The organism is Limnohabitans sp. (assembly GCF_031538885.1).
Classification (GTDB): Bacteria; Pseudomonadota; Gammaproteobacteria; order Burkholderiales; family Burkholderiaceae_C; genus Limnohabitans.
On sequence record NZ_JAVKLW010000062.1, the window covers coordinates 1 to 57,045 of the forward strand.

A 57,045-nucleotide genomic window follows, 5' to 3' on the forward strand; every position below is an offset into this window, starting at 1 on the left:
TTCTACAACCACCGCAGAATTCACTCTACATTGGGCTATGTCAGCCCGATGCAGTTTGAGAAAAGCTGGAACGCGGCACAGCTATTGAAGGCCGCATAATTGACCAGCTAAGAGGTACGTCCAACAGGGGCAGGTTCAGTTTCGAGAAGTTTTTGCAGGGTGTAGGTCGTCTCATTCGCAACTCTATGCTCAGTCAAGTGCAATGGGTGGTCACCAAACAGTGCCGCCTCAAAGAGCTTGACTTGCACCCCAGCAAACCGTTTGAAACCATCGCTCGCAGCACCGTGAGCTTGGTCACCGAGGGGTTTTATGACAGCGTAGCAGCAGGTCGGATTACAGTGACTAAAGATTGTGAGATTCGCGAACTCAACGTCACAGCACAAGGGCGAGTTGCTCGGCTGAGCAATGGTGCCAGCGTACGCGCTGATGTGGTGGTCTGCGGCACAGGTTGGAACCAGAGCGTGCCTTTTTTGCCCAGCGACATCATGCAGCGGGTCACGGACAAGGACGGCAACTTTCGCTTGTACCGCTCCATGATTCCAGTCGATGTCCCTCACTTGATCTTCAATGGCTATAACTCTTCATTTTTCAGTCAACTCAACTGCGAAGTCGGCGCGTTGTGAATTGCAGACTTACTGGGTGGTCGCTTGGAATTGCCTTGCGTTTCAGTACAAAACGAATCCGTGACAGAGCGCTTGGCTTGGATGCACGAGCGCACCGATGGCAAGCATTCCAAAGGCACCAAAATCATTCCGTTTTCGCTGCATCACATCGATGAACTGCTGCACGACATCGGTTTACCACTGAGTGCATTCACGCGTTTCAAACAGTGGTTGATGCCGCCCAATCCCTCAGACTACGAAACAGTCACACGTCAATTGTTGGCGCGTTACGGACGCCCACTGAACAAAGTGGCGGATTGAAGGATGACGTGCTCATTGAATGCTTGAGCGTTGTTTGCGCAAGGTGTCTGAGGGCGAGCAACCAAACGCTTGACGGTACTGCGCGGCAAACCGTCCCATGTGAGAAAAACCAAAATTCAAAGCCACCTCGGTGACGCTTGGCATATGGTCGCGCAGCAAGCTTTGGTGAATCGCATGCAACCGCTGTTGGCGCACATAAGCCAACGGGGACTGCCCTTCTAAACGTTTGAACAGCGCTTCGAGCGTGCGTGCGCACACATGGGCATGTTGTGCAATGTCACGCAGCAGCAAGGCCTCGTTCAAATGCGCGTGGATGTAGTCCTTGGCACGAAGCAAGGTGCGCTGGCTGCAGCGGTCCTTCAGGCTGGTGTGCGCATCCCCGCAAATTGGTTGCAACAGCGCCAAGAACGCGGTGAGCAAAAAGTCCTCGAAAGTCGCTGCCGTGGCGGGGCTGTGCAACCAATGCGCGGCATTGGCATCCAGATTGCTCACCATGTCCTCGGTGGCTTTCCACCAAGCGGCCACGGAGGGGTTGCTGCGTGGGGCGGCCAGATCGAACGTGGAGATATGGCGTTGCACACGTGCGCCCAAACGCCGCTCAATCACCTCACGAGACACCCGCAGCAAAATCATGGTGCAGTCTGCACTCCAGTGCATCAGTGTCGGGGCATTCGGATGCAGCACACTCAGTACGCTGCGATTGGTCAGCACCTGACTTGCGCCGCTGCGAAGTTCAGCGGCACCTTGCAGAGGCAACTGCAACATATAGAAATCGCCCCGACATCCTGGGTCAATCGTGACTTCTGTGCCATAGCGCAGCACATGGATGGATAAATCATGCAGTGGCACTTGGTTCAAGTGCACCAACAAGCGCTCTGGGTTGCCCCTGACCTCCAGTTTATGAGGCGAAAAAAAATGCCCCATCCGCTCGCACGCATCATCCGGGCATGTGGCACGCAGCACGGGAAAGCCATCCAGCGGCAGGCGTGAAGTAGGAAATAACAAATCTTTTTGCATCTATTGATTGCTCATAAAGAACTAATTTCGACGCATTTTGAGTTCTGTAAGCGCGATGAACTTGCGTACTTACCCTCGGTTTGATTCGAGGACTGTTCTTTTTTTCGCAAAACGGATGAACGAGCGATGAACTGTTCGTTTTTAGGATAGCGAGACGCTAGTCCGTTCAGCACGATGGCTGGCATGGAAACATCCGATCAAGACATCATCTTTGTAGGCGGTGGCATCAATGCCTTGGTAGCGGCGAGCCTGCTGGCACGTCAAGGTTGGCGCGTCACCTTGCTTGAACGTGAAGCCCAGTTGGGCGGCTGCATCCGCACCGAAGAACTCACCCTGCCTGGCTTTCAACACGACACCTTGTCCACGGCACATCCGCTTTTTCTCGTCGGCCCCGCCTACGCCGCTTTAAAGGATGAATTGCATGAGACAGGCTTGGTCTATTGCAACAACACCACGCCCACAGGGGTGGTGATGCCCGATGGTCGCCACTTGGTGTTGACCACTTCGCGAGAAGACAACATGCGCCGATTCGAGGCTTGCATTTCAGGCGGTGGCGCGGCTTACCAACACGCCATGCACGATGTGCAAGACAACGCTGATCTGATCTTCACCTTGCTCGGCAACGAGTTGTGGCGCTGGGACACAGCACGCAAGCTGGCCGCAACAACTTGGCGCAAAGGTCTGCAAGACATGTCTGCGTTCGCGGGCGCTGCACTGACACCTGCACACGCTTGGCTGAAACAATCCTTTGGCTCTGCGCCCAATCCCGCACAAGCCTTGCTCGCACCGTGGGTGTTGCACACGGGATTGGGGCCAGACGCCCCCTTGTCCGCGTTGATGAACAAAGTTGTGGCCTTCACCCTAGAAGCCGTGGGCATGCCGCTGGTGCGCGGGGGCAATGCACAAACGGTACGCGCTTTTGAAACGCTGCTCCAGCGCAACGGGGCACGCTGGCACACCCACACACACGTGGGCAAAGTGCTCGTCGACAAAGGACGTGCCGTGGGTGTGCGACTGGCCAACGGCGACACCTTGCACGCCCCTCATGTGGCTTGCAGCGTGACGCCCGCTCAGCTCTACACGCAATTGCTCGATGCGCCCCATGTGCCAGACGGCGTGCTCAGCGAGGCGCGCAACTTTCGACACGGCAAAGGCAATATGCAAATCCATTTGGCGCTCTCCGAAGCGCCAGAGTGGCAACACGAAGAGTTGGCGCGCACCGTTTACGTTCACCTCACCGAAGGGGTGGCTGCTGTGTCGCGTGCCGTCAACGAAGCGGAGCGCGGTTGGCTGCCCGCTGTGCCCACAGTCTGCGTGGCACAACCCACCATGCTCGACCCTGATCGTGCGCCCGCTGGCCGACACATCTTGTGGGTGCAAGTGCCCGAATGCCCCGTGCAAGTGCTAGGTGACGCAGGCCAAGGCATTGAATTAGATGGCTCAGGCGCTTGGACCGCATCCGTACGCGAGCAGTTCGCTGATCGGGTGATGCAGATCGTTGCCCAGCACGTGCCCAACTTGCAACGCGCCACCTTGGCGCGAAAAGTATTGAGCCCCGCCGATCTGCAAAAACTCAACATCAATCTGGTCGGCGGCGACCCCTACGGCGGCGATTGCAGCTTGGAACAGTCCTTGTTCTGGCGTCCACTGCGCAGCACCCGCAACCACAGCACCCCGATTGCCAACCTGTGGCACATCGGCGCTTCCACACACCCAGGCCCAGGCTTGGGCGGAGGCTCTGGCTTTCATTTAGCCCATGCCTTGGGCGCTTGCTGAATTTCATCCACGCAACTTAGGAGGTTACCCATGAGCCATCCCCTCACACAACTTGCCGCAGATGTCGCCTGTGGCCGCATCCAAGTCATTGACCTAACGCAAACGCTGTCCAGCGATTTCCCCGCACTGGTGCTGCCCCCACAGTTCGGCCAAGTCTGGGCCTTCAAACAAGAGCGCATCAGCCAGTATGACGAAGCCGGTCCGGGCTGGTACTGGAACAATTTTTCGTGCGGCGAACACACGGGTACGCACTTTGATGCGCCAATTCATTGGATCACGGGCAAAGACCATCCTCAAAACAGTGTGGACACCATCGATCCCACCCAATTTTTGGGGCCGGCCTGCGTCATTGACGCGAGCCAAGAAGTCACCCAAAACCCAGACTGGTTACTGGACGTTCCCTTCTTAGAAGTGTGGGAAAGCCGTCATGGCCGCATCCCTGCGGGGGCATGGGTGTTGTTCAGAACCGACTGGAGCCGACGCGTGGATGACCCCGCCGCGTTTGTCAACCTGCAAGCCGATGGCGCTCACACCCCTGGCCCCACACAAGCGGCCGTCGAATGGCTGATTGGTCGCGAGGTGCGCGGCTTTGGTGTCGAGACCATCAACACCGATGCAGGCCAGTCCTACGCTTGGCCTGTGGCTTACCCTTGCCACACCTTGATGCACGGGGCCAACAAATACGGGCTGCAATGCCTGCGTCATTTGGACTTGCTGCCCCCCACGGGTGCGGTCATCATCAGCGCGCCTCTGAAAATCAAACAAGGCTCGGGCTCACCTCTGCGAGTCTTAGCACTGGTGCAGCGCTGAATCTATGAACGCATCACATCCATCAGGAGAACTGTGTCATGGCTGAGCGCTCATTTGCCAGAGAAGTCGAACAACTCAAAGTCCCCGCTGGCAGCGTGTTTCGGGGTGAAGGCATTTTGGCCGTCACCAAGGCGTTGCTGGAGTGCGGCGTCGGTTATGTCACAGGCTACCAAGGCTCGCCCATCTCGCATCTGATGGATGTGTTGTCCGACGCCCAACCCATCTTGCAAGACTTGGGCGTTTACTTTGAGCCCGCCGCTAGCGAGGCCACAGCAGCAGCAGCCTTGGCCGCATCGGTCAATTACCCCGTGCGCGGTGCGGTCACTTGGAAATCCACTGTGGGCACCAACGTCGCCAGCGATGCCTTGGCCAACTTGGCCTCGGGCGGGGTCACGGGTGGCGCACTCATCATCGTGGGCGAGGACTACGGCGAGGGCTCGTCCATCATGCAAGAGCGCACCCATGCGTTTGCCATGAAGTCACAAATGTGGTTGCTAGACCCGCGCCCCCACTTGCCCTCCATCGTGCAAGCGGTGCATGACGGCTTTGCCTTGTCCGAGGCCAGTCACACGCCCGTCATGCTGCAATTGCGTATTCGTTCATGCCACCTGCATGGCAGCTTCACCACCCGTGAGAACCTGCGCCCCCGCTTTAGCCTACGCCAAGCGCTAGAGCAACCACAACGCGACCTGAACCGCATCGTTTTGCCGCCTGCCTCGTTCCTGCACGAGCGTGAAAAAATTGAGCAGCGCTGGCCCGCCGCCGAGCGCTTCATCGCCGAACACAGTCTCAATGAAATGCGTGCGGGTGACATTGAACACATCGGCATCATCACGCTGGGGGGGTTGTCGCACAACGTGCTGCGTGCGCTGTACCTGCAAGGCTTGGCCAATTTGTTTGGCGACAGTCGCGTGCCCTTGTACATTTTGAACGTGGCCTACCCCTTGGTCGAGAGCGAGGTGCTGCGCTTTTGTGCCGACAAACGCGCCGTGCTGGTGGTGGAGGAAGGTCAGCCCGACTACCACGAGCAGCACTTGCACACCCTGCTGCGTCGGCATGGACTGCCAACCCGCATCCATGGCAAAGACCTCTTGCCCATGGGTGGGGACTACACCGTGCACGTGCTGGAAAAAGCCATTCACCGCTTTGTGCAACATCACCACCCCGCCGCCTTTGCCGCGCCTGTGGCGGTCAGCTTACCCAGCCCTTTCGTAAAGCCTACGCCTCTAGCAACACCCACCGCTGTAGGAACGCCAGCGCCGCTCGCTGCCGGGGTGCTGCCGCCACGCCCGCCTGGGCTGTGCGTGGGCTGCCCTGAGCGCCCTATTTTTTCTGCCTACAAACTCACCGAAGAGGTGCTGGGCAAACACCATGTGGCGGCGGATATCGGTTGTCATTTGTTTTCCATCATGCCGCCATTCAACATCGGGGCCACCACCATGGGCTACGGTTTGGGGGCGGCCAGCGCTTCGGCCTTCAATGCGGGCGGCATGCTGGGCGCGCACAAAAAAGCCGTCGCTTTCATGGGCGATGGCGGCTTTTGGCACAACGGCTTGACCTCGGGCATTGCGCACGCTGTGTTCAACCAGCACGACAACGTGTTCGTCATCGTTGACAACAATTACTCTGCGGCCACAGGCGGACAAGACCTGCCCTCGTCGCGCAACACCCACCCCCATCGCAGCACCTTGCACCCGATAGAGCAGGCCGTTCGCGGTGTGGGTGTGCAATGGGTGCGCACACTGACGCACACCTACGACGTCAACACCATGCGCCGCACCCTCACCGAAGCCATGACCAGTCGCGTGCCAGGTCCCAAAGTGATCGTCGCGCAAAGCGAGTGCATGCTCAATCGCCAACGTCGCGAAAAGCCCCTTAAGGTCAAAGCGATTCAGGCGCAGCAGCGGGTGGTGCATGAACGCTTTGGCGTTGATGCCGCCGTGTGCAGCGGCGACCACGCTTGCATGCGCGTGTCGGGCTGCCCCAGTTTGAGCCTGCGCCCCAGCGGCGACGCCCTCAAGCCTGACCCCGTGGCGTTCGTCGACGAACACTGTGTGGCTTGCGGTCACTGCGGCGAAGTGGCGGACGCTGCCGTGCTGTGCCCCTCGTTCTACAAACTCCACAAAATCCACAACGCCCGTCGGTGGGAGCGCTGGCTGCATCGACTGCGTGAAGGTCTGCTCGGTCATTGGCGGCAACGCGAATGGCGGCAACGTCATGCCGAGCGTGCGCTCTACAGCGCCGCATCACACACAGACCAAGAGGCCAGCGCATGAGTTCACCGCGCAGCTTTCATATTGCCGTGATGGCCCTGGGTGGCCAAGGCGGCGGCGTGTTGGTGGACTGGCTGGTTGATTTGGCCGAGCACACAGGCTGGACCGCACAAGCCACCTCGGTTGCAGGCGTGGCACAGCGCACGGGTGCCACGGTGTACTACATCGAGTTGGTCGAGCCCACGCCTGGACGCGAGCCTGTGATGGCCTTGATGCCCATCCCTGGGCAAGTCGATATCCTGATTGCGGCGGAATGGATGGAGGCGGGTCGCGCCATTGAACGCGGCTTGGTCACACCAGACCGCACCACCGTCATCGCCAGCAGCCACCGCACCTATGCCGTGCAAGAAAAGATGACGCCTGGCAACGGCGTCGCCAACGCCCCTGCCGTACTGCAAGCCTTGCAAGCCCATGCCAAACGTGTGATTGCGGGCGATATGCAGGCGCTGGCTGTGGCGCAAGGCAGTGTGATTTCTGCCAGTCTGTTGGGTGCTTTGGCGGCCAGTGAGGTGCTGCCTTTTCCGCTTGAAGCTTTTGAAGCGGTGGTGCAGCGCAGTGGTATTGGCGTGCAAGCCAGCTTACGGGCGCTGCATGCCGGTGCATGCTTGGCCCAGCAAGGTGAAGTCCCGCTGTTGCCCCAAGAGCCCATGAGCACAGCGCCCAGACCGCTGCCATCGCACGCGCAAGCCCCTGCGCTGCAAGCCCTGCTCGAGCGCATTCGGCGCGACTTCGTGCAAGTGGCTTGGCCGTGGCTCGGCGAAGGACTGGCACGGGTGGTGGACTACCAAGATGTGGCCTACGGTCAAGAGTACTTGGACTGCGTGGCGCAAATAGCGCGACATGACAGAGCAGCGCATGACATCAGCAATGTGGGTCACGTCTTGACGATGGAAGCCGCCCGCTGGATTGCGGTGGCCATGAGCTACGACGATGTGATCCGCGTGGCCGACCTCAAAAGCCGTGCCGAACGCTTTGTGCGGTTGCGCCAAGAAGTGGGCGCAGAGGCGGGGCAAGTCTATGGCAGTCAAGAGTTCTTCCACCCCCGTTTGAACGAGGTGCTGGGGCTGCTGCCTAAGGCTTGGGCCCAGTGGCTGTCACGCACTCCCGCCTGCTGTGCGTGGTTGACGCGCATTGTCGATCGCAGTCGTCGCATCGATGCCCACACCGTTGGGGGTCATCTGCAACTGCGCTGCCTCGCTGGTCTGCGACGCTGGCGGCGCGGCAACCACCGCCACGCGGTGGAGCGCGCGCATTGGCAGCATTGGCTCACCGAAGTGGACAAGCTGGCCGCACAAGACCGCGCCTTGGCTGTGGAGTTGTTGCGCTGCCGTCGCCTCATCAAGGGCTACAGCGACACCCACGAGCGCGGCAACACCAAGTACGCCCTGCTGCTGAACGCCTCACAAAAACTGTGCGGTCAAGCCCATGCGGCGCACACGCTGGCCAACTGGCGTGCACTCGCCCTGAAAGAACTAGACAGCGGCTTGCTGGCCCAAGCGATCGACCGGCATTTCTCCATCGCCTCCGAGGCAACCCCTTCTTTTTCAACCCAACCTTCTCAGGAGACCACCCCATGAGTGCGCAGCATCCCTTCCTCACACACAAAAAATTTCTACTTGGTACGTTTTCCACCAACTGCGGGGGGGGCATGACCGTCTCCAAGCTACCCGAGCGCTGGAGGGCCAACTGGGACAACAACCTGAAATTGGCGCAAATGATGGATGCAGCGGGCATGGACTTCATGCTGCCGATTGCCCGCTGGATTGGCTACGGCGGCGAGACCGATTTTCACGGCGAAGTGTTGGAGACCGTGACATGGGCCACCGCCTTGTTGGCGCACACGCAAAAGCTCACCATCTTTGCCACGGTTCACACCAGCGCCAACCATCCCGTGGTGATCGCCAAGCAAATAGCCACCATGTCGCAAATCGGGCAAGGTCGCGTCGGGCTCAACGTGGTGGCGGGCTGGAACAAGCCCGAGTACGAAGCCCTTGGACTGACCTTGCCCGATGACCACGAAACCCGTTACGGCTACGCGCAGGAGTGGTTTGACTTCATCCAAAAAATTTGGAAAGAAACCAGCGCCTTTGACTGGAAGGGCCAATACTTCAACACCAAAGGCACTTATGGCAACCCACGCCCACAGGTGCTGCCGCCCATCATCAACGCGGCGGGATCGCCGCAAGGGCGCGAGTTTGCGGTACGCAATGCCAACTTCTTGTTCACACCCGCCATTGACCTGGCACGCTCCAAAGAGGAGATTGATGACCTCAAACAAAAAGCCAAAGCCGCAGCACGTCAGATTGATGTGATGACCTTCTCGCACGTCATTTGCCGCCCCACCGAGGCCGAGGCCCAAGCCGAGTGGCAGCGCCTGCAAGACAACGCCGACTGGGTGGCGGTGGACAACCTCATGCGCTTGCAACTGGCCCACGCGCAAAGCTTCCCACACGATTTGTTGCAGCAAATTCGCGCACTCTTTGCTGCCGGTCATGGCGGCTTCCCGCTGGTGGGAACGCCTCAGCAAATTGCAGACAAAATCGTCTCCCTCCACGAAGCGGGCTTCAGAGGAACAACGCTCTCCTTCCTTGACTACGTCAAAGAGTTCCCTTACTTCCGCGATACCGTGTTGCCGCTTTTGTCGCAACGCGGCATCAGGTAAGCATATGGATAGGCGCGTGAATTCCGTGGAACCGAGTGCCGATGATTTTCGTCAGGCGTTTCGCCAGACCTTGGGCGGCGTCAGCGTTATCACCGTGGCACACCAAGGGCAGCGCAGCGGCTTGACCATCACTTCGCTGGTCTCGTTGTCACCGTCATCGCAAGAACTGCTGCTCTCGGTCAACCCCACCTCGTCCTCTTTTCCACTTTTGCAAAGCGCACGTCAATTTGGCGTCAATGTTTTAAACCTCAACCAAGTCGCTGTAGCACAGCGTTTTTCAGGCGTGGGCGGCTGCAAGGCCGAGGCCCGCTACGCCGATGCGCTGTGGTCTTGCTACGACGGCGTGTGGCTGCTAGACGACGCCTTGGTCGCCATGCGCTGCCAGGTCAACGACATCCTGCACCGAGGCGATCACGCCTTGGTGATTGGGCAGATTCAACAACTACACTCCGTGATGCCCGCTTGCGACGAACCCTTGGGTTATGGCCAGGCGCAATACGGGCGCTTCATCCCCTCTCGTTAACCACCCGCACCCTGTTGTGCATTTAAAAAGGAAACAACCATGCAAAAAAATCTCGACCAACCCAACACAAAAGCGATGCTTGTTGCGGCCATCTTGGCATTGATCAGCCTTGACAGCATGGCCGTGGAAGCGGCCTCACCTATTCCTGTCGGCGCTGAAAACTTCTTGGCAGGGGCAGCACCTCCTCCTGGGTTTTATGTACTGGCTTATGGCCAGCACTACAGCACCGATCGGGCCTTGGATGGCTCGGGCAAGGTGGCGACACCCGCCGACTTCAAGCTCATCGCCAATGCGGCGGTGGCTCGACTGACGTGGTCAACTGAACAACGTCTTTTGGACGGCCATTTGTTGTGGGGCATGACTGTGCCACTGGTCAAAATTGACGGCACCGTGGGCGGAACAAGCACATCCAAAAGCGGGTTAGGCGATATCGCTTTTGGCCCTGCTGTGGCTTACCACCACAGCGCCAGTTTGCACAGTGCGGTGGCGGTCAACTTGCAGTTACCAACTGGCAGCTATGACAAAGCCAGTCCGTTCAACATTGGCAACAACTACCGTTCGGTGCAGTTGATCCATGCGTTGAGTCACATCAACCCAACTGGTTTCAATGCGGACTACAAAGCAACCTACAGCCTCAACAGCGCAAACAGTGCAACAGGCTACAAGTCAGGCTCTGAGTTCGTGGTGGACTATTCCTTGGGTTGGGGTGTCGCCCCTCATTGGGTCGCGGGCTTGGGCGGCTATGTGCGCACACAAGTTCAAAGTGACAGCGGAGAGGGTGTTGCAACAGACGGCAAAAAAGCCAGCGCCAATGGCCTGGGGCCTTCGGTGATTTACAACACAGGCAAAGGCTTCTTCGTGGCCGCAAAATACCAAAAAGACTTCTCGGTACGCAACACCACACAAGGCACCGCTTTGTGGCTGAAGGCCACAGTGCCCTTTTGAAATCCCCCCCTCAATCACAAGATAACAAACAGGAGACAACCATGGGAACACCCAATCTGCAAGAGCGCATGGAAGACCATGCGCTAGAACAAGTCCCTCCGCACATGCGACAGGGCTGGCTGAAGCTGTCGTGGAACACGGCGGGCATCGTCACCACGCTGATCATTTTGTTTTTTGGTGCTCTCACCAGTTTTGTGGCTGGCTTCAAGATCGCTTTGACGGCGGGTTTATTTGTGGCTGTTGTGGGTTGGTTGATCGGTTGGGCTTGTGGTCACATCGCCTACAAAACTGGTTTGTCCAGCACGGTGATGGCCAGACGCTACGGCTTTGGCATCAAAGGCAGCATCATTGGCTCCTTGATTTTTGGCTTCATGATCATCGGGTTTTTGGCGCTTGAAAATGCGTTGCTGTACGCGGGTTTTCGCTTTGCCTTGGGACTGGAAGACATCTTCAGAAACCAGCTTCTGATTTATGGGGCACTCACCTTGGCTTGGGTGTTGTTGACGGCTTATGGCTTTGAGTTGGTTTCGAAAATCTCCTCCTACACATTGGTCGCTTTCATGTGCTTGCTGGTGTACATGACCTTCACGGTGGTCAGCGCACATGCCGATCAGAACGTGTTCTCGTTTGGCGCCTTGCTCCCCCCTGAAGCCTTGGCCGCCATGGGGGCGAGCGATGACATGGGTAAATTCATTTTTGCCACCAATGTCTTGATTGGTTCGGCGGGTGCTTTGGCATTGGTGGATGCCGACTTGGGTCGTTACGCCAAAAGCTCGGGCGACATTGGTGCCGCTGCTGCTGTGGGAAATATCGCGATGAGCATCGTGATGGTGTTCATTGGGGCGGTGTTCATGTACGCGGGCATGGGCAAACTGGTGGAGCACTACACCAACGTCGGGCACATGTCGCCCGCCGTGGCACAGCAAGCTGCCATGAGTCCCGATGGTGTGACCGCCGCATTTTTGCTGTTCGGTGGCGCGTTGGGCGTGATCCTGATGGTCTTGGCACAAGGCAAAGCACAGGTGCTCAACACCTACAGCGGCTCACTGGCCTTGTCCAACCTGTTTGATGCCATGGGCTTGCGTGCGCGGCGCGTCACCATGGTGGTCTTGGCCAACGTGATCGGTTTGCTGCTCATTGCGTTTGGTATCTTGGGGCAGGTGCAAGCTTGGATTGAGATTTTGGGGGTCATCACCACCGCCTTTGCGACCATCATGATCGTGGACTATTTCTTTGTGAACCGTTCGCATGCCAGCGAAACGATTGAGCAAATCAACTGGTCTGGCGTCATCACCTGCTTCGTCGCCACCGTACTGGCGCATTACGTGCTCAACCGCGTGATCCCGATTCAATTCTTTACCTCGGTCGTGGTCAGCGCGGTGCTCTACCCCGTGCTGCGCACCCGCGTGCTGCGGCCCGCTCACTGAGAGCCTCGGTACGGCCACAAGATGTGACCGCATCCTCCGCGACGCCCAGCCCCGATGCCAATACATCGGGGCTTTTCTTTGGCTACCGAAGGGTCGCTACACTCTGTGCTTTTATTTTTGACCCTCAAGGATTTGCCATGAACACCACCCCTTCCGGCTTGCAATACATTGATCACGTGGTGGGCGAAGGTGCCCAAGCCGCCGCGGGTCAACACGTCAGCGTGCATTACACAGGCTGGCTGTACCAAGACGGCGAGCAAGGCGCCAAGTTCGACTCCAGCCGCGACCGCAATGACCCGTTTGACTTCCCCTTGGGCGCAGGCATGGTCATCAAGGGCTGGGACGAAGGCGTGCAAGGCATGAAGATTGGCGGGCAGCGCACCCTCATCATCTCGCCAGAACTGGGCTATGGCGCACGCGGCGCGGGTGGTGTGATTCCACCGAATGCCACATTGAAGTTTGACGTCGAACTGCTCGGCCTCGAATAAATAGGCAGTACGGCAGCCGGTTGCGCTGCCGATCCACAGCGGGGCTTGGCCCCGCTTTGTTTTGCCCTGTCCAATTTTTTTAGAAAACCCCTCTTGAAATAGGGTTGGATGCCCTCAGCTCTGCTAAATATCCCCTCCCACAAACCGTATAAAGCATGTCAGAACCTACAGAAAACCAAGATACCACTCCCGCACATTTGGCCGCCCACATGGCTGCTCAAGCGCCTGCCCCCGACACCGACCCCACCACTGCGTTGGACCCGTTGGCGCAAGCGCAAGAGGAAGTCATCACATTGCAAGCCAAAGTGACGGAGTTGCAAGACCAATACGTCCGTGGTCAAGCCGAGGTACAAAACGCCCGCCGCCGCGCTGAAGACGAAGTATCTAAAGCCCGTAAATTCGCGCTCGAGAGCTTCGCCGACAGCTTGCTGCCCGTGCTCGACAGCCTCGAAGCTGGCTTGGCCGTGCAAACCGCCACGCCTGAGCAAATCCGCGAAGGCGCCGAAGCCACGCTGCGCCAGCTCAAAAGCGCCATGGAGCGCAACAAAATCATCGCGATTGACCCGGCAGCAGGCGCCAAGTTTGACCCCGCACAACACCAAGCGATCAGCGTAGTACCGGCCGATCAAGAAGCCAACACCGTAGTCGCCGTGCTGCAAAAGGGCTACTTGATTGCTGAGCGCGTGCTACGCCCTGCCTTGGTCACGGTGGCTGCACCGAAATAAAACACTTGAAAACGGCAGGGTTATCCGCATCTACCGTTCATCTGAATTTTTAAAAATCACTGGAGTAAGAACATGGGAAGAATCATCGGTATTGACTTGGGCACCACCAACTCGTGCGTGGCCATCATGGAAGGCAACACGACCAAAGTGATCGAGAACGCCGAAGGCGCGCGCACCACACCGTCGATCATTGCGTATCAAGAAGATGGCGAAATCTTGGTCGGCGCATCAGCCAAGCGCCAAGCCGTCACCAACCCACGCAACACCTTGTATGCGGTCAAGCGTTTGATTGGTCGCAAGTTCAGCGAAAAAGAGGTTCAAAAAGACATCGACTTGATGCCTTACACCATTGCCAAAGCCGATAACGGTGACGCATGGGTGGAAGTACGTGGAACCAAGTTGGCCCCACCTCAAATCAGCGCTGAAATTTTGCGCAAAATGAAGAAAACCGCCGAAGACTACCTCGGAGAAGAAGTGACCGAAGCCGTCATCACGGTGCCTGCTTACTTCAACGACGCACAACGCCAAGCCACCAAAGATGCAGGCCGCATCGCTGGTTTGGATGTCAAGCGCATCATCAACGAACCCACCGCTGCAGCCTTGGCCTTCGGTTTGGACAAAACCGAAAAGGGCGACCGCAAGATTGCGGTATATGACTTGGGTGGCGGCACGTTTGACGTGTCCATCATCGAAATCGCTGATGTCGATGGCGAAAAACAATTTGAAGTCTTGTCCACCAACGGTGACACCTTCTTGGGTGGCGAAGACTTCGACCAACGCATCATCGACTTCATCATCAGCGAGTTCAAGAAAGAATCTGGCGTTGATTTGTCCAAAGACGTGTTGGCTTTGCAACGCCTAAAAGAAGCGGCTGAAAAAGCCAAGATTGAGCTGTCTTCATCCACCTCCACAGACATCAACTTGCCTTACATCACAGCTGATGCCACAGGTCCTAAGCACTTGAACATCAAACTCAACCGCGCCAAGTTGGAGCAGTTGGTGGACGAGTTGGTCGAGCGCACCATCGCACCTTGCCGCACCGCCATCAAAGATGCGGGCGTGTCGGTGAGTGACATTGACGACATCATCTTGGTCGGCGGTATGAGCCGCATGCCCAAGGTGCAAGACAAGGTCAAAGAATTCTTCGGCAAAGAACCACGTCGTGATGTGAACCCTGACGAAGCCGTGGCCGTGGGCGCTGCGATTCAAGGTCAAGTCTTGTCTGGCGACCGCACCGACGTGTTGTTGCTCGACGTGACACCGCTCTCGCTGGGTATTGAAACCTTGGGCGGCGTGATGACCAAGATGATCGCCAAGAACACGACCATCCCCACGAAGTTTGCACAAACCTTCTCGACTGCCGACGACAACCAACCTGCCGTGACCATCAAGGTCTACCAAGGCGAGCGCGAAATGGCGGCTGGCAACAAGAGCTTGGGCGAGTTCAACCTCGAAGGCATTGCTCCCGCCGCCCGTGGCACACCTCAAATTGAAGTGTCGTTTGACATTGACGCCAACGGCATTTTGCACGTGGGTGCCAAGGACAAAGCAACTGGCAAAGAAAACAAAATCACGATCAAAGCCAACTCTGGTTTGAGCGAAGACGAGATTCAACAAATGGTGAAAGACGCCGAGTTGAACGCCGCTGAAGACAAGAAGAAACTCGAAATCGTGCAGGCGCGCAACCAAGCTGACGCCGCTGTGCACAGCGTGAAGAAGAGCTTGGGTGAGCACGGCGACAAGCTCGACGCAGGCGAAAAAGAAGCCATCGAAGCCGCCATCACAGAAGTCGAAGAAGCATTAAAGGGCGAAGACAAAGTCGACATCGATGCCAAGACCGAAGCCTTGATGACGGCGTCACAAAAGCTCGGTGAAAAAGTCTACGCCGACATGCAAGCAGCCCAAGCTGCTGGTGGCACAGCCGCTGCTCCTGAAGCCAAACCCGCCGACGACAACGTGGTCGACGCTGAAGTGAAAGAAGTCAAAAAAGGCTAACTCCTTTTCCCAACTTCTGAGCTGACCTCGCCGCGTTTCGCCTGAAAAGGTGAACACGCGGCGAAGTCTTGATGAAGCCCCACAAAAAAACGGCACGCCCACCATGTCCAAACGCGATTTTTATGAAGTACTCGGCCTCGCCAAAAGTGCGAGCGACGACGAGATCAAAAAGGCTTATCGCAAACTCGCGATGAAGTACCACCCCGACCGCAACCAAGGCGACAAAGCCAAGGAAGCTGAGGCACAGTTCAAAGAGGTCAAAGAGGCCTACGAAATGTTGTCCGATGCTGAAAAGCGGGCCGCCTATAACCAGTACGGTCATGCAGGCGTCGACCCCAATATGCGCGGTGGCCCTGGTGGACCTACGGGCTTTGGCGGTGCAGGCTTCGGTGAGGCCTTTGGCGATATTTTTGGTGATATCTTTGGTCAGCAACGTCGTGGCGCAGGTGGCCGACAGGTCTACCGTGGCAATGATTTGAGCTACGCGATGGAAATCACGCTGGAGGATGCAGCCAACGGCAAAGATGCACAGCTCAAAATTCCAGGCTGGGACAACTGCGAAACCTGTAGTGGCACGGGCGCCAAACCCGGCACCTCGGTCAAAACCTGTACCACCTGCCACGGCAGCGGCCAGGTGCAAATGCGCCAAGGCTTTTTCAGCGTGCAGCAAACCTGCCCGCACTGCCGCGGCTCGGGGAAAGTCATTCCCGACCCTTGCACCAGCTGTCACGGCCAAGGCAAGATCAAGAAGCAAAAGACGCTGGAGGTCAAAATTCCTGCGGGCATTGACGATGGCATGCGCATTCGCAGCACGGGCAATGGCGAACCTGGTACCAACGGCGGCCCACCCGGCGACTTGTTCATCGAAATTCGCGTCAAAAAACACGACATTTTTGAACGTGACGGGGATGACCTGCATTGCTCGGTGCCCATCAGCATCACCACGGCTGCGTTAGGCGGAGAAATTCGTGTGCCCACCTTGGCTGGCGAAGCTGCGATTGACATCCCAGAAGGCACACAAAACGACAAGCAGTTCCGTTTGCGTGGCAAGGGCTTGAAGGGCATTCGCTCCAGCCTCCCTGGCGACTTGTATTGCCACATCTTGGTGGAGACACCCGTCAAGCTTACGGAACATCAGCGCAAGTTGCTCAAAGAACTCGACGAAGCGCTGAAAAAAGGCGGCGCCAAACATTCACCTGCCGAAGGTGGGTGGGCCGACAAGCTCAAGCGCTTTTTCAACTAAATCACGCGAAGTGTCTTTACACAAAGAGGGGATACTTCGCCTATGAGCGTCAACATCACATTTTTGGGTGGCACCGGGACGGTCACCAGTTCTAAATACTTGGTCAAGTATGACGGCAAGCAATTGCTGATCGACTGGCTCAAACACATGGCACATGCGCGCAGCCAAGTCTATGTGGTGCATGGCCCACTTGAAACCTGTGCCTAGGCACCGCATATGCGCAACATATTCTTAGCCTCCTCCGTTCGCCCCCCCCGCGCGGCCACAACCGTGGTGATCGTGGCCAGCCTGTGGCTGTCGGTTTTGGGTAACTTGGCACTTTGGAAAACCTTGCTGCTTGTGCCTGATCTCACAGGCTGGCATGGCATGGCGTTTGGCGCGGCATTCGCCTTGATCATTGCGTGCTTGGTGGCCGCCCTGCTGTCGCTGCTCGCGTGGCGGTTCACACTCAAACCGGCCATCACCTTGCTCTTGCTGTTAGCGGCTTTCGCCACGCACTACATGCTGATGTATGGCGTGGTGTTGGACACCCCCATGCTGGTGAATGTGCTGCAAACCGACACCCGTGAAACGCGTGACCAACTGAGCTGGCGATTGCTCGCGACAGTTGTCGGCTTGGCTGTACTGCCGCTGATTTGGCTATGGCGACAACTCATAACCACACCGCCCGTGGCGTGGCAAATGCTGCGCAATGCAGGTCTGTTTGCGGGCGGGCTGGTGCTGGCTTTTGGCACAACGCAACTGGTGTTTCAAGACTTCGCATCGTTGATGCGCAACTACACCGAAATGCGCTACCAAATCAACCCGCTCAACAGCGTCTATGCGGTGTTGGACATGACGGTCATTCCGTCTGAGCAACCGCGAGGCCCCATGCAGCCTTTGGGCCAGGACGCTCATATCGGTGGGCGCACAAACAGCAAGCCACCGCAGCCGCCCTTGCTGGTGTTTGTGTTGGGCGAGACAGCTCGCAGTCAGAGCTTCTCGCTCAATGGTTACTCGCGTAGCACCAACCCCTTGCTGGCTCACGAAAATGTAACCAGCTTCACCCAAGTCAGATCATGCGGCACCAGCACAGCGGAGTCCCTACCTTGCATGTTCTCGCACTTGGGGCGCACCGATTTCGCCAAACGCAGCCACGAGTTTGAAAACATGCTCGATGTGTTGCAACACGCGGGCTTGGCCGTGTTGTGGATGGACAACCAATCGGGCTGCAAGGGCCAATGTGCGCGTGTGCCTTACGTGAACACCTCCAACCTGAAATTGCCCGAGTACTGCGAAGGCGATGAGTGCCGTGACACCGTGATGCTCGCCCGCATTGACGCCGAGTTGGCCAAACTCCCCGCCGAGCGTCGCGCTCGCGGCACCGTGGTGGTGATGCACCAAATGGGCAGCCACGGACCTGCGTACTTCAAGCGCACGCCTGCGGAGTTCAAAAAGTTCACCCCTGAATGCACCGACACCTCGCTCTCACAATGTGACCGCGCCCAAGTGGTCAACGCCTACGACAACACCTTGGTATTCACCGACTACTTTTTGTCACGCGTGATTGCTTGGCTCAAAACCCATGAAAAAACCACGATACCGGCCATGCTCTATGTGTCCGACCACGGCGAATCCTTGGGTGAGAAAAACATGTACTTGCACGGCCTGCCCTACAGTGTGGCGCCGCCTGAGCAAACCACGGTGCCACTGATCACTTGGCTATCACCAGGGTTTGAGCAACTCAGCCGTGTGAGCACCCGCTGCTTGCAAGCCGATCGCAACAAACCCTTGTCACACGACAACTTGTTCCATTCGGTGTTGGGCTTGATGGCGATCAAGACCTCTGCTTACCAGCGCGAGCGTGATTTATTTGCCACCTGCGAAGGCCGCTGACGGTTTACAAAAAACGATCTAGCAATTTGCGGGTGTGGCGGTCGAGTGAAGACAAATCACGAATCAAAAACTGCACACCGTGGGCATCGGCCACGATCAGTCGGTTCGCACTCAAACGGCGAATGTCTTCCTCGCCTTTGAGCATCAACTGCGTGGGGCCACGGCTGGTTTGCACGCGCCACACGCTGGGCGTTGAAAAACTGTTGACGCCATCCAACCGCAAGATCTCAGGCATGAACTCGCGGCCTTCTAGGGCTTGCGCCACGATGTCGCGTTCATGCGCGGGCAAGTCGTTGAGGTTTTCAATCCACATCAGCTCTTTGCCTTCGGCACTCACAATAGAAATGCTTTCCTCGGGTGCAGCAATCGGGAACGCACGCGCTACCACGGCGCCCACATGCTGCGAGCCATCGGCCAAGGTGATGATCAACTTGCCAAAGGGGTCAAACGCCAAATGAAAGTGAGAGGTCAAGGCAGCGGCACTCATACAGACTCCTGGGTCGAAACACGCGCCACGGCGTCTTCTGCATTTTTGGCTTGGGCTTCATAGAGGCGGTAGTACGCGCCTTGTCGTGCCATCAGCGTGTCGTGGTCGCCCTCCTCCACCACCACGCCTTGTTCCATCACCACCAAGCGGTCGGCTTTGTTGAGCGTGGACAAACGGTGGGCAATGGCAATCGTGGTGCGGCCTTGCACCAAGTTATCCAAGGCTTTTTGAATTTCTTGCTCGGTCTCGGTGTCCACAGAAGCCGTGGCTTCGTCCAAGATCAAGATGCGTGGGTTGATGAGCAAGGCCCGCGCAATCGAAATACGTTGACGCTCGCCCCCCGACAGGCCTTGACCACGCTCGCCTACCAAGGAATCGTAGCCTTGCGGCAAACGCAAGATGAACTCATGCGCGTGGGCGGCACGGGCAGCGGCCACGATCTGCTCACGTGTGGCATCGGGTTTGCCGTAGGCAATGTTGTCGGCAATCGTGCCGAAGAACAAAAACGGTTCTTGCAACACCATGCCAATGTGGCTGCGAAAGTCGGACAACGCGATGTTGCGAATGTCGATGCCGTCCAACTTGATGGCACCCTCGCTGAGGTCATAGAAGCGGCAAATCAAGTTCACCAAGGTGCTCTTGCCAGAGCCGCTTTGCCCCACCAAACCGATCATCTCGCCGGGGCGGATATTGAGGTTCATGCCGCGAATCACCGCGCGGTTGCCATAGCGAAAGCCTGCGTCTTGAATCTCGATGTGGCCCTGCAAAGGTACCGGTAGTTGTTGTGGATGAGGCGTCTCAGGCACGCTGGAGACGTGATCCAAGATTTCAAAAATACGCTTGGCACCTGCCGCCGCTTTTTGCGTGTGTGACACGATGCGGCTCATCGAATCCAAGCGCGTGTAAAAGCGCCCGATATAGGCCAAGAATGCGGCCAACACACCCACGGTGATTTGGTGGTGTGACACCAACCAAATGCCAAAGCCCCACACCACCAACAAGCCCACTTCGGTCATCAAGGTGACGGTGGGCGAAAACAAGGACCACACAAAGTTGATGCGGTCGTTCACCGCCAAATTGTGTTTGTTGGCATCGCGAAAGCGGTTGGCTTCGCGCGTCTCTTGGGCGAAGGCTTTGACCACGCGGATGCCCGGAATGGTGTCGGCCAGCACATTGGTCAACTCAGACCATACACGGTCAATCTTTTCGAAACCGGTGCGCAATTTGTCGCGCACGGTGTGAATCAACCACACGATGAACGGCAGCGGTAGCAACGTGGCGGCGGCGAGCTTGGGATCGATGCTGATCAAAATGGAGGCAGTCATCACAATCATCAGGACATCGGTGGCGAAATCCAACAAATGCAAGGACAAAAAGACACAAATGCGGTCAGTCTCGGCGCCAATGCGGTTCATCAAATCACCGGTACGACGACCACCAAAGTACTCTAAGGACAAGCGCATCAAATGCTCATACGCGGTGGTGCGCAAGTCCGCACCAATGCGCTCAGACACCAAGGCCAAGATGTAGGTTTTGGCCCAGCCCAAACTCCAAGCCAACAACGCGGCCCCTAATAAACCGCCCAGATACATGAAGACCAAATCATGGTCGATGTCTTTGCCGTTTTGAAACGGAATCAGTACATCGTCCATCAACGGCATGGTCAAGTAAGGCGGCACCAAGGTAGCGGCGGTGGAAGCCAACGTCAACAAAAAGCCAGCCAACAAGCGCCGTTGGTAGGGCTTGGCAAAGCGCCACAAGCGAAACAAACCCCAAGTCGACAGTGGGGCATGTTGCTCGCGACTGCACACGGGGCAGGCATCCCCCACGTTTTCAAGCGGTAACTTGCACTGCGGACAACGCGCCTGCGCGGTTAAGGCCAGCGACTTGCCGTGGGTCAAGACCTCCATGCGCTCGGCGAACTTCTCTTGCAAGCGCATGGCGGTGACGTTGTGCGTCAAGGTGAAGCGCCAGCTGGCGATGCGGTGCGTGGCATCGAGCAAACTCAAGGTACCCACACCTGCGTGATCGGTGTGGGTCATCGTCATCCCCGCAGCGAGTGACCAACTGTCCCAAACAGGCGTCGGACCTGCGTCTTGGACCCCAAAAAGCACCCGCTGGTCTGTCACAATGAGTAGCCCTAGCGAAAAATGTAATTGGGCATTCAAGTCAACCTCTAGCCACGCTAGAACGTTTTCTTGAGTAGACAGTTGTGCATCAGCTGAAGTTCGCCAGCCCTCAGGGAAAACAACTTTGGTGGGAGCCGATAAGGAAGAATTCATTATTGGAATGTTGCTGCTTTCAATCGATGCAAATCGATGGACGGCGATAAAAATAAAAGCAGGAGCCAGGACTTTGTTGCACCCCAGCACGTTGACGAATGATTGTATCGCCGCAGCCTCCGAGCTTGCTTTAGCGACCTCGGCACTCCCCTGTGCTTGCCTGCCCCCAACCCTCTGCTAAGAACCTCCGCTCAGCTATATGGCCTTCAAAGACATTCAAATCCTGCGCATGAACTACTTGCGTGGGCCCAACATCTGGACTTACCGTCCCATCATCGAAGCGCTCATTGACTTGGGTGAAATGGAAGACCACCCCTCCAACAAAATTGACGGCTTCAACGACCGCCTCAACGCTTGGCTGCCAGGCTTGGTCGAACACCAGTGCGGTGTGGGCCATCGCGGCGGCTTCTTGACCCGCTTGGTGGGTGGCACATGGATGGGCCACATCATGGAACACGTCTCCATCGAGTTGCAGCTCTTAGCCGGTGCCCGCGCAGAGTTTGGCAAGGCCCGTGAAATCAGCAAGCGCGGTATCTACAAAGTCGTGTTTCGAACCGAGCATGAAGAACTGGGTCGCAAAAGCTTCTTGGCTGCCCGTGAAATCGTGATGGCCGCAGCCAACAACCAGCCGTTCGACATCAACGGCACGGTCGAGCGTTTGAAAAAGATTGCCGACCTGCGTTGCCTCGGCCCCAGCACCGCGTGCATCGTCGATGCGGCGGTCGAGCGCAAAACCCCCTTCATTCGCCTGACCGAAGGCAACTTGGTGCAACTGGGCTATGGCTCTAAGCAACGCCGCATTTGGACGGCAGAGACAGACCGCACCAGCGCCATCGCGGAGAGCATCTCCAGCGACAAAGACTTGACCAAGCGTTTGCTCACCCAGTGCGGCATCCCGGTCCCCGAAGGTCAGATTGTCAAAACCTCAGACGAAGCGTGGGAAGCCGCACAAGACATCGGTCTGCCCGTGGTGGTCAAGCCTTTGGATGGCAACCGTGGCTGGGGCGTGTCGCTTGACGTGAACACCGAAGAAGGCGTGCGCAAAGCGTGGATCGCCGCCGAGAAAGAAGGCAGCGAAGTGCTGATTGAGCGCTACGTGCGCGGGGACGAGCACCGCGTTTTGGTCGTGGGTGACCGCGTCGTGGCCGCCACCCGTGGCGAAACTGCACAGATCATCGGCGACGGCACCTCGACGGTCACGCAACTGATAGACCAACAAATCAACTCCGACCCACGTCGCGGGCCGACTGAAGACTTCCCGCTTTATTCAATCCTTCTGGACACCCCACGTGGCGAAATGTCCTTGCTTGAAATTCAACGCAACGGCTTAGAACCCGACAGCGTGCCTGAAGCGGGCCGCATTGTGGTGGTCCAGCGCAACGGCAACTTGAGCATGGACGTGACAGACTTGGTTCACCCAGAAGTCGCGGCCGTGGCCACCCTTGCGGCACGCGTGATTGGCTTGGACATTGCAGGCATCGACATCGTGACGCAAGACATCTCTCGCCCCTTGGAAGAAACCCAAGGAGCAATCATTGAGGTCAACGCAGGCCCCGGCTTGCTGATGCACGTCAAACCCGCCGTTGGCCAACCACGCCCTGTTGGCAAAGCCATCGTCGAACACCTGTTTGGCCCCAACGAGTCGGGTCGCATACCCGTCGTCGGCATTGTGGGCAGCCAGCAAACCACGGAGCTCGCGCAATTGGTGGCTTGGTTGCTGCACCTCTCGGGGCGCCGTACTGGTCTGGCCTGCAAAGACGGTCTGTACATGGATCAGCACCACTTGGGCAAATACGATGCACGGGGCTTTGAAGCCTCGGAGCGTTTGCTCATCAACCGTGCGCTTGATGCAGCGGTGTTTGAAACCACGCCCGCACACATCTTGGACGAAGGCTTGGCCTATGACCGCTGCTTGATTGGCGTCGTCACCCACATGCCTGACACGAACGCAAGCTTGATTGAAAAAAACGACATTCAAACGCCAGAGCAAATGCGCACCGTGGTTCGCACCCAAGTCGATTTGGTCTTGCCCGAAGGCACCGCGGTGCTCAACGCCGATGAAGCTGCTGTGGTGACCTTGGCCGAGTTGAGCGATGGTGAAGTCGTGTATTACGCCAAAGCGCAAGACAACGCCACCGTCACGGCCCACTTGCAACAAGGTGGTCGCGCCGTGTTTTGCAAGGAGTGCCATGTCACCTTGGCACGCGGTGACCAAGAGACACAACTGTTCCACCTCGACCTCGAATTGATTGCGCGCTTGCTCAAAAATGGCTTGCACATCTCAACGCTGCTGGCTGCTGTCGCCACCGCTTGGTCGCTGGACATACCGCCACTGCTGATACGCGCTGGCTTGAAAAATTTCGGACAGCAAAAACAAACCGCTGCTAAAGACCTTGCAAGGATGAATCGCTAATGGAAGTCTCTCGTATCCGCGCCCTGCGCGGCCCCAACCTCTGGACACGCCACACCGCCGTGGAAGCCATGGCAACTTGCGACGAGGCCGAAATTGATCTGAGCCAACACGCAGCGTTTGAAAGTCGCCTGCGCAATCTGTTCCCAGGGGTGGGCAACTTGCAACCGACGGACCACAAAGTCAAGCTGAGCCTAGCGCACGCGCTAGAAGCAGCGACTTTGCATTTGCAAATCGAGGCTGGCTGCCCAGTCACCTTCAGCCGCACCACGCCCACCAGCGACAAAGGCTTGTTTCAAGTCGCCGTGGAATACAGCGAAGAGCAAGTCGGTGTCATGGCCTTAAAGCTCGCACATCAACTCTGCACCGCGGCCTTGAACAACACCAGCTTTGATGTGGATGCTGCTATTCATCAACTACGTGAACTCGACGAAGAAATTCGCTTAGGCCCATCCACCGGCTCCATCGTCAACGCAGCCATGGCGCGTGGCATTCCCTTCCGTCGTTTGACCGAAGGCAGCTTGGTGCAACTGGGCTGGGGCAGCAAGCAACGACGCATCCAAGCGGCAGAGATTGATGCCACCAGCGCCATCGCCGAGTCCATCGCGCAAGACAAAGAACTCACCAAAAAACTGCTGCATGCCGCAGGCGTACCCGTGCCGCTGGGCCGCCCCGTCACCAGTCCCGATGACGCTTGGGCCGCCGCCCAAGAGATCGGCCTGCCCGTGGTGGTCAAACCCCGTGACGGCAACCAAGGCAAAGGCATCTCGGTCAACGTCACCACCGAAGCAGGTGTGAAAACCGCTTACTTGGCCGCCGTCGCGCACCGTGATGACGTGTTGGTCGAACGCTTCTTACCTGGCAGCGATTACCGCTTGCTGGTGGTGGGCAACAAACTCGTAGCAGCCGCACGCCGCGAACCTCCACTGGTCATCGGTAACGGCAAAAACACCGTGCGTGAACTGGTCGATATCGTCAACGCTGACCCTCGTCGCGGCGAAGGCCACGCCACCGCATTGACCAAAATTCGCTTCGATGACATTGCCATTGCACGCCTCCAAGAACAAGGCTACGAAGCCCACTCTGTGCCCGCCAAAGGCGTACGCGTGATTTTGCGCAACAACGCTAACCTCTCCACCGGCGGCACGGCTACCGACGTGACCGATGATGTGCACCCCGAAGTCGCCTTGCGCGCCATAGCGGCCGCACAAATGGTGGGCTTGGACATTTGTGGTGTGGACGTGGTCTGCGAATCGGTCTTGCGTCCTCTGGAAGAACAAGGTGGCGGCGTGGTCGAAGTCAACGCAGCACCTGGCTTGCGCATGCACCTGAGCCCCTCGTTTGGCAAAGGCCGTGACGTGGGCGAGGCTGTCATGGCCACCATGTTCCCTGATGGCGGTGATGGCCGCATTCCCGTGATCGCCGTGACTGGCACCAACGGCAAAACCACTACGGTGCGTTTGACCTCGCACCTGCTGCGTGCCAACGGTTTACGCGTGGGCATGACCAATACCGACGGTGTGTATGTCAATGGCCGCCAAACCGACAGCGGCGATTGCAGCGGTCCGCGCAGTGGCCGCAACGTGCTGGCCCACCCCGATGTGGATGCCGCCGTGCTCGAAACCGCACGCGGCGGCATGCTGCGCGAAGGCTTGGCCTTTGACCGCTGCCAAGTGGCTGTGGTCACCAACATCGGCATGGGCGACCACTTGGGACTGAACTACATCGCCACCGTTGAAGACCTCGCTGTGTTGAAACGCGTCATCGTCCAAAACGTGGCCGAGTCTGGCACTGCGGTGCTCAATGCAACAGACCCCATCGTGGCCGCCATGGCCAACAACTGTCCGGGCCAAGTCACCTACTTTGGTTTGGACTCACACCACCCGGTGATTGCCACGCACCGTGCCCAAGACAAACGTGTGCTGTTTGTGGAAGACGATCAAATCGTCGCCATGCAAGGCCACCACTCGGTGCGCATCCCTTTGTCGGAAATTCCTGTCACGCGCAGCGGTGCCATTGGTTTTCAAATTGAAAATGCCATGGCCTCGATCGGTGCTGCGTGGGCCGTGGGTGTGCCTTGGCAAACCATCTGCAAAGGCTTGGCAACTTTTGTCAGCGACAGCAACGCTGTGCCCGGACGCTTCAATGTGTTCGACTACAAAGGCGCGACCGTGATTGCCGACTACGGCCACAACCCAGACGCCATCAAAGCGTTGGTGCAAGCCGTGACCAACTTGCCCGCCCAGCGACGCAGCGTGGTCATCAGCGGTGCAGGTGACCGCCGCGATGAAGACATCCGCGAGCAAACGCGCATCATTGGGGAAGCATTTGACGATGTGGTGTTGTACCAAGATGCTTGCCAACGTGGCCGCGTGGATGGTGAGGTGCTCAAGCTCTTGCGCCAAGGATTGGAGGGTGCAAAACGCACCACTCATATTGACGAAATCCACGGTGAGTTCTTGGCGATTGACCGCGCCATGGAGCGCTTGCAAAAAGGTGACCTGTGCTTGATCTTGATCGACCAAGTGGATGAGGCTTTGGCGCACATCACGCAGCGGGTGAATTCGGCGGCTTTGGTCGGTGGATTTTAGTTAAACCTTTGTACTGCTCCCGCAGCACGTTCTTTTGTACTTTGCCCATGGTGTTGCGTGGCAATTCAGCCACCACAAAACACTTCTTCGGAATTTTGAAGTTGGCGAGTTGTGACTTGAGTGCAGTAATGACGGCATCTGCATGCACCTGGGCACCGGGCTTGGCAATGACCACGGCAACGCCCACCTCACCAAAGTCAGGATGCGGTACGCCAATCAACGCACTCTCAGCCACGCCGGGCATGTCGTTGATGTAGCCCTCAATCTCTGCGGGGTAGACGTTGTAGCCACCGCTGATGATGAGGTCTTTGCTGCGACCGACGATGACCACATAACCGCGCTCGTCCACCTTGCCCACATCGCCCGTTTTGAAATAACCGTCGGCGGTGAATTCTTCTTTGGTTTTCTCGGGCATGCGCCAGTAGCCGCCAAACACATTGGGGCCTTTGACTTGAATGCCGCCAATCTCACCCACGGGCAAGGCTTTGCCTTCGTCATCTTGCACGCGCAACGACACACCGGGCAAGGGAAAACCGACCGTGCCACCACGGCGTTCGGTTTGACCGGGGTAGCGCGCATCTGCCGAATAAGGGTTGGAGGTGAGCATGACGGTTTCACTCATGCCGTAACGCTCCAAAATCGTTTGCCCTGTGCGCTCGTGCCATTCGTTGAAGGTTTCCAGCAGCAGCGGTGCGGAGCCTGCAATGAACAAACGCATGTTCGCAGTTTGTGCCTTGGTCAAACTGGGCTCGGCCAACATGCGTACATACAGCGTGGGCACGCCCATGAACACGGTGGCTTGCGCCATTTTGGCGATGACGAGTTTGGGGTCGAACTTGGACAACCAAATCATCTTGCTGCCATTGAGCAACGCGCCGTGGATGGCCACAAACAAGCCGTGTACGTGGAAAATGGGCAAGGCGTGAATCAGCACATCGCCCGGTTTCCATCCCCAATAGGTTTTCAAAGTCTGTGCGTTGCTGAGCATGTTGCCGTGCGAGAGCATGGCGCCTTTGCTGCGGCCCGTGGTACCACTGGTGTACAGAATGGCAGCTAAATCGTCAGCCTTGCTTTGCACCGCTTGGTGCTGGTCTGAGCAATGCGCTGCCCGCTCCAGCAAGCTGCCGGTGCGGTTGTCATCCAAGGTGAACACGTGGTGTGTGCCGGCTTTGAAAGCAATTTTGCTGACCCAACCAAAATTTTTACTGCTGCACACCACCACGGCTGGCTCAGCATTGCCTATGAAGTACTCAATCTCTGCGCTTTGGTAAGCGGTATTTAAAGGCAAGAACACATAGCCCGCACGCAAGGTGGCGAGGTAGAGCATCATCGCTTCAACCGACTTCTCCACTTGCACAGCCACGCGCGCACCTTTGGGGATGTGGAGCGAGTTGAGCAGATTGGCCATCATGGCGCTGGCACGCGCCAAGTCGGACCAACTGTAGTGCAGGCCATCGTCTGTTTCGATGGCGGTGGCGTTTAAGTTTTTGGGAAACGCAGCACGCAAGGCCGCATACAGGTTGTGATTCATCGTCTGTCTTCTTGGTTAATCGAGTTTGGCACCTGAAGCCTTCACCACACTCGCCCACTTTTTGACTTCACCGGAAACGAAGTTGCCAAACTGAGCGCCTGTCAGGTTAGGAAACTCAGCACCGTTGTTGCCCCAGCTGGTTTTGATGTCGTCCGAGACTGCGGCTTTGCGCACTTCTTCAATGACGCGGGCTTGTACATCAGCAGGCGTGCCTTTGGGCGCCCACAGGCCATACCAAGTGGTCACGTTGTAGTCGGGCATGCCCAGCTCAGCGGCGCATGGCACGTCAGGGAAGGATGGGTTGCGTTTGTTGCCCGACACCATCAAGGCTTTGATGCGGCCACCTTTGATGTGTTGCGCTGAAGAGCCCAAGCCGTCAAACATCATGTCCACATTGCCCGCAATCAAGTCTTGCAAGGCTGGGCCTGCGCCACGGTAGGGAATATGAGTGATGAAGGTTTTGCTTTGCAGTTTGAACAACTCGCCCGCTAAGTGATGCGAAGTGCCGCCACCCGCTGAACCGTAGTTGAATTTGCCTGGCTTGCTGCGCACCATCTCCATGAAGGCTTTGAAGTCGCTGGGCACGTTTTTGGGGTTGACCACCAACACGTGGGGCACACTGGCGACCATGGTCAAGGGCACAAAGTCGCGTTCCAAGTCGTAATCCAGCTTGGCATACATCGAGGGGGCAATCGAGTGATGCACAGCACCCATGAACAAGGTGTAGCCATCGGGTGCAGCTTTGGCAGCCACACCTGCGCCCAAGTTACCGCCAGCGCCGCCACGGTTGTCAATGACCAAGGTTTTACCTGTTTGCTTTGAAAACTGTGCAGAAAACGGACGCGCAAACGCATCGGTTCCACCCCCTGCGGGGAAAGGAACAATCAGGGTCACAGGTTTGGTGGGCCAGGCGCTTTGCGCTTGTGCGCCCAAGCTCCATGCGGCGCAGGCGGCTGCGGTGAGTGCCATCCAGTGTCGGCGGCTTGTGTTTGTTTTGAAATGTTTCATGCGTGTCTCCTCGATGGTTTGGGTTCTCTGATTCATTTGAAATACATGTCTTCCACATCACCCGAAGCTGGGGTGATGCCCTTGTCCAACATTTGGCGGTGTTTGTCTAAACGCTTGCGGTCATAGAGGTAATTGACCATCAAGCCATGCGATTGCTTGAGGCCTTTGGCAGAGGGGTCGGCAAACCAGTTGATGCGCTCGATGCGTGCCCCGTTGCCCAAATGAAAACGTGCCACAGGGTCTAGCACTTGCTCACCCTGTTTGGCTTGCCCCAAATAATGGGCGCCAGCGCGTAGGAGGAACTGACGCAGCGGCGACTTGGCAGACAGCGCCCCCAACACCATGGACTGCTCAATGGCAGACAGCACATGGCTGGCCGTGGGTGGTTCAAAACTAATTTCACGTCCCAAGGCCGACAACTCTTTGGCATTGAGTTGCACCAGCAGCGGCTCCGCGTTTTTCGCCAACCACGCACGCAAGCCCGGAATGGGTGACAAGGTGGCAAAGGTTTTGAGTTTTGGAAATTCACCACGCAAGGTCTCCACCACCCGTTTGATGAGCGAGTCGCCAAAGCTCACGCCTTTCAAGCCGCCTTGTGTGTTACTGATGGAGTAAAAAATAGCCACCGTGGACTTTTGCAAGTCTTCGGGCGCAGCTGACTCATCGAGCAAGGGCATGATGTTGTCGGCCATTTCGTCCAACAACGCCACCTCCACAAAAATCAAGGGTTCGTTGGGTAAGCTGGGGTGAAAAAAACCATAGCAACGACGGTCGCTGTCCAAGCGATTTTTCAAATCCGCCCAACTGCGGATGTCATGCACTGCTTCGTACTTGATGAGTTTTTCAATCAAGGAGGCGGGCGATTCCCAACTGATGGTGCGCAGCTCTAGGAAGGCCACATCAAACCAAGTGGAGAACAAGTTTTCTAGCTCGGCATCAAGTGCCAGCAAGCGCTTGTTGCCTTTGAGGTGGGGCATCAATTCAGCACGTAAATCCACCAAGAAGCGCATCCCCCCTGCGGAGGCCGCAAAGCGTTGCAACAAACGGGTACGCGGTGAGACCAAGGCACGGCGTAAGCGAATTTCAGCGGGCCCCTCTTCCACAGTGCCAAGTGCGGCGTCATAGTCGTCACGCGCGGCGCGTACTTTGGCAGAGTCTGGGCCAAACTGCTCGCTGATGAGCAGCCACACGTCTTGACGTTCAGCGGTGTCGGCTTGGGCATACCAATCCGCCAAGGTTTTGGCGCGACGCCCACCCTCGACCTCACTCACGCGCGGGTCCACCACCGCCTGCAACAAGGTCAAGGTGCGGCGCAAGGAACGGGGTGACAACGCCTCTTTTTGTTGCCGCAGCGTGGCATCCAAACGCTCACGCGTGGAGCGGTCTTCAGGCTTAGCCGCTTCACCAGCAGCAGGGGCCGAGTTGCGTAGCAAATTGAGTTTGCTGTTGAGCCAAGTTGTCGCGGTCATGTCATTTCTCTTTCTGCGATCAAGCGGTCAAACGGTCAAGACGCGGCGCTGGGCCAACGCCAAGGCACGTAAGGCCTCACGCTGTTGCAACAGATGATCGCGCATAGCTTCTTCAGCACCGACGGCATCCCCCGCTTTGAGCGCCGCAAACACAGCCAAGTGCTCTTTCAAGCTTTGTTTCAAACGTCCGGGCGCATGCAGTTGTTGCAGGCGCGCCAGCTTCAAAATTTTGCGCAAATTCGCAATGGTTTGCGCCAACCATTTGTTGCTCGCCAACGCAATGATGGCTTCGTGAATGGCAAAGTTGGTGTCGTAATAGTCGTTGATACGACCTGCTTGCGCATGTTCCTTCAAGCGCAGATGCAAGGCCTCCAGCGCTTGCACATCGGCTGGCGTGACGCGTTGCGTGGCATCAAACGCGCAACGACCTTCGAGCAATGCGATGACGGGGAAGATGTCGTCGAGGTCTTGCTCGGTGACTTCGTTCACAAAGCAGCCGCGGCGGGGCTCGTGGCGCACCAAGCCTTCGGCGGTGAGAACCTTGAGGGCTTCGCGCAACGGAGTGCGTGAGATGGACCACAGCTCGCACAAGGTCACTTCGTCAATGAAGCTGCCGGGCCGAAGCTGGCCTTCGAAAATATAGATCCGCAGTTGGGCGGCCACATCGTCGTGCAAGGAACTGGGGAGCGGACGCATAGGGGTAGGGTGACGAGAGGTTCTCTATAATTACGTATAATTATGAGATCAAAAACAAAGCCCACGGCCCTTGATTCGCAAGGACTTTCCCTCAAGGGGCTAACCCTTAAAACGAAAAACTAAGCGGGGATCGGTTGGCGTGCCGCACGCAACCACAAGGCCACGCCCACCAACACCATCGGCACGCACAGCCATTGGCCCATGCTCATGCCCAGTGCCAAGATGCCCAGCTGGGCATCGGGCTCGCGGAAGTATTCGGCCATGAAGCGCAAGCTGCCATAACCCATCATGAACACGCCAGACACTGCGCCCACAGCGCGGGGTTTGCGCGCATAGAACCACAACACCACAAACAACACCAGGCCTTCGCCTAAGAACTGGTAAATCTGCGAGGGGTGGCGCGGCATGAGGCTGCCGCTTTGTGGGAACACCATGGCCCAAGGCAGGGTGGGGTCTGCCGCCCTGCCCCACAACTCACCATTGATGAAGTTGCCCACACGCCCTGCGGCCAAGCCCGTCGGCACACAAGGGGCGATGAAATCGGTGATCCACAGCCAAGGGCGGTGATGCTGCCAGGCAAACACAGCCGTGGCCACAAACACCCCCAACATGCCGCCATGAAAACTCATGCCGCCTTGCCAAACAGCAAAAACTTCAAGGGGATGCGCCACGTAGTAAATGGGGTTGTAAAACACGCAATAGCCAATGCGCCCACCTAGGACCACGCCGATCACACCGTAAAACAAGATGTCTTCAATGTCTTGCTGAGACCATGAGCCCAACTCCACTTGCGCAGCATAAGGCTCGTGCTTCAAACGCAAACGGGCCAAGCCGACAAACAAAGCAAATGCAGCCAAGTAAGTCAGGCCATACCAGTGAATGGCGATGGGCCCCAGGGCCAATGCAACGGGGTCAATTTGGGGGTGAATCAGCATGTGAGTAGAAGCGGCTTAGTCGAGCAAGGACAAATCGCGCACAGCCCCTTTGTCCGCAGAGGTGGCCAGCAAGGCATAGGCCTTGAGGGCAGCCGACACTTTGCGTGGACGTGGCATGACGGGCTTCCAGCCCAGCTTGTCTTGCGCGACGCGGCGCGTGGCCAACTCGTCGTCGCTGACCAAGACGTTGATGCTGCGGTTAGGAATGTCGATGCGAATGCGGTCACCGTTCTTCACCAGACCAATCGTGCCGCCCGCTGCCGCTTCGGGCGAGCAGTGACCGATGGACAAACCTGAGGTACCGCCCGAGAAGCGACCATCCGTCAACAAAGCGCAGGCTTTGCCCAAGCCTTTGGACTTGATGTAGCTGGTGGGGTACAACATCTCTTGCATGCCAGGACCACCTTTGGGGCCTTCGTAACGCACCACCACGATGTCGCCTGCTTTGACTTGGTCATTGAGGATGCGCTCCACCGCTTCGTCTTGCGACTCCACCACATGGGCGGGGCCTTCAAACACCATCAAGCTGTCGTCCACGCCTGCGGTCTTGACCACGCAGCCGTCGAGCGCAATGTTGCCGCGCAGCACGGCCAAGCCGCCTTCTTTGCTGAACGCATGTTCCGCCGAACGGATGCAGCCTTCAACGCGATCCACATCCAAGCTCGGCCAGCGGGTGTTTTGGCTGAATGCGACTTGGGTAGGAATACCTGCGGGTCCGGCCATATAGAAGGTCTTCACGGCATCACTGGGGTTGCGCGCAATGTCCCACTCGTCAAGCACGGACTTCATGCTCTTGCCCAACACGGTGCACACATCGGTGTGCAGTTTGCCTGCGCGGTCGAGTTCGCCCAAGATAGCCATGATGCCGCCTGCACGGTGTACGTCTTCGATGTGGTATTTGTTGGTGTTGGGTGCGACTTTGCACAGTTGCGGCACGATCTTGGACATGCGGTCAATGTCGGCCATGGTGAACTCAATCTCGGCTTCCTGGGCAATCGCCAAGAGATGCAAGATGGTATTGGTTGAGCCGCCCATTGCGATGTCAAGCGCGATGGCGTTCTCAAAGGCTTTGAAACCCATGGAACGCGGCAACACCGATTCGTCGCCTTGCTCGTAGTAACGTTTGCACAAATCCACAATCACGTGGCCCGCTTTTTTGAACAGTTGCTCACGATCGGCATGGGTCGCCACCACAGTCCCGTTGCCTGGCAATGCGAGACCTAAGGCTTCGGCCAAACAGTTCATCGAATTCGCAGTGAACATGCCCGAGCAGGAGCCGCAGGTGGGGCAAGCCGAGCGCTCAACTTCGGCCAAGTCAGCATCGCTCACCTTGTCGTCAGCGGCCATCACCATGGCGTCGATCAGGTCGAGCTTCTTAAATTCCATGACTTGCGTCTGAGGGTTGGCCAAGCGAACCTTGCCTGCCTCCATCGGGCCGCCAGAGACGAAGATGACAGGGATGTTCAGACGCATGGCGGCCATCAACATACCAGGGGTGATCTTGTCGCAGTTAGAGATGCACACGATGGCGTCCGCACAGTGCGCGTTGACCATGTACTCCACCGAGTCCGCAATGATGTCGCGGCTGGGCAGTGAATACAGCATGCCGTCATGGCCCATGGCAATGCCATCGTCCACGGCGATGGTGTTGAATTCTTTGGCCACGCCCCCCGCAGTCTCAATCTCGCGTGCCACCAATTGGCCCAAGTCTTTCAGATGCACATGGCCGGGCACGAACTGCGTGAACGAGTTGGCAATGGCGATGATGGGTTTACTGAAGTCGTCGTCCTTCATCCCTGTGGCACGCCACAGAGAACGGGCGCCCGCCATATTGCGACCAGCGGTGGAGGTTTTGGAACGATAAGCAGGCATGGGGTGGCTCCAGTCAGAAAAATATCAAAAAGTGCCCGCGATTATCGCCCACCGATTTACAGGAACGGTGCGGCGAGTCCAAGCCATGACAGAGGACAAGGGCAAGGCTCAAGAACATTTTTTCGACCCGATATAAACTGGCACAACACCCCACCACAGAGGCCTCGAGATGAAAACCAGACTATTGGCGCTGACCGTGATCACCCTCAACACGGTGACAAATTGCGCTTGGGCCGATCAAGCGTTGGCCACCGCCAAGAACTGCATGGCCTGCCACGCGCTTGATAAGAAACTGGTAGGCCCCGCCTACAAAGATGTGGCACTTAAATACGCAGGCGACAAATCTGCGGTGGACAAGTTGGCCCTCAAAATCCAAAAAGGCGGCGCGGGTGTGTGGGGGCCTGTGGTCATGCCCTCCAACACACAAGTCAATGATGCAGAAGCCAAAAAACTGGCTGCGTGGGTACTGACGGTCAAATAAGCCAACGCTCAGGCGTCCTTGCAAGCATTCAGACAGTGGCGTTGAGTAAACTCAGCCGCTGTGTTTATCTCTGAGATTTTTCAGGACTCCATCCATGACCACGATCCGCCAAACCGACCTGATTGAATCGGTCGCCGCCGCTCTGCAATACATCAGCTACTACCACCCTGCTGACTTCATCTCCCACTTGGCCAGCGCCTACGAGCGCGAGCAAAGCCCTGCGGCCAAAGACGCCATCGCGCAAATCTTGAGCAACAGCAAGATGAGCGCTTTCGGCCACCGCCCGATTTGCCAAGATACCGGCATCGTCAACGTGTTCTTGAAAATCGGCATGGACGTGCGCTGGGAAGGCTTTAGCGGCAGCTTGGAAGACGCCATCAACGAAGGCGTGCGTCGTGGCTACAACCACCCCGACAACATGCTGCGCGCCTCGGTGGTGGATGACCCGCAGTTTGCCCGCAAGAACACCAAAGACAACACACCCGCCGTGATCTTCACCCAAATCGTGCCCGGCGACAAAGTGGATGTGACCGTGGCGGCCAAAGGCGGTGGCAGCGAGAACAAGTCGAAGATGTACATGCTCAACCCCAGCGACAGCGTGGTGGACTGGGTACTCAAAACAGTGCCCACCATGGGCGCGGGCTGGTGCCCACCCGGCATGCTCGGCATCGGCATCGGTGGCACAGCGGAAAAAGCGGTGCTCATGGCCAAAGAAAGTTTGATGGACGACCTCGACATGTATCAATTGCTAGAGAAATCTAGCAAGGGTGACAAGCTCACGCAAGTTGAAGAACTGCGTTTGGAGCTCTACCACAAGGTCAACGCTCTGGGCATCGGCGCACAAGGCCTGGGCGGCTTGACCACGGTGCTCGACGTCAAGATCAAAATGTACCCCACCCACGCAGCCAGCAAGCCGATTGCGATGATCCCTAACTGTGCAGCCACACGCCACGCGCACTTTGTGATGGATGGTTCTGGCCCCGTGTATTTGGAAGCCCCTTCGCTGGACCTCTGGCCCAACGTCAACTGGACACCCGACACCCAAAAAAGCAAACGCGTGGACCTGAACACACTCACCAAAGAAGAAGTGGCGAGCTGGAAACCAGGCCAAACCATTTTGCTCAACGGGAAGATGCTCACCGGCCGTGACGCCGCACACAAGCGCATTCAAGACATGCTGGCCAAAGGCGAAAAGCTGCCCGTGGACTTCACCAACCGCGTGATTTACTACGTGGGCCCAGTTGACCCCGTGCGCGACGAAGTGGTCGGCCCAGCAGGCCCCACGACCGCCACCCGCATGGACAAGTTCACCGAGATGATGTTGTCGCAAACTGGCCTGATCTCGATGGTGGGTAAAGCCGAGCGTGGCCCAACTGCGATTGAAGCCATCAAGAAACACCAGTCGGCCTACCTGATGGCCGTCGGCGGTGCGGCTTACCTTGTGTCCAAAGCCATCAAACATGCCAAGGTGGTGGGCTTTGCCGACCTCGGCATGGAGGCCATTTATGAATTTGATGTGGTGGACATGCCCGTGACCGTGGCAGTGGATTCTGGCGGCACCAGCGCACACATCACAGGTCCTGCTGAATGGCAAAAGCGCATTGCTGAATCGGTCAAAACAGGTGAGTTCAAAGGCATTGGCATCAAGTCAAACTGAACAGCATTAGTGCAACTCTATTCGGTAGCTGGCCCGCTGCCGTATTTTTCAAATTGATGCCTCAAATTTTCGGCCGCTGCAAAGAAAACTCGGTATAGCCCATTCACGCCACGTTTGTGGTTTGGCCAAATAACGCTGCGTCAGTCCGATTAAATGTTCACCCTCTTGCACCACGATGCGCTCGTCCGCTGAGGTACTCCCTTCCGTGTACGCCGATGTCTGCTGACCACTGGCTTGCACCGTTGGCGGGGCTCCTGTTGGCTCTGCCGACGATGCGGCATTCGACGGCGGCACCGCCGCATGACGCACCACGGGGTTGACCACCACAGGCTCCCACAAAGCCAGCGTTGTCCACAGCAACGCGGCCCAGCACTCCACTGGACTGAAGCCCTTGTCACCCAGATGCCATGTCTTTGGCACCGACCTGATTACGATCCGTGCTTGCCTTAACCGCAGGTTTTTTGTTTCTGGAGTTTCCCTTGAGCCACCTCTTTTCTGAATTCACCCTCACCTCGCCAAACGGCCCACTCAGTTTGGCCAACCGCGCCATCGTGGCCCCCATGTGCCAATACTCGGCCAACCAGGGGCAAGCCAGCGATTGGCATTTGATGCACTGGGGCAATATGCTCAACAGTGGTGCCGCCATGTTCATCATCGAAGCCACGGCCGTTGTGCCCGAAGGTCGTATCTCGCCGCAGTGCTTGGGCCTGTGGGATGATGCCACCGCAAGCGCTCTCCACGACAAACTCAGCCGCGCTCGCAAACTTGCGCCCCCTGTCCCTGTGTGCATCCAACTCGCGCACGCTGGCCGCAAAGCATCCAGCGCGGTACCTTGGGAAGGTGGCCAGTTGTTGACGCCTGAGCAAGGGGGATGGACCACCGAAGGCCCTTCAGCAATCCCCCATTTGGCGCAAGAAACCGCGCCGCATGAACTCGACGCACCAGGCCTAGAACACATCAAGCAAGCCTTCGCCAAAGCCGCCCAACGTGCGCAGGCCATCGGCATTGAAACCATTGAACTGCACGGTGCCCACGGGTATTTGTTGCACCAGTTCTTGTCGCCTGTAGCCAACCAGCGCACAGACCAGTACGGCGGCAACTTTGAAAACCGCACACGTTTCCCGATGGAAGTCTTCCAAGCTGTGCGTGCGGTCTACCAAGGCTCCCTTGGCATGCGCATCTCAGCCTCTGATTGGGTAGAAGGCGGCTGGACGCCGGAAGAAACCGCCGACTTCTCGTTGCGCTTGAAACTGGCAGGTGCGGACTTTGTGCACATCTCATCGGGCGGCGTGGCCGCGCAGCAAAAAATTGCGCTCGGCCCCAACTATCAAGTGCCCTTCGCCAAACTGGTGAAACAAAAGACGGGCATGCCCACCATCACGGTCGGGCTCATCACCGCACCCCAACAAGCCGAAGATATCTTGACGCGCGGCGATGCAGACCTGATTGCGATGGCTCGCGCCTTCCTCTACAAGCCCCGTTGGGTGTGGGAAGCCGCTGCCGCACTGCACGGTGCCGTGCAAGCCAGCCCGCAGTATTGGCGCTGCATGCCACGCGAAGCACAAGGCATTTTTGATGCGGTGCGCATGGGCCAACGATAAAAAGACCGGAGACAACACATGAAACACCTCACACGCGTCAACCTCAAGGCCGCATTCATTGCGGTCAGCCTTCTAGGCGCAAGCAGCTTTCTCGCGCCGCTCACAGCACTGGCCGACAGCTACCCCAGCAAATCCATCACCCTCGTTGTACCCAACCCACCTGGGGGCTTGGTGGACACTTCTGCACGTTTGGTCAGCGAGCCTTTGTCGCGCGTCATCGACCAATCTGTGTTGGTGGACAACAAACCCGGTGGCAGCGGTAATTTGGCCTACGCCACCGTGGCACGCAGTGCCAAAGACGGCTACACCGTGTTGGTGTCGTACTCGGGCTATCACATTGCCAACCCCATCTTGATGGACAAACTGCCCTGGGACATCAAAGACATAACACCTGTGGGTCTCATCACCGTGGCCACCAACGTGATTACCGTGCATCCGTCTGTCCCAGCCAACACGCTGAAAGAATTCATCGCATGGGCCAAGCAAAACCCAGGCAAAGTGAACTACGCCTCGCAAGGCAATGGTTCGGTGTCGCACATCGGCACAGAAATCTTCAAACAACAAACTGGCATTGAAATGACGCACGTGCCCTACAAGGGCTCGGGCCAAGCCATTCAAGACGTGTTGGCGGGCCAAGTGCAAGTGTTCATCACCACACCGCCCTCGGTGATGGGCCATGTACTGGGCGGCAAACTCAAGGCCTTGGCCGTCACAGGCAAAACACGTCACCCCCAACTGCCCCAAGTGCCGACCGCCGCTGAAGCTGGTTTGAGTGGTTTTGAATTGGAGTCATGGGTGGCCTTGTACGTGGCCAGCGGCACGCCCAAGGACGTGGTGCAAAAACTGTCGGCGGATGTCAAACGCAGCATGGAGCTGCCAGAGACCAAACAACGTGCAGACGCCGCAGGCGTGGAAGTGCGTTACCTCACACCAGAGAACACGACCAAACTTTTAGAGCGTGACACCGCCAACTGGGCCAAAGCCATCAAGGCAGGCAATATCAAGTTCGATTGATTCGTCTTACACGACCTAGGCGGGCAGCTCAGGCTAAGCCTGCTTGCACATGCGGGTAGCGCAACTGCAACCGCAGCTCGCGCTTCATGCGCGTGTTCACCATGCGACGTGACTCGCTCATGAAACTCAGTTGCATGGCAGGCAACTCGGTTTGCGCTTGCGCGCGGCTGATCCGTGGTGGCTTGGCAAGGCCATACAAACCTGCTGCCATGTCAAAGTAGTCACCCATGCGCATTTGGCTGTCGTCGCTCACGTTGTACGTGCGTTGCGGCTGTCCACGCCAAAGCGCCAACTGACACGCACGAGCCAAATCATCGGCATGGATGTGGTTGGTGAACACATCGTCGGCTTGTGTCAGCACGGGCGTGCCACGCAATAAACGCTCGCGCGGCGTGCCACCCTCACGGTCTGGCGCATAGATACCAGGAATGCGCAACACTCGCACAGCACTGGCACGCAAACGCCCCAAATGACGCATGCGCTGTTCAGCATCCACGCGCCGCTGGGCGCGGGGCGTGAGGGGATTGACCCAACGGCTTTCACTCACCCACGCGCCGCCGCAGTCACCATAGACACCGCTGGTTGAGCCATACACCACACTGCGCGGTGCGCTGCGACGCATCAGCAAACGGATCAGTGCCAAGGTGCGCGGGTCGGTGTGGCCTTGCAGCGGTGGCGGGGCCAAATGCAACACACGCGTGGCCCAACCCGCCAAGCGTTGCAAGCTGGCAGGCGTATCTAAATTGCCGACGATGGGCGTCACCCCTTGCGCCCGCAAAGCAGGCACACGCGCAGAACTAGATGTCAAGGCCAGCACCCGCACATGGCGCTGGGTACGCACCACGCGCTGCCCCACATCACCGCAGCCAATGATGAGCAAACGTTCGCGTTTGAAGCGGGAAGGCAGAGCGCCAAGGGGGGATTGATGGACAGGCAAAATACACCCTATAAAAGTTCAAGGATACCCAAAGATGAGTTTCAACATCACGGTCCAACCCAGCGGCCGCGCATTCACCACCAGTTCTGATGAAACCCTGTTAGCCGCTGGCCTGCGCCAAGGCATTGGCCTGCCCTATGGCTGCAAAGACGGTGCCTGTGGTTCATGCAAATGCAAAAAGATTTCAGGTGAAGTCACCCACGGCACGCACCAAGAAAAAGCGCTCAGTGCCGACGAAGAAGCCAACGGCTTTGTCCTCACCTGCTGCGCCACCGCACACAGCGATGTGGTGCTGCAATCCCGCCAAGTGGTGGAAGAAGGTGCCTTCCCCATCAAGAAGATGCCCGTGCGCGTGATCTCGCTTGTCAAAGCATCGCACGACGTGATGGTTGTCAAGCTGCAACTGCCCGCCAACGATGTGATGAAGTTCCATGCAGGGCAGTACATCGACTTCTTGTTGCGCGACGGTGACCGTCGCAGCTACTCCATGGGCAACGCACCTCACACCTTGGTGGAGGGCGCACCTGCGATTGAGCTGCACATTCGCCACATGCCCGGCGGCAAGTTCACAGACCATGTGTTTGGCGTGATGAAAGAAAAAGAAATCCAACGCATCGAAGGCCCACAAGGCAGCTTCTTCCTGCGCGAAGACTCTGACAAGCCTTTGGTGTTCTTAGCCTCTGGCACAGGCTTTGCGCCCATCAAGGCGATGCTTGAGCACATGCAGCACAAAGCCATCACACGCCCTATCACTCTCTATTGGGGCGGCCGCCGCCCTGAAGACTTGTACATGCACGACTGGGTGCAAGCGCAAGCCGCTGCCATGCCCAACCTGACCTATGTGCCTGTCATCTCTAACGCTTTGCCCGAAGACCACTGGACAGATCGGACAGGCTTTGTGCATGCCGCCGTGTTGCAAGACACACCCGACTTGAGCGCTTATCAGGTGTACGCCTGCGGTGCGCCCATCGTGGTGGACTCCGCCCGTGCGGCCTATACCCAGGCAGGCTTGCCCGTGGATGAGTTCTACGCGGATTCGTTCACCTCAGCGGCCGACAAAGCCTAAGCACTAAGTCACACCATGCTTATGCAACGCAACGCTCAAGCGCCGCAACACCGCCCACAACCTCGCGTCTTGGCTGCCTTGCTAAGTTGGGGTGCAGGGCTTTGCATGATGGCCAACGTGCAGGCACAAAGCTACCCAAGCAAACCCATTCGTTGGGTGGTGGTTGCACCTGCGGGCTCATCGCTGGACGTGATTGCGCGTGCCATGCAAGACCGACTCAAAGACAACCTCGGCCAACCGGTCGTGATTGAGAACAAACCACAAGCGGGCGGCACACTAGGTACCCACGAGGTGGCCAAGTCGGCCCCCGATGGTTACACCTGGGCCCTCTCCTACAACGGGCCTTTGTCTTTTGCGCCTTACCTGTATCCCAAGCTGCCTTACCAACCGCTGAAGGATTTGCAGCCGGTGATGACCACCACCTCGCAGCCCAATGTGATTGCTGCCAACGCTCAGTTACCCGTCAACACCATGCGCGAAGCCGTGGCACTGCTCCAGGCCTCCCCCGGCAAATACAACTTTGCCTCGGTCGGAAACGGTAGCTCGTCGCACTTGACGATGGAGTACATCAAGGCCGTCACCCACACCTATGCCGTGCACATCCCCTTCAACGGCAGCCCACCAGCAGTGATCGCCACCATGGCCGGTGAAACGCAATTCATCATCTCTGTGCCCACCGTGATCTCGCCACAGGTCAAACAAGGCCGCCTGAAATACTTGGCCGTCACCAGCGCACAGCGCTATCCCTTGCTGCCCGATGTCCCCACCGTTGCAGAAAGCGGTATGCCCGAACTGCGAGGCTTTGAAGCCTTGGCATGGAATGGCGTGTTAGTCGCCGCAGGCACGCCACGAGCCGTGGTGGACCGCATCAACAGCGCACTCAACGCCGCACTTCATGACGCCGCGGTCAAAGAGCGCCTCAAAGCAGCAGGCCTAGACCCGATGGGTGGCACGCCCGAACAGTTCGCCAAGTTGATTCACGATGAGTCCATCAAATGGGCTCCCATCATCAAGCGCTCAGGCGCACGCATAGACTAAGCCCTATGAACCTCATCACACCTCACCTCGACTTGGAAACCAAAAATATTGAAATGTTCCGACCCATGCACTGGCTCGCACTGGCATGGAAAGACATGGAGCGCTGCCCCACAGCAGGTGTCACGCACGGGCTGATTCTTGCCGTCATTGGCGGGGGTTGGTTTTGGTTCGCACGTCACCAGTTTTGGTGGATTGCGGCCATGCTGTCGGTCTGCATGATCGTCGCCCCCCTGTTGGCGACGGGTTTGTATGACATCAGCCGCCGTTTAGAGCGCAACGACGAGGCCACCTTGGCTGACGCCTTTCACGTGTGGACATGTGGCGACAAACGTCTCATCCAATTTGGCTTGCTGTTGGCTTTGTCCAGTGCGGGTTGGTTGGTGTGCTCGGCCGCGTTGATTCACTGGATGCTGCCCGCCAGCGTCCACACGCCCGCAGACTTCATCCGTTTGGTGGTGTTGCAATCGAACTTCGGCTTGTTCGAAATTTGGCTGCTCATGAGCGCCTTGATTGCGGCCCCTATGTTTGCATCGACTTTGGTGACCCTTCCTTTGTTGATGGATCACCCCACCCTCACCGTGCAACAAGCCGTGCTGACCAGTTGGCGCGTGGTGGCGTTGAACCCCTTTGCCATGGCTTGCTGGGCCGCTATTTTGTGTTTGTTTACAGCGCTGGGCATTGGCTCTGCCTTTCTCGGTCTGCTGGCCGTGGTCCCCATGCTGGGACACGCCAGTTGGCACGCCTACCGGTACCTGCTCGCTTACGACCCAACGGTTCACTGAGTTTTTATGACAGAAGAACAATTCGCCCAATTCGGGCTGACCTTTGGCGTAGGCGGCTTCATGCTGTACATGCTGTTCATTATTTTTCAGCTCGCACGTGAGTCCAAAGCGGGCAAGTTCGGCACCTTTGTGTTGTTTCTGGTACTGGCCTTTGGCATGCTGGGCTTTGTCGCCAAGCAAGTGTTGATTTGGTTCATGGAGGCTTAAGCGCCCCTTAGTGCGCACAAAGGCCTCTAGCCTCTAGCGCTTACTCACCCAAGTAAGCGGCACGCACTTTGGGGTCATGCAGCATCTCATGCGCGTCCCCACTCAGGGTGATGAGCCCCGACTCCATCACATAGCCACGGTCAGCGATTTGCAAAGCGCGGCTGGCGTTTTGCTCGACCAACAAAATCGTCACGCCTTGCTTGGACACGTCTTGAATCACTTCAAAAATCTTATCCACCATGATGGGTGACAAACCCATAGAAGGTTCGTCTAACAACAACACCTTGGGACGGCTCATCAAGGCTCGGCCCATGGCCAACATTTGTTGCTCGCCGCCTGACATGGTGCCTGCCAATTGGTCGCGCCGCTCTTTCAGGCGGGGGAAAGTGGCAAACACGCGTTCAATGTCTTGGGCAATGGCGGCGTGGTCGTTGCGGATGTATGCCCCCATTTGCAAGTTCTCGACGATGGTCATACGGGTGAATACACCACGGCCTTCGGGCACCATGGCCAAGCCTTGCTGCACCAAATCCCAAGGCCCCAAGCCTACGATGGAGTGGCCCGTCAATTGAATGTCGCCGCTGCCCAAAGGGAGTAAGCCCGTGATGGCTTTCATAGTGGTGGTTTTGCCTGCGCCGTTGGAGCCGATGAGCGACACCAACTCGCCCTCGCGCACTTCCAAGCTCACGCCCTTGACGGCTTGAATGCCGCCATAACCCACCTTCAGGTCTTTGACGCTCAGCAACACCGCTGCGTGGTCGTGTTTCATCTCAATGCCCCCCATGCCCAGATTGCGTGCCGAGATAGGCTTCGATCACTTGCGGGTTACGCTGCACGTCAGCAGGTGTGCCTTGGGCAATCACTTTGCCGTAGTCCAGCACGGTCACGCGGTCGCACAGGCCCATGACCAACTTCACATCGTGTTCAATCAACAGCACCGTGCGCTGGTCGCGACGAATTTTGTCGATCAACGCACGCAGTTGGACTTTCTCGGTGGCGTTCATGCCCGCGGCGGGTTCATCCAGCGCGATGAGTTGGGGGTCAGTGGCCAAGGCACGGGCAATCTCTAAGCGGCGTTGGTCGCCATAGCTCAGGGTGCGTGCTTTGTAGTCTGCGAAATGGGCGATACCCACATAGTCCAGCAACTCGCGGGCGCGTTGCTCAATCGCGAACTCTTCGGCTTTGAATTTGGCGGTTCTGAAAATTGCACCAAGCAAACCAGAACTTGTGCGCACATGACGTCCCACCATCACGTTCTCCAAGGCGGTCATCTCAGCAAACAAACGGATGTTTTGAAACGTGCGTGCAATACCGGCCTGCGCCACGCGATGCACCTCGGTGGGCGCGTACGGTTTGCCTGTCAAGGCAAAGCTGCCACTGTCGGGTGTGTAAAGGCCCGTGATGACGTTGAAGAAGGTGGTCTTGCCCGCACCATTGGGGCCAATCAAGCCATACACCTGACCACGCTCAATCTGCATGGCCACATCGGTCAAAGCTTGCAAACCACCAAAGCGTTTGGAAATGCCCGAGACATTCAACACGAGGGCGCTCATCGCGCACCTCCTTGTGGATTCAAGTTTTTGCCATGTTCAGGCGTCGGCCACAAACCGCGTGGTCGCCAAAGCATGATGGTGATCATGGCCAATGCAATCAGCAGTTGACGCAAGATGGCCGCATCCAAACGGCCATCGGTCATGGCTTGCAAAGGCCCCGCCACATAGCGCAACGCCTCAGGCAAAGCCGCCAGCAGCACCGCGCCCAAAATGACGCCAGGCAAATGCCCTAGGCCGCCCAGCACTACCATCGCCACAATCATCACCGACTCCATGAGGCTGAACGACTCGGGCGAGACAAAACCTTGAAAAGCGGCAAACATGGCACCCGACACACCGCCGAAGGTTGCCCCCATACCAAAGGCCATGAGCTTTAAGTTGCGGGTGTTCAAGCCCATGGCTTTGGCCGCAATCTCGTCTTCACGAATCGCCATCCATGCGCGGCCAATGCGTGAATATTCGAGTCGGTGACACACCACCACACTCACTACCACCAGCGTGAGAAACAGGTAGTAATACAACGTGACTGAAGACAACTCAATGAAGCCCAAGTCCAAACGCTTGGACAGCGGGTAACCCAACACCGTGACTGCATCAATCTGCCCCAAACCCTTGGGACCATTGGTGATATTGACGGGATGGTCAAGGTTGTTCAAAAACACGCGGATGATTTCGCCAAAGCCCAAGGTCACGATGGCCAAGTAGTCCCCGCGCAGCTTGAGTGTGGGCGCGCCCAACAGAAGACCAAACAGTCCCGCCAGGCCAGCAGCCAATGGCAATACCAACCATAGACTGAGGTGTAAGCCCTCTGGGAACATCGCTGCAATCCAAGGGAACATATCGGTCAAATGCGGTGAAGCCAGCAGGCCAAACAAATAGGCACCCACGGCAAAGAAGGCCACATAGCCCAAATCGAGCAGCCCTGCATAGCCCACCACAATGTTTAAGCCGAGCGCCAGCAACACATACAGCAAGGACATATCGGCGATGCGCACCCACGCATTGCCAAAGCTTTGCAACACCAGCGGCAACGTCAGCAGCACAACGGCCATGAGCCAACGGTTCGAGAGTAATTTGTACGTCATCTGCGTCAAGCCCTGTCTGCCACGCGTTCACCCAGCAAGCCCGAGGGGCGCAGCGTGAGCGTGATGATCAAAACGATGAATGCCAAGATGTCGGTGTAGTGGCTGCCCAGCACGCCCCCCGTGAGTTCGCCTAAATAGCCCGAGCCAATCGACTCAATCAAGCCCAACAACAAGCCACCCACCACCGCACCGCCTAAGTTACCAATGCCGCCAAACACAGCGGCGGTGAAGGCTTTGAGGCCAGGCAAAAAACCCATGGCATGGTGGGCCGTGCCGTAATTCATGGCCCACATCACACCCGCAATCGTGGCCAACACCGCACCAATGATGAAGGTGGCAGAGATCACCAGGTCAGGCTTGACCCCCATGAGACTGGCCACACGTGGGTTTTCTGCGGTGGCACGCATGGCACGACCGAGTTTGGTGCGGTTGACCAACCAAGACAACACGGCCAATGCCACGGCGGTCAAGCCCAAAACCATGAGCTGCGTGGGCGTGATGACGGCTTCGCCAATTTCAAACGGTGTGGTGGGCAAGAGTGCGGGAAACGGTTTGTAGTTGGGCTTCCACACAATCATGGCCAGCGTTTGCAGCAAGATGGACATGCCAATGGCCGTAATCAGCGGGGCCAGCTTAGGTGCGTTGCGTAAGGGACGGTAGGCAATTTTTTCAATCGCGTAGTTCAGTGCAGCGGCGGCCATGCAAGCCAAGACCATGGAGATGAGCAACAACACCCAGCCAGGCGTGTCGGGCATCAGGGGTTGCAAAAAACCAATCACTGACCAACTGCACAAGGCTCCCACCATCAACACCTCGCCATGTGCAAAATTGATGAGGTTGATGATGCCGTAGACCATGGTATAGCCCAAAGCCACCAGCGCATACATGCTGCCGAGCACCAAGCCGTTGATGACTTGTTGAAGCAAGACGTCCATTTTTTATTTACCTGCTTGTTGGTTTTTGTCGCGCAAGTGGCGCAATTTGTCAGCAATTTTGATTTCTAGACCACGCTCGACAGGGCGGTAAAAACCCGCACCCTCCAAGCCTTCGGGCATGTAGTTTTCACCCGCTGCAAAACCGTCTTCTTCGTCATGGGCATAGCGGTAGCCCTTGCCCCAGTCCATGTCTTTCATCATCTGGGTCGGGGCGTTGCGCAAGTGCATGGGCACAAGGCGTGTGCCGTCTTTTTTGACGAGGGCCTTGGCCTCGTTGTAGGCCTTGTAGACCGCATTGGACTTCGGCGCCACCGCCAAATACACCACGCACTCAGCCAAGGCCAACTCGCCTTCGGGCGAGCCCAAACGCTCGTACACCTCAGCCGCATCCAATGCCAAACGCAAAGCGCGTGGATCGGCCAAGCCAATGTCTTCGGCCGCCATGCGAATCAAGCGACGCGCCATGTATTTAGGCTCCGCGCCACCATCGAGCATGCGCACCAGCCAATACAAAGCCGCATCAGGGTCAGAGCCACGCACCGATTTGTGCAGCGCGCTGATGGTGTCGTAAAACTGTTCGCCCCCTTTGTCATAGCGGCGCATGCGCTCGCCCAACACACGCATGAGCCATGCGTCGTTGATTTCTTTGAGCTTCTCGCGGTTGGCGGCTACCGATAGCGTTTCAAGCGTGTTGAGCAGTCGGCGTGCATCACCATCGGCATAAGCGATGAGCCTCTGCAAAGCAGCGTCTTCCAAAGCAGGCACCGCACCCATGGCTTGCGCTTTGGCAATGATTTGGGTGAGGTCTTGTTCGGTCAACGACTGCAACACATACACCGCAGCCCGCGACAGCAACGCCGAGTTCACTTCAAACGATGGATTTTCAGTGGTCGCACCAACGAAGGTGAACAAGCCCGATTCGACATGCGGCAAAAACGCGTCTTGCTGGCTTTTGTTGAAGCGGTGGACCTCGTCCACAAACATGATGGTGCGCTTGGGGTCAAGCGAGTCACGGGCCGCGATGGCCTGTTCCACCGATTCGCGAATTTCTTTCACCCCACCCAGCACGGCGCTGATGGACAAAAACTGCGCATCAAACGCATCGGCCATCAAACGGGCAATGGTGGTTTTGCCCACACCGGGCGGGCCCCACAAAATGCAACTGTGCGGCTGGCCCGACTCAAACGCCACGCGAAGCGCCATGCCCTCGCCCAGCAAATGCTGCTGGCCAATGACCTCGCCCAGCGTGCGCGGGCGCAGTCGTTCGGCAAGGGGAATGTGGGTGGAGGACACGCTCAAAAAGAGTTTGATTTGGACACACAAGGAGTGTAGCGAAGGGTTCACCGCCACTTACTGCCCATAAACTTGCATTCATCAGGAGTAGCCATATGACCCTGACTTCCGCAGATGAACGATATTAGGCACACCATGCAGGCGATCGAGTTTCAACACAACACACCGCTCCAAGTCGCAGACATTGTTCGCGTCTTCAACGCCTCTGGCATCACGCGCCCCACGCACGATGCAGCACGTATTGAAAAGATGTTTGTCCATGCCAACCTCATCGTCAGCGCTTGGCACAACGGTGTGTTAATTGCACTAGTGCGCGGGCTGACAGACCACAGCTATTGCTGCTACTTGTCAGATTTAGCGGTAGACAAGGCTTACCAACACCAAGGCGTAGGCGAAGCCCTGCTCAAACAGGTGCGCCAAGTCTTGAGCCCCGAAGTGTCTTTGGTCTTGCTCTCTGCGCCGAGTGCCATGGCTTATTACCCGAAGGTGGGATTCAGCACCTCAGACAACGCCTTCATCATCAAACGTGAACGCTAATCAGTGCAGCAAGTCGACTGCCTGAAACACCTCACGCCAAGCGTCCAACTTGCGTGCGAAGGACCAACTGGCATTCGTAGGGCTGGTGGACGGCAAACGATAAACAGGCAGTCCCAGCAGGCGCGTGTGTTTAGCGTGTTTGAAACTCTCGCCCCCGTTGTGTGCGATGGCTCGCAAGGCTGGGCAACGCGTGCGCAAGCTTTGCAAATCGTTGGGCTGTGCGTTTTGAATGTGAGCGTCTAGGCTGCCTTCACGCTCGCACGCGGCATACACATCCCACAAGCCCACGCCGTGGTTGAGCAGCCATTGCGCACGGGCCGCATACGGCAAGGTCAAGACAGTCGCAGGCTCAGCGGCCAACAGCGTGGCCATGATTTTCCAAAACTGGTTGTGTGGGTGACCGTAATACTGTTGCGCACGCAACGAGGCAACGCCAGGGAAGCTACCCAGCACCACCAAGCGTGTACGGGGACTCAACAAAGGCGCCAAGCCTTGCAAGACGGGCCTTGCCTGCGTCATGCTGCGCTCAAGGGCGAATGACGCTCACGCCTTTGGGTGCGACAAAGTTGAATGACGCAGCACCGAGGTTGGCGGGGTTCACTTCAAAGCGTTCAAAGCTGAGGACGGAGTGTTGGCCCATGACATCCAAAATTTCCAGCTTGCTCAAGCTCAGCTGTGCGCCATCGACACGCAAACCTAGGCGCACCGATTGAATGGTGCTGTCGCGGTTCTTAGGCGTGGCTTGCACCCACTGCAAGCCATCGGCATCGGCTTGCGCTTCTAAGTTGAACTCTTTTTGCAAAGTCCCCACATCCACCGCAGTGGCCACCAATGCGGCAGGGGTGCTGCTCAAGGTCTGGGCTTGTTGGCGGGCGGTGACTTGCTCAAGGTCTGCGTCATACAACCACAAGGTTTGGCCGTCGGCGACGATGACTTGAGGAAACGGCTTGAAGTAGTCGAAACGAAAACGCGTGGGGCGCACAAACGAGAACTGCCCGGTCGATGTTTTGCTACGCATGCGCGTCTGTCCTGCTTTCGCCGGTGCAGTGACGACTTGCATGAAATCCGCACGACCACTCTTGGTGGACTTTAAAAACATCTCTAGGGTGTCCAAGCTGCTGGCATGTGCTGCACTTGCAAAGCAGACGACCGCCAAGCCCAGCGCTACGGCATGCGACAAAGCACCGCGCCAAACCCGGTGCGATAGACGCATCACATCACGCATCTCGCTTACTCATCGCGCTTAGGCACCAAAATTTCACGCTGACCGCTGCTGCTCATGGCGCTGACCATGCCGGCCTTTTCCATGTCCTCCACCAAACGCGCGGCGCGGTTGTAGCCAATTTTCAAATGGCGCTGTACCAGAGAGATGCTGGCCTTGCGGTTTTTCAGCACCACCTCCACGGCTTGGTCATACATGGGGTCTTTTTCAGCCGGCACATCACCAAACAAATCGGGCCCGGAAGGGTTGCCATCGCCATCGACGGTGCCGCCTTCGAGCACGCCTTCGATGTAGTCGGGCTCGCCTTGGCTCTTGAGGTAGTTCACCACGCGGTGTACTTCTTCGTCACTCACAAACGCACCGTGGACGCGCACGGGAAAGCCTGTGCCGCTGGCCATGTAGAGCATGTCGCCCATGCCCAGCAAAGCTTCCGCGCCCATTTGATCGAGGATGGTGCGGCTGTCAATTTTGGAGCCGACCGAGAACGCAATACGTGTCGGGATATTGGCTTTGATGAGGCCCGTGATCACGTCCACGCTGGGGCGCTGGGTCGCCAAGATCAAATGGATGCCAGCAGCGCGGGCTTTTTGCGCCAAGCGGGCAATCAGCTCTTCGATCTTCTTGCCCACCACCATCATCAAGTCGGCCAACTCGTCAATCACCACCACGATGTGAGGCAGGCGCTGTAGTGGCTCGGGCTGCTCAGGGGTCAAGCTGAAGGGGTTGTAGATGAATTCTTCACGCGCAGCGGCTTCGTCAATCTTGGCGTTGTAGCCAGCGAGGTTGCGTACGCCGAGCTTGCTCATCAGCTTGTAGCGTTTTTCCATTTCACCGACACACCAGTTCAGGCCATGGGCGGCTTGGCGCATGTCAGTAACCACAGGTGCCAGCAGGTGGGGGATGCCTTCGTAGACCGACATCTCCAGCATCTTGGGGTCGATCATCAGCAAGCGCACATCACGCGCTTCAGCCTTGTAGAGCAAGGACAAAATCATGGCGTTGATGCCCACCGATTTGCCTGAGCCCGTGGTGCCCGCGACCAAGACGTGCGGCATCTTGGCCAAGTCCGCCACGATGGGATTGCCCACAATGTCTTTGCCCAAACCCATGGTGAGCATGGACTTGGATTCGTTGTACACGTCTGAACCCAAAATTTCGCTGAGGCGAATGGACTGACGTTTGGCGTTGGGCAACTCCAACGCCATGTAGTTTTTACCGGGGATGGTTTCGACCACACGAATGGACACGAGCGACAAGGACCGCGCCAAGTCTTTGGCAAGGTTCAACACTTGTGAGCCCTTCACGCCAGTGGCAGGTTCAATCTCGTAGCGGGTAATCACAGGGCCAGGGGACGCCGCCACCACACGCACTTCCACGCCGAAGTCTTTGAGTTTTTTTTCAATCATGCGGCTGGTCATCTCCAGCGTTTCGGGCGCCACGGTGTCTTGGCGAATCAGTGGGTCATCCAGCAAGTCCACTTGCGGCAAGCGTGAGTCGGTGGCGACATCGGTGAACAAGGTCTTTTGACGCTCTTTGGCGACGCGTGCGCTCTTGGGTACTTCAATGACTTCTGGCTCAATGTGCACCGCAATGGGGGGGTGTTCTTTGATTTCTACGCGTTCTTCAAACACCACCTCTTCACGCTCACGGGCGGCGACCAAGCCATAAGCCACATCCTCTTCGCGCTCGCGACGTTCGCGCCACGACTCGTACATGCCATCCAGCCATGCACCAAGGTTCTCTGCGGTTTGCCCCCAAGAAAAACGAAACACCCACGATGCGCCGACCACACCAAACACAATGAAGATCAAGCCAGCGCCATTGAAACCTAACCAGTTCAAGCTCGACGGACCCACCAAGTAACCCAGTACACCGCCGCTCACATGGCCCGGCAAGCGGTCTTCAAAGCGGTACATGCGCGTCCATTCCAAGCCCGTGCTGGACATCAGCAGCAAAATCAACCCTGCCCAAAACGCAAAGCGCGTGTAGCGCCAGCCCAAGTGATCGGGTTGAGGTTCGTCTTCGTCACGCAAGCGATTGGCCAAGGCTGCCAGCCACGCCACCAAAGCTGCGGCATAGCACCACCAGACGGAGTAGCCCAGCAGGAAAAAACTCAAGTCCCCCAACCAAGCGCCCAAACGCCCCCCAAAGTTACGCACCACGTTGCCTGAACCAGAGGTGGTCCATGCAGGGTCAAGTGACGAATGGGTGATGAGTGCGAGCAACCAAAAGGTCATGAACACAAAGCCCGCCGTCAGCGCAATCTCTTGTGCGAAGCGGCGAAAACCTGTGGGCTTGTGGTCCGCATCGGCAGTGGATGCGCGCGGATCATTCTTTAATGTATTGAGCGAGTAAGTCATGTCTAGAGGCAGAGCTTACCCGAGCGGCAACCATGCACCGTCAGGGGTAAAGGGAGAGGTTCTTACAATATTGGCTTTATTGTCTCTTTGATTGCCCTCTCCAGATGTCTACCACCCAACACGCCCAAGTTTTGATTCTTGGCTCAGGCCCTGCTGGCTACACCGCCGCTGTTTACGCAGCACGCGCCAACCTCAAACCCCTGTTGATTACCGGCATGGCCCAAGGCGGCCAACTGATGACGACCACCGAAGTCGACAACTGGCCTGCCGACGTACACGGCGTGCAAGGCCCAGAGCTGATGCAACGTTTTCAACAACACGCCGAGCGCTTCAACACCCAAATCGTGTTTGACCACATCAACCAAGTCGATTTCTCCAAACGCCCCTTCACCTTGACAGGCGACAGTGGCACTTACACCTGCGACAGCCTCATCATCTGCACTGGCGCCTCGGCCAAGTATTTGGGCCTGCCTTCTGAAGAAGCCTTCATGGGACGCGGCGTGTCGGGCTGCGCGACTTGCGACGGTTTCTTCTACCGCGATCAAGTGGTCAGCGTGGTCGGCGGCGGCAACACCGCTGTGGAAGAGGCCCTGTATCTGTCCAATATGGCTTCCAAAGTTCACTTGGTACACCGCCGTGACAGCTTCAAGGCCGAGGCCATCATGATCGACAAGCTCATGGAAAAGGTCGCCGCAGGCAAGATCGTGCTGGAAACCGACAGCACCTTGGACGAAGTGCTGGGTGACGCCTCGGGCGTGACTGGCATCCGCCTGAAGAGCACCAAAGACGGCAACACCCGAGACATCGCCACCCAAGGCTGCTTCATCGCCATCGGCCACTCGCCCAACACCGGCATTTTTGAAGGCCAATTGGCCATGAAAAACGGCTATTTACTCACCAAGAGCGGCTCAGAAGGCTTTGCCACCATGACCAGCGTGCCCGGTGTCTTTGCGGCGGGCGATGTGCAAGACAACATCTATCGCCAAGCCATCACGAGCGCCGGCACGGGCTGCATGGCGGCCTTGGACGCCCAGCGCTTCTTGGAGCAAGGCGCACATTGATACACGTCCATTAAAAAACGCTACAATATTAGGCTTTGCTGAATCGAGCAAAGAGATGGGTTACCGCCACCCTTTTTGGCGAGGTGAGGCGCTCGTGGGAACTTGCCGCCGTTGATATGGAGTGTCCACATGGCACGCGTATGTGAAGTCACGGGCAAAGGCCCAATGTCTGGGAACAATGTTTCCCATGCCAACAATAAAACAAAGCGCCGGTTCTTGCCGAACCTGCAATACCGCCGTTTCTGGGTAGAGACTGAAAACCGTTGGGTGCGCTTGCGCGTCTCTAGCGCAGCTCTGCGTTTGATCGACAAAAACGGCATCGACGCCGTGCTGGCTGACTTGCGCGCGCGCGGTCAAGCTTAATTCCAGACACTGAAAGGACACGATCATGGCATCCAAAGGCGGACGCGAAAAAATCAAGCTGGAATCGACAGCCGGCACAGGTCACTTCTACACGACCAGCAAAAACAAGAAAACAATGCCCGAGAAAATGTTGATCATGAAATTTGATCCCAAAGCTCGAAAGCACGTGGAATACAAGGAAACCAAGCTGAAGTAATTCAGATGGATCCAATAAAAAACCCGCTGACCTTTTGATCAGCGGGTTTTTTTATTGTCTGTGCGTTTGGTTTACACGCGCGCCGCACGCAAGTGCATGGAGAATTCTTGCAAGGCAGCAATGCCGCTGGTCTCGGCCCGTTTGCACCAAGCTTGCAGGTCTTGCGCCAGTTGGGCACGGTTGTGGTTGGTGTTGAGCCACAGTTGGCGCAACTCCTCACGCATCTTCACCATGGTGTCGACATCGGGCAAAAGCGCGCGGGCTTGGGCGAGTTGGGAAACTACTTTGGCAGGCACTTTCTCAACGTCGCGGTGCATCCAGCGCTTGGCCGCAGCCAGCACAGAATCTGTAGGCAAGGTGGGCAGGCTGGACAACTCTTGGTTCATAGCCAAACGCAGTTGACGTGCGTAATTGGCCATCACTTCATAACGGTTGGCAATCACAGCTTCTAAGGTCTTCTCATCCGCCACAGGCTTAATGTCGCCAAACGCCAGCTTGGGTACTGTCTTTTTCACAGTGGCCAAACCGCAAGTTTCTAACATGCGGATGTAGAGCCAACCCAAGTCGAACTCGTAGGGTTTGACCGACAACTTGGCCGATGTGGGGTAGGTATGGTGGTTGTTGTGCAACTCTTCACCACCAATCAGGATGCCCCAAGGAGAGATGTTGGTGCTGGCGTCTGGCGCCTCAAAGTTACGATAGCCCCAGTAGTGGGCAGCGCCGTTGATGATGCCGGCGGCAGTGACGGGAATCCACATCATCTGCACCGCCCACACCGTCAGGCCCAAAGCGCCGAACAAGGCCAAGTTGATGATGAGCATCAAGGCCACGCCTTGCCATGAGAAGCGGGTGTAAAGGTTGCGCTCAATCCAGTCGTCAGGTGTGCCGTGGCCGAAACGGGCCAAAGTTTCCAAGTTCTTCGATTCTTTGCGATACAACTCAGCGCCCGTCAACAACACGGTTTTGATGCCATGCACATGGGGGCTGTGTGGGTCTTCCGCTTGCTCGCATTTGGCGTGGTGTTTGCGGTGAATCGCGGTCCACTCTTTGGTCACTTGGCCTGTGGTGAGCCACAACCAGAAACGGAAGAAGTGGGCGGGAATCGGATGCAAGTCCAGCGCGCGGTGGGCGGAGTGGCGGTGCAAATAGATGGTCACGCTGGCGATGGTGATGTGTGTCAACGCCATCGTGACGATGAAGACTTGCCAGCCAGAAAAATGCAGCAAGCCGTAGCTCAGCCAGTTCAACGTGGCGTCAAGCCAAGCCCAATTGGATAACAACATGTCTATCTTTCAACTTGTGGAAATTAACCGTTAATTTTAAGGTTTGGGCGCTTATTTGGCTACCCAAACTGCGGCAAAGAAGCCGTCCGTGACATGTAGATGGGGCCAAAGGCGCAAATACAATCCGTCTGTCGTACACAAAGATGCTGCATTGGCTACTTTCAACTCAGTCAGGGTGTCGGCTGCGGACAACGGGACAAAGTTGGGGTGTGCGGCACTGAAGGCTTGGGCAATGGCCTCGTTCTCTTCTGGCAACACACTGCATGTCGCGTAAACCAAGCGCCCCCCCGACTTCACCAAACGTGCGGCGCTGGCCAAGATGGCGGTTTGTTTTTCGGTCAGCTCTTGCACGGCCTTGGGTGACTGGCGCCACTTGAGGTCAGGATTGCGGCGCAAAGTGCCAAGGCCCGAGCAAGGTGCATCCACCAACACGCGGTCAATCTTGCCGCTGAGGCGCTTCACACGGTCATCACGCTCGTGCGCAATGGCCGATGGATGGACGTTGGACAGCTTGCTGCGCGCCAAACGTGGTTTGAGCGACTCCAAGCGATGTGCCGACGTATCCAACGCATACAAGCGCCCCGTGCTGCGCATGGACGCACCGATGGCCAGCGTTTTACCGCCAGCACCCGCACAAAAGTCCACCACCATCTCACCGCGCTTGGCATCGAGCAACAAGGCCAGCAACTGTGAGCCTTCGTCTTGCACTTCAATCGCGCCACGCGCAAAAGCGTCTAGGTTAGACAGCGCAGGTTTGCCCTCAATGCGCAAACCCCACGGCGAAAAAGGTGTCTCCACCGCTTGGATACCCGCGAGCTTCAACTCGTGTTGCACATCGGCGCGTTTGTCGGTGAAGGTGTTGACACGCAAGTCCAGCGGCGCACCGCCGTTCAACCGTGCGACCAAGGGCCAAAAGCCCTCGCCCACCTGGGCTTTGAGTGGCTCCACCAGCCACTCGGGCATGTTGTGGCGATGACGCTCCATCAAATCAACGGGGTTTACCGCTTCGCAGGCTTCGAGCCATGCGGCTTCTTGTTTGTTCAACGCGCTGAACAAAAAGTCGAGCGGGCTGTTGTTGGCGTGCTTGGCGCTCTTTGGCGCGTTGTTGGCAGGCGCTTGGTCTTTCAAGTGCTGCGCAAAGCCAAGGATAGCCAAGCGGCGCTCTTTAGGGCCAGAGCCCGAAGGCGCGAAGTGGTCAAGGCGCAGTTTGTTACGCAAGACGTTGTAAACAGTTTCTGCTAGGGCCGCACGCTCGCGTGGGCCGAAGGCATAGGTTTTGCGGTAATCACGAAAAAACTTAGACACCACCGCGTCGGCGGGGTGGTCAAACTTACAGGTGAGGCGAACAAGCTCAGTACAAGCTTCAAGAAGGGCTTTTGGATGCATAGGGTGTATTGTCCCACCCTATGAACGATCACGACCTCACCCCCCTGCAAGAAACCCCCATCGGCTTGTATCGCCATTACAAAGGCGGCCAATACGAGGTCATTGGCACCGCCCGCCACAGCGAAACACTAGAGCCCATGACCGTCTACCGCGCCCTCTACGGCGCACACGGCCTGTGGGTGCGCTCCGCGGCCATGTTCAGCGAGCAGGTGCTGATTGACGGCGTGATACAAGCGCGCTTCGTCAAAACCAGCTAAGCCTTGTATGCAGCGGCGTTGCCAGCCTCGCGATAATTCGCAGCAATGAAAAACATCGTCATATTGATTTCTGGCGGCGGCTCCAACATGGCCGCCATCGTACGCACCGCGCAGGCCCAAAACTGGGCCAAACAATTCAACGCGCAGGTGAGCGCCGTCATCAGCAACAAAGCCGACGCCAAAGGCTTGGCCTTTGCCAAAGAACATGGCATTGACACGGCAGTCATCGACCACAAAGCCTTCGCCGATCAGCCCCAACCCCGCGAAGCCTTTGACGCAGCCTTGATGAAAGAGATTGACCAACACCAGCCCCACCTCGTGGTGCTGGCCGGCTTCATGCGCATCCTGACCCCGGGCTTTGTGGCGCACTACGAAGGCCGACTCATCAATATCCACCCCTCACTCTTGCCCGCTTTCCCTGGCCTGCACACGCACGAGCGCGCCATCAAAGCCGGCTGCAAATTTGCCGGAGCCACCGTCCACCGCGTGACCGCCGAGCTAGACCACGGTGAAATACTCGCACAAGCCGTGGTGCCCGTGTTGCCCGGCGACACCGCAGACACACTGGCTGCGCGGGTGTTAACGCAGGAGCATTTGATTTATCCGAAGGCGGTGGCTGATTTGTTAGATGGCGGATTCAAGGACGAAGTGCAACAAAGATGAACTGGTTATAGGTGGCTGAGGATGCGAGAGCATCATGGCCGCTTTAACCGCCAAGTCGAAGTTGCCCAATGTACAAGCACCTCAGCCGAGAAGAACGATACCAAA

54 protein-coding genes are annotated in these 57,045 nt (G+C 57.3%); 33 read left to right on the forward strand and 21 right to left on the reverse strand.

What is annotated here, in order from left to right:
• From RMS03_RS11635 to RMS03_RS04855, 3 genes are all read left to right on the forward strand, one after another.
• On the forward strand, positions 1–99 hold a 99-nt coding region (locus RMS03_RS11635), incomplete at its 5' end, for an IS3 family transposase (RefSeq protein ID WP_405023472.1).
• An 86-nt stretch (positions 100–185) separates the two neighbouring features.
• Positions 186–623 carry a hypothetical protein gene (locus RMS03_RS04850; protein WP_310625971.1) on the forward strand — a complete coding sequence of 146 codons (438 nt, stop codon included), beginning with the start codon at positions 186–188 and terminating at the stop codon, positions 621–623.
• Positions 624–683: 60 nt separating this feature from the next.
• Positions 684–923: a hypothetical protein gene (locus RMS03_RS04855; RefSeq protein ID WP_310625972.1), complete on the forward strand. Its 240-nt coding sequence runs from the start codon at positions 684–686 to the stop codon at positions 921–923.
• Positions 924–935: 12 nt separating this feature from the next.
• Here the strand turns inward: RMS03_RS04855 and RMS03_RS04860 are convergent, their stop codons facing one another.
• Positions 936–1,940: an AraC family transcriptional regulator gene (locus tag RMS03_RS04860; protein ID WP_310625973.1), complete on the reverse strand. Its 1,005-nt coding sequence runs from the start codon at positions 1,938–1,940 to the stop codon at positions 936–938.
• 183 nt (positions 1,941–2,123) lie between these two features.
• Between RMS03_RS04860 and RMS03_RS04865 the strand changes: the two genes are divergently transcribed.
• From RMS03_RS04865 to RMS03_RS04930, 14 genes are all read left to right on the forward strand, one after another.
• Positions 2,124–3,716 (forward strand): NAD(P)/FAD-dependent oxidoreductase, encoded by a 1,593-nt coding sequence (locus tag RMS03_RS04865; RefSeq protein WP_310625974.1) that lies wholly within the window; start codon positions 2,124–2,126, stop codon positions 3,714–3,716.
• Between the two features lie 30 nt (positions 3,717–3,746).
• Positions 3,747–4,526, forward strand: a complete 780-nt coding sequence (locus RMS03_RS04870) for a cyclase family protein (RefSeq protein ID WP_310625975.1) — start codon at positions 3,747–3,749, stop codon at positions 4,524–4,526.
• Between the two features lie 38 nt (positions 4,527–4,564).
• Positions 4,565–6,802: an indolepyruvate ferredoxin oxidoreductase subunit alpha gene (locus RMS03_RS04875; RefSeq protein ID WP_310625976.1), complete on the forward strand. Its 2,238-nt coding sequence runs from the start codon at positions 4,565–4,567 to the stop codon at positions 6,800–6,802.
• Positions 6,799–8,376 (forward strand): indolepyruvate oxidoreductase subunit beta family protein, encoded by a 1,578-nt coding sequence (locus RMS03_RS04880; protein ID WP_310625977.1) that lies wholly within the window; start codon positions 6,799–6,801, stop codon positions 8,374–8,376. Before RMS03_RS04875 ends, RMS03_RS04880 begins: the two co-directional genes overlap by 4 nt.
• Positions 8,373–9,461: an LLM class flavin-dependent oxidoreductase gene (locus RMS03_RS04885; protein ID WP_310625978.1), complete on the forward strand. Its 1,089-nt coding sequence runs from the start codon at positions 8,373–8,375 to the stop codon at positions 9,459–9,461. Before RMS03_RS04880 ends, RMS03_RS04885 begins: the two co-directional genes overlap by 4 nt.
• A gap of 16 nt (positions 9,462–9,477) precedes the next feature.
• Entirely contained in the window at positions 9,478–9,984 is a 507-nt protein-coding gene (locus tag RMS03_RS04890) for a flavin reductase family protein (RefSeq protein ID WP_310625979.1), read from the forward strand.
• A 39-nt stretch (positions 9,985–10,023) separates the two neighbouring features.
• Positions 10,024–10,929 carry a transporter gene (locus tag RMS03_RS04895; RefSeq protein ID WP_310625980.1) on the forward strand — a complete coding sequence of 302 codons (906 nt, stop codon included), beginning with the start codon at positions 10,024–10,026 and terminating at the stop codon, positions 10,927–10,929.
• A gap of 41 nt (positions 10,930–10,970) precedes the next feature.
• Complete coding sequence (locus tag RMS03_RS04900; protein ID WP_310625981.1) at positions 10,971–12,356, forward strand: cytosine permease; 1,386 nt, start codon at positions 10,971–10,973, stop codon at positions 12,354–12,356.
• A gap of 137 nt (positions 12,357–12,493) precedes the next feature.
• Positions 12,494–12,844, forward strand: coding sequence for an FKBP-type peptidyl-prolyl cis-trans isomerase (locus RMS03_RS04905; protein ID WP_310625982.1), 351 nt, complete (start codon positions 12,494–12,496; stop codon positions 12,842–12,844).
• Positions 12,845–12,999: 155 nt separating this feature from the next.
• Positions 13,000–13,569, forward strand: a complete 570-nt coding sequence (grpE, locus tag RMS03_RS04910; protein ID WP_310625983.1) for a nucleotide exchange factor GrpE — start codon at positions 13,000–13,002, stop codon at positions 13,567–13,569.
• A 72-nt stretch (positions 13,570–13,641) separates the two neighbouring features.
• Positions 13,642–15,564 (forward strand): molecular chaperone DnaK, encoded by a 1,923-nt coding sequence (dnaK, locus tag RMS03_RS04915; RefSeq protein ID WP_310625984.1) that lies wholly within the window; start codon positions 13,642–13,644, stop codon positions 15,562–15,564.
• A gap of 103 nt (positions 15,565–15,667) precedes the next feature.
• Positions 15,668–16,807, forward strand: a complete 1,140-nt coding sequence (dnaJ, locus tag RMS03_RS04920) for a molecular chaperone DnaJ (protein ID WP_310625985.1) — start codon at positions 15,668–15,670, stop codon at positions 16,805–16,807.
• Positions 16,808–16,849: 42 nt separating this feature from the next.
• Positions 16,850–17,014, forward strand: a complete 165-nt coding sequence (locus tag RMS03_RS04925; protein ID WP_310626021.1) for a hypothetical protein — start codon at positions 16,850–16,852, stop codon at positions 17,012–17,014.
• A gap of 9 nt (positions 17,015–17,023) precedes the next feature.
• Positions 17,024–18,682 carry a phosphoethanolamine--lipid A transferase gene (locus RMS03_RS04930; RefSeq protein WP_310625986.1) on the forward strand — a complete coding sequence of 553 codons (1,659 nt, stop codon included), beginning with the start codon at positions 17,024–17,026 and terminating at the stop codon, positions 18,680–18,682.
• 4 nt (positions 18,683–18,686) lie between these two features.
• Here RMS03_RS04930 and RMS03_RS04935 read toward each other — a convergent pair whose 3' ends face one another.
• Together RMS03_RS04935 and RMS03_RS04940 are read right to left on the reverse strand one after the other, a co-directional pair.
• Positions 18,687–19,169: a DUF1854 domain-containing protein gene (locus tag RMS03_RS04935; RefSeq protein WP_310625987.1), complete on the reverse strand. Its 483-nt coding sequence runs from the start codon at positions 19,167–19,169 to the stop codon at positions 18,687–18,689.
• Entirely contained in the window at positions 19,166–21,451 is a 2,286-nt protein-coding gene (locus RMS03_RS04940; RefSeq protein ID WP_310625988.1) for an ABC transporter ATP-binding protein, read from the reverse strand. The genes RMS03_RS04935 and RMS03_RS04940 overlap by 4 nt, the downstream gene beginning before the upstream one ends.
• A 199-nt stretch (positions 21,452–21,650) precedes the next feature.
• Between RMS03_RS04940 and cphA (RMS03_RS04945) the strand changes: the two genes are divergently transcribed.
• Both cphA (RMS03_RS04945) and cphA (RMS03_RS04950) read left to right on the forward strand, forming a co-directional pair.
• Positions 21,651–23,864 carry a cyanophycin synthetase gene (cphA, locus tag RMS03_RS04945; RefSeq protein ID WP_310625989.1) on the forward strand — a complete coding sequence of 738 codons (2,214 nt, stop codon included), beginning with the start codon at positions 21,651–21,653 and terminating at the stop codon, positions 23,862–23,864.
• The gene (cphA, locus tag RMS03_RS04950) at positions 23,864–26,452 is read left to right on the forward strand and encodes a cyanophycin synthetase (RefSeq protein WP_310625990.1); all 2,589 of its coding nucleotides are present in this window, start codon (positions 23,864–23,866) and stop codon (positions 26,450–26,452) included. The genes cphA (RMS03_RS04945) and cphA (RMS03_RS04950) overlap by 1 nt, the downstream gene beginning before the upstream one ends.
• On the opposite strand, the gene RMS03_RS04955 is transcribed toward cphA (RMS03_RS04950), so the two are convergent.
• From RMS03_RS04955 to ilvD, 6 genes are all read right to left on the reverse strand, one after another.
• Positions 26,409–27,983 carry a malonyl-CoA synthase gene (locus RMS03_RS04955; protein ID WP_310625991.1) on the reverse strand — a complete coding sequence of 525 codons (1,575 nt, stop codon included), beginning with the start codon at positions 27,981–27,983 and terminating at the stop codon, positions 26,409–26,411. The genes cphA (RMS03_RS04950) and RMS03_RS04955 overlap by 44 nt on opposite strands.
• A 15-nt stretch (positions 27,984–27,998) precedes the next feature.
• Positions 27,999–28,991, reverse strand: coding sequence for a Bug family tripartite tricarboxylate transporter substrate binding protein (locus RMS03_RS04960; protein ID WP_405023500.1), 993 nt, complete (start codon positions 28,989–28,991; stop codon positions 27,999–28,001).
• Positions 28,992–29,023: 32 nt separating this feature from the next.
• Positions 29,024–30,460: a malonyl-CoA decarboxylase gene (locus RMS03_RS04965; RefSeq protein ID WP_310625992.1), complete on the reverse strand. Its 1,437-nt coding sequence runs from the start codon at positions 30,458–30,460 to the stop codon at positions 29,024–29,026.
• A gap of 27 nt (positions 30,461–30,487) precedes the next feature.
• On the reverse strand, positions 30,488–31,156 hold the full coding sequence (locus RMS03_RS04970; protein WP_310625993.1) for a GntR family transcriptional regulator: 669 nt from the start codon (positions 31,154–31,156) through the stop codon (positions 30,488–30,490).
• Positions 31,157–31,275: 119 nt separating this feature from the next.
• On the reverse strand, positions 31,276–32,091 hold the full coding sequence (gene lgt / locus RMS03_RS04975) for a prolipoprotein diacylglyceryl transferase (RefSeq protein ID WP_310625994.1): 816 nt from the start codon (positions 32,089–32,091) through the stop codon (positions 31,276–31,278).
• 15 nt (positions 32,092–32,106) lie between these two features.
• Entirely contained in the window at positions 32,107–33,963 is a 1,857-nt protein-coding gene (gene ilvD, locus RMS03_RS04980; RefSeq protein ID WP_310625995.1) for a dihydroxy-acid dehydratase, read from the reverse strand.
• Between the two features lie 169 nt (positions 33,964–34,132).
• Between ilvD and RMS03_RS04985 the strand changes: the two genes are divergently transcribed.
• Both RMS03_RS04985 and RMS03_RS04990 read left to right on the forward strand, forming a co-directional pair.
• On the forward strand, positions 34,133–34,444 hold the full coding sequence (locus RMS03_RS04985; RefSeq protein WP_310625996.1) for a c-type cytochrome: 312 nt from the start codon (positions 34,133–34,135) through the stop codon (positions 34,442–34,444).
• 94 nt (positions 34,445–34,538) lie between these two features.
• Positions 34,539–36,101 (forward strand): fumarate hydratase, encoded by a 1,563-nt coding sequence (locus tag RMS03_RS04990; protein WP_310625997.1) that lies wholly within the window; start codon positions 34,539–34,541, stop codon positions 36,099–36,101.
• A 48-nt stretch (positions 36,102–36,149) separates the two neighbouring features.
• Here RMS03_RS04990 and RMS03_RS04995 read toward each other — a convergent pair whose 3' ends face one another.
• On the reverse strand, positions 36,150–36,521 hold the full coding sequence (locus RMS03_RS04995; RefSeq protein WP_310625998.1) for a hypothetical protein: 372 nt from the start codon (positions 36,519–36,521) through the stop codon (positions 36,150–36,152).
• A 59-nt stretch (positions 36,522–36,580) separates the two neighbouring features.
• On the opposite strand from RMS03_RS04995, the gene RMS03_RS05000 reads away from it, so the two are divergent.
• Together RMS03_RS05000 and RMS03_RS05005 are read left to right on the forward strand one after the other, a co-directional pair.
• Positions 36,581–37,702, forward strand: a complete 1,122-nt coding sequence (locus tag RMS03_RS05000) for an NADH:flavin oxidoreductase/NADH oxidase (protein WP_310625999.1) — start codon at positions 36,581–36,583, stop codon at positions 37,700–37,702.
• A gap of 18 nt (positions 37,703–37,720) precedes the next feature.
• Entirely contained in the window at positions 37,721–38,716 is a 996-nt protein-coding gene (locus RMS03_RS05005; RefSeq protein WP_310626000.1) for a tripartite tricarboxylate transporter substrate binding protein, read from the forward strand.
• A 28-nt stretch (positions 38,717–38,744) separates the two neighbouring features.
• Here the strand turns inward: RMS03_RS05005 and RMS03_RS05010 are convergent, their stop codons facing one another.
• Complete coding sequence (locus RMS03_RS05010) at positions 38,745–39,653, reverse strand: SDR family oxidoreductase (RefSeq protein ID WP_310626001.1); 909 nt, start codon at positions 39,651–39,653, stop codon at positions 38,745–38,747.
• A gap of 34 nt (positions 39,654–39,687) precedes the next feature.
• On the opposite strand from RMS03_RS05010, the gene RMS03_RS05015 reads away from it, so the two are divergent.
• Genes RMS03_RS05015 through RMS03_RS05030 form a run of 4 tightly spaced genes read left to right on the forward strand, consistent with a single transcriptional unit; the run spans position 39,688 to position 42,746 of the window.
• Complete coding sequence (locus RMS03_RS05015; RefSeq protein WP_310626002.1) at positions 39,688–40,719, forward strand: CDP-6-deoxy-delta-3,4-glucoseen reductase; 1,032 nt, start codon at positions 39,688–39,690, stop codon at positions 40,717–40,719.
• A 15-nt stretch (positions 40,720–40,734) separates the two neighbouring features.
• Positions 40,735–41,757 (forward strand): tripartite tricarboxylate transporter substrate binding protein, encoded by a 1,023-nt coding sequence (locus RMS03_RS05020; protein ID WP_310626003.1) that lies wholly within the window; start codon positions 40,735–40,737, stop codon positions 41,755–41,757.
• A 5-nt stretch (positions 41,758–41,762) separates the two neighbouring features.
• Positions 41,763–42,539, forward strand: coding sequence for a DUF2189 domain-containing protein (locus RMS03_RS05025; RefSeq protein ID WP_310626004.1), 777 nt, complete (start codon positions 41,763–41,765; stop codon positions 42,537–42,539).
• A 6-nt stretch (positions 42,540–42,545) separates the two neighbouring features.
• Complete coding sequence (locus RMS03_RS05030) at positions 42,546–42,746, forward strand: DUF2788 domain-containing protein (RefSeq protein WP_310626005.1); 201 nt, start codon at positions 42,546–42,548, stop codon at positions 42,744–42,746.
• 40 nt (positions 42,747–42,786) lie between these two features.
• On the opposite strand, the gene RMS03_RS05035 is transcribed toward RMS03_RS05030, so the two are convergent.
• Genes RMS03_RS05035 through RMS03_RS05055 form a run of 5 tightly spaced genes read right to left on the reverse strand, consistent with a single transcriptional unit; the run spans position 42,787 to position 47,612 of the window.
• Complete coding sequence (locus RMS03_RS05035) at positions 42,787–43,515, reverse strand: ABC transporter ATP-binding protein (RefSeq protein ID WP_310626006.1); 729 nt, start codon at positions 43,513–43,515, stop codon at positions 42,787–42,789.
• A 1-nt stretch (position 43,516) separates the two neighbouring features.
• On the reverse strand, positions 43,517–44,299 hold the full coding sequence (locus RMS03_RS05040) for an ABC transporter ATP-binding protein (protein WP_310626007.1): 783 nt from the start codon (positions 44,297–44,299) through the stop codon (positions 43,517–43,519).
• Positions 44,296–45,384 carry an ABC transporter permease subunit gene (locus tag RMS03_RS05045; RefSeq protein WP_310626008.1) on the reverse strand — a complete coding sequence of 363 codons (1,089 nt, stop codon included), beginning with the start codon at positions 45,382–45,384 and terminating at the stop codon, positions 44,296–44,298. Before RMS03_RS05045 ends, RMS03_RS05040 begins: the two co-directional genes overlap by 4 nt.
• Positions 45,385–45,389: 5 nt before the next feature.
• Entirely contained in the window at positions 45,390–46,319 is a 930-nt protein-coding gene (locus tag RMS03_RS05050; protein ID WP_310626009.1) for a branched-chain amino acid ABC transporter permease, read from the reverse strand.
• Positions 46,320–46,322: 3 nt separating this feature from the next.
• A complete protein-coding gene (locus tag RMS03_RS05055; protein ID WP_310626010.1) occupies positions 46,323–47,612 on the reverse strand; it encodes a replication-associated recombination protein A in 1,290 nt (429 codons plus the stop codon).
• 135 nt (positions 47,613–47,747) lie between these two features.
• On the opposite strand from RMS03_RS05055, the gene RMS03_RS05060 reads away from it, so the two are divergent.
• Positions 47,748–48,149 (forward strand): GNAT family N-acetyltransferase, encoded by a 402-nt coding sequence (locus RMS03_RS05060; RefSeq protein ID WP_310626011.1) that lies wholly within the window; start codon positions 47,748–47,750, stop codon positions 48,147–48,149.
• Here RMS03_RS05060 and RMS03_RS05065 read toward each other — a convergent pair whose 3' ends face one another.
• From RMS03_RS05065 to RMS03_RS05075, 3 genes are read right to left on the reverse strand one after another with little or no spacing between them, the layout of a single operon-like run.
• On the reverse strand, positions 48,150–48,668 hold the full coding sequence (locus RMS03_RS05065; RefSeq protein ID WP_310626012.1) for a DNA-deoxyinosine glycosylase: 519 nt from the start codon (positions 48,666–48,668) through the stop codon (positions 48,150–48,152).
• Between the two features lie 7 nt (positions 48,669–48,675).
• On the reverse strand, positions 48,676–49,362 hold the full coding sequence (gene lolA, locus RMS03_RS05070; RefSeq protein WP_310626013.1) for an outer membrane lipoprotein chaperone LolA: 687 nt from the start codon (positions 49,360–49,362) through the stop codon (positions 48,676–48,678).
• A gap of 17 nt (positions 49,363–49,379) precedes the next feature.
• Positions 49,380–51,731, reverse strand: coding sequence for a DNA translocase FtsK 4TM domain-containing protein (locus tag RMS03_RS05075; protein WP_310626014.1), 2,352 nt, complete (start codon positions 51,729–51,731; stop codon positions 49,380–49,382).
• Between the two features lie 104 nt (positions 51,732–51,835).
• On the opposite strand from RMS03_RS05075, the gene trxB reads away from it, so the two are divergent.
• The 3 genes from trxB (at position 51,836) to rpmG (ending at position 53,351) form a co-directional block, all read left to right on the forward strand.
• Positions 51,836–52,792 (forward strand): thioredoxin-disulfide reductase, encoded by a 957-nt coding sequence (gene trxB / locus RMS03_RS05080; protein WP_310626015.1) that lies wholly within the window; start codon positions 51,836–51,838, stop codon positions 52,790–52,792.
• A gap of 129 nt (positions 52,793–52,921) precedes the next feature.
• Positions 52,922–53,155, forward strand: coding sequence for a 50S ribosomal protein L28 (gene rpmB, locus RMS03_RS05085; protein ID WP_310609115.1), 234 nt, complete (start codon positions 52,922–52,924; stop codon positions 53,153–53,155).
• Between the two features lie 25 nt (positions 53,156–53,180).
• Positions 53,181–53,351, forward strand: coding sequence for a 50S ribosomal protein L33 (rpmG, locus tag RMS03_RS05090; protein ID WP_100131508.1), 171 nt, complete (start codon positions 53,181–53,183; stop codon positions 53,349–53,351).
• 71 nt (positions 53,352–53,422) lie between these two features.
• Here rpmG and RMS03_RS05095 read toward each other — a convergent pair whose 3' ends face one another.
• Together RMS03_RS05095 and RMS03_RS05100 are read right to left on the reverse strand one after the other, a co-directional pair.
• Positions 53,423–54,634, reverse strand: a complete 1,212-nt coding sequence (locus RMS03_RS05095; protein ID WP_310626016.1) for a fatty acid desaturase — start codon at positions 54,632–54,634, stop codon at positions 53,423–53,425.
• Between the two features lie 51 nt (positions 54,635–54,685).
• A complete protein-coding gene (locus RMS03_RS05100; RefSeq protein WP_310626017.1) occupies positions 54,686–56,020 on the reverse strand; it encodes an RsmB/NOP family class I SAM-dependent RNA methyltransferase in 1,335 nt (444 codons plus the stop codon).
• Between the two features lie 20 nt (positions 56,021–56,040).
• Here RMS03_RS05100 and RMS03_RS05105 point away from each other — a divergent pair, with 20 nt between their 5' ends.
• On the forward strand, positions 56,041–56,277 hold the full coding sequence (locus RMS03_RS05105; protein WP_310626018.1) for a DUF1653 domain-containing protein: 237 nt from the start codon (positions 56,041–56,043) through the stop codon (positions 56,275–56,277).
• 45 nt (positions 56,278–56,322) lie between these two features.
• Positions 56,323–56,940: a phosphoribosylglycinamide formyltransferase gene (gene purN, locus RMS03_RS05110; protein WP_310626019.1), complete on the forward strand. Its 618-nt coding sequence runs from the start codon at positions 56,323–56,325 to the stop codon at positions 56,938–56,940.
• Positions 56,941–57,045: the final 105 nt, after the last annotated feature.

What these genes read in the sequence shown, in the direction of transcription:
- RMS03_RS04850 (WP_310625971.1), top strand. Translation starts at nt 186, where the DNA reads ATGCTCAGTCAAGTGCAATGGGTGGTCACCAAACAGTGCCGCCTCAAA.
- RMS03_RS04860 (WP_310625973.1), bottom strand. Translation starts at nt 1,940, where the DNA reads ATGCAAAAAGATTTGTTATTTCCTACTTCACGCCTGCCGCTGGATGGC.
- RMS03_RS04865 (WP_310625974.1), top strand. Translation starts at nt 2,124, where the DNA reads ATGGAAACATCCGATCAAGACATCATCTTTGTAGGCGGTGGCATCAAT.
- RMS03_RS04870 (WP_310625975.1), top strand. Translation starts at nt 3,747, where the DNA reads ATGAGCCATCCCCTCACACAACTTGCCGCAGATGTCGCCTGTGGCCGC.
- RMS03_RS04875 (WP_310625976.1), top strand. Translation starts at nt 4,565, where the DNA reads ATGGCTGAGCGCTCATTTGCCAGAGAAGTCGAACAACTCAAAGTCCCC.
- RMS03_RS04880 (WP_310625977.1), top strand. Translation starts at nt 6,799, where the DNA reads ATGAGTTCACCGCGCAGCTTTCATATTGCCGTGATGGCCCTGGGTGGC.
- RMS03_RS04885 (WP_310625978.1), top strand. Translation starts at nt 8,373, where the DNA reads ATGAGTGCGCAGCATCCCTTCCTCACACACAAAAAATTTCTACTTGGT.
- RMS03_RS04895 (WP_310625980.1), top strand. Translation starts at nt 10,024, where the DNA reads ATGCAAAAAAATCTCGACCAACCCAACACAAAAGCGATGCTTGTTGCG.
- RMS03_RS04900 (WP_310625981.1), top strand. Translation starts at nt 10,971, where the DNA reads ATGGGAACACCCAATCTGCAAGAGCGCATGGAAGACCATGCGCTAGAA.
- RMS03_RS04905 (WP_310625982.1), top strand. Translation starts at nt 12,494, where the DNA reads ATGAACACCACCCCTTCCGGCTTGCAATACATTGATCACGTGGTGGGC.
- grpE (WP_310625983.1), top strand. Translation starts at nt 13,000, where the DNA reads ATGTCAGAACCTACAGAAAACCAAGATACCACTCCCGCACATTTGGCC.
- dnaK (WP_310625984.1), top strand. Translation starts at nt 13,642, where the DNA reads ATGGGAAGAATCATCGGTATTGACTTGGGCACCACCAACTCGTGCGTG.
- dnaJ (WP_310625985.1), top strand. Translation starts at nt 15,668, where the DNA reads ATGTCCAAACGCGATTTTTATGAAGTACTCGGCCTCGCCAAAAGTGCG.
- RMS03_RS04925 (WP_310626021.1), top strand. Translation starts at nt 16,850, where the DNA reads ATGAGCGTCAACATCACATTTTTGGGTGGCACCGGGACGGTCACCAGT.
- RMS03_RS04930 (WP_310625986.1), top strand. Translation starts at nt 17,024, where the DNA reads ATGCGCAACATATTCTTAGCCTCCTCCGTTCGCCCCCCCCGCGCGGCC.
- RMS03_RS04935 (WP_310625987.1), bottom strand. Translation starts at nt 19,169, where the DNA reads ATGAGTGCCGCTGCCTTGACCTCTCACTTTCATTTGGCGTTTGACCCC.
- RMS03_RS04940 (WP_310625988.1), bottom strand. Translation starts at nt 21,451, where the DNA reads ATGAATTCTTCCTTATCGGCTCCCACCAAAGTTGTTTTCCCTGAGGGC.
- cphA (WP_310625989.1), top strand. Translation starts at nt 21,651, where the DNA reads ATGGCCTTCAAAGACATTCAAATCCTGCGCATGAACTACTTGCGTGGG.
- cphA (WP_310625990.1), top strand. Translation starts at nt 23,864, where the DNA reads ATGGAAGTCTCTCGTATCCGCGCCCTGCGCGGCCCCAACCTCTGGACA.
- RMS03_RS04955 (WP_310625991.1), bottom strand. Translation starts at nt 27,983, where the DNA reads ATGAATCACAACCTGTATGCGGCCTTGCGTGCTGCGTTTCCCAAAAAC.
- RMS03_RS04960 (WP_405023500.1), bottom strand. Translation starts at nt 28,991, where the DNA reads ATGAAACATTTCAAAACAAACACAAGCCGCCGACACTGGATGGCACTC.
- RMS03_RS04965 (WP_310625992.1), bottom strand. Translation starts at nt 30,460, where the DNA reads ATGACCGCGACAACTTGGCTCAACAGCAAACTCAATTTGCTACGCAAC.
- RMS03_RS04970 (WP_310625993.1), bottom strand. Translation starts at nt 31,156, where the DNA reads ATGCGTCCGCTCCCCAGTTCCTTGCACGACGATGTGGCCGCCCAACTG.
- lgt (WP_310625994.1), bottom strand. Translation starts at nt 32,091, where the DNA reads ATGCTGATTCACCCCCAAATTGACCCCGTTGCATTGGCCCTGGGGCCC.
- ilvD (WP_310625995.1), bottom strand. Translation starts at nt 33,963, where the DNA reads ATGCCTGCTTATCGTTCCAAAACCTCCACCGCTGGTCGCAATATGGCG.
- RMS03_RS04985 (WP_310625996.1), top strand. Translation starts at nt 34,133, where the DNA reads ATGAAAACCAGACTATTGGCGCTGACCGTGATCACCCTCAACACGGTG.
- RMS03_RS04990 (WP_310625997.1), top strand. Translation starts at nt 34,539, where the DNA reads ATGACCACGATCCGCCAAACCGACCTGATTGAATCGGTCGCCGCCGCT.
- RMS03_RS05005 (WP_310626000.1), top strand. Translation starts at nt 37,721, where the DNA reads ATGAAACACCTCACACGCGTCAACCTCAAGGCCGCATTCATTGCGGTC.
- RMS03_RS05015 (WP_310626002.1), top strand. Translation starts at nt 39,688, where the DNA reads ATGAGTTTCAACATCACGGTCCAACCCAGCGGCCGCGCATTCACCACC.
- RMS03_RS05020 (WP_310626003.1), top strand. Translation starts at nt 40,735, where the DNA reads ATGCTTATGCAACGCAACGCTCAAGCGCCGCAACACCGCCCACAACCT.
- RMS03_RS05025 (WP_310626004.1), top strand. Translation starts at nt 41,763, where the DNA reads ATGAACCTCATCACACCTCACCTCGACTTGGAAACCAAAAATATTGAA.
- RMS03_RS05030 (WP_310626005.1), top strand. Translation starts at nt 42,546, where the DNA reads ATGACAGAAGAACAATTCGCCCAATTCGGGCTGACCTTTGGCGTAGGC.
- RMS03_RS05035 (WP_310626006.1), bottom strand. Translation starts at nt 43,515, where the DNA reads ATGAAACACGACCACGCAGCGGTGTTGCTGAGCGTCAAAGACCTGAAG.
- RMS03_RS05040 (WP_310626007.1), bottom strand. Translation starts at nt 44,299, where the DNA reads ATGAGCGCCCTCGTGTTGAATGTCTCGGGCATTTCCAAACGCTTTGGT.
- RMS03_RS05045 (WP_310626008.1), bottom strand. Translation starts at nt 45,384, where the DNA reads ATGACGTACAAATTACTCTCGAACCGTTGGCTCATGGCCGTTGTGCTG.
- RMS03_RS05050 (WP_310626009.1), bottom strand. Translation starts at nt 46,319, where the DNA reads ATGGACGTCTTGCTTCAACAAGTCATCAACGGCTTGGTGCTCGGCAGC.
- RMS03_RS05060 (WP_310626011.1), top strand. Translation starts at nt 47,748, where the DNA reads ATGCAGGCGATCGAGTTTCAACACAACACACCGCTCCAAGTCGCAGAC.
- RMS03_RS05065 (WP_310626012.1), bottom strand. Translation starts at nt 48,668, where the DNA reads ATGACGCAGGCAAGGCCCGTCTTGCAAGGCTTGGCGCCTTTGTTGAGT.
- lolA (WP_310626013.1), bottom strand. Translation starts at nt 49,362, where the DNA reads ATGCGTCTATCGCACCGGGTTTGGCGCGGTGCTTTGTCGCATGCCGTA.
- RMS03_RS05075 (WP_310626014.1), bottom strand. Translation starts at nt 51,731, where the DNA reads ATGACTTACTCGCTCAATACATTAAAGAATGATCCGCGCGCATCCACT.
- trxB (WP_310626015.1), top strand. Translation starts at nt 51,836, where the DNA reads ATGTCTACCACCCAACACGCCCAAGTTTTGATTCTTGGCTCAGGCCCT.
- rpmB (WP_310609115.1), top strand. Translation starts at nt 52,922, where the DNA reads ATGGCACGCGTATGTGAAGTCACGGGCAAAGGCCCAATGTCTGGGAAC.
- rpmG (WP_100131508.1), top strand. Translation starts at nt 53,181, where the DNA reads ATGGCATCCAAAGGCGGACGCGAAAAAATCAAGCTGGAATCGACAGCC.
- RMS03_RS05095 (WP_310626016.1), bottom strand. Translation starts at nt 54,634, where the DNA reads ATGTTGTTATCCAATTGGGCTTGGCTTGACGCCACGTTGAACTGGCTG.
- RMS03_RS05100 (WP_310626017.1), bottom strand. Translation starts at nt 56,020, where the DNA reads ATGCATCCAAAAGCCCTTCTTGAAGCTTGTACTGAGCTTGTTCGCCTC.
- RMS03_RS05105 (WP_310626018.1), top strand. Translation starts at nt 56,041, where the DNA reads ATGAACGATCACGACCTCACCCCCCTGCAAGAAACCCCCATCGGCTTG.
- purN (WP_310626019.1), top strand. Translation starts at nt 56,323, where the DNA reads ATGAAAAACATCGTCATATTGATTTCTGGCGGCGGCTCCAACATGGCC.